Source organism: Bacteroides cellulolyticus, assembly GCF_025567135.1.
In the GTDB taxonomy this organism is placed as follows: Bacteria; Bacteroidota; Bacteroidia; order Bacteroidales; family Bacteroidaceae; genus Phocaeicola; species Phocaeicola cellulolyticus.
On sequence record NZ_JAOQJJ010000005.1, the window covers coordinates 115344 to 173014 of the forward strand.

Genomic DNA, 57671 nt, shown 5'->3' on the forward strand with positions numbered 1-57671 from the left:
TTTTCTCCCTGGAACATAGCTGGCTGACCTTTAGCCTCGCCACCTTCCCATCTTAAAACTGGAGTAACTTCAACAGTTGCACTTTTCTTGAAATACTTTTCAGGGAACTTACCTGTGATAGTTACAGGAACTTTACCTCCAACAGCTTCCAAAACTTCAGGATTTGTAGTGAAGTAGTCAGAAGACAATTCTCCCATCTTGCTACATGAAGAGAAAGCAAGAACTAATAATGCCACGATAGGCAAATACAACTTCTTAATCATGATCTTTAAAAATTAGGTTTGTATAATTATATAAATTTGTCTTTTTAATATGTTCAGTCGCCACAAAGATACGAAAAAAGATATAGTGTCGTCCATATTTGTCCTTTTTTTTACTCTATCATGACTGAAAAATGCTTAAAAATGATAGTTTCTACCCCGTTTATAGTAATTTTTTGTTATTCCTGGGATGATGATTTATTATTTCATCCCTAAGTTTTCGTCTGTCAATGTGGGTGTAAATTTCGGTTGTGCCAATACTTTCATGTCCTAACATACTCTGAATAGCTCTTAAATTTGCCCCACCTTCCAGCAGGTGTGTGGCGAATGAATGTCTGAAAGTATGCGGACTTATGCTTTTCTTTAATCCGATTTTATCAGCCAGTTCTTTTATTATATGAAACACCATTATTCTTGAAATGTTTTTGCCGAATTTGCTGATAAACAAAAAATCCTCATATCCCGGTTTTATCAGTCCCTCGTTTCTCGTGATAAAATAATTCTTTATTTCTTCGATGGCTCTTGGGGATATTGGAACAAGTCTTTGCTTACTTCCTTTTCCTTCTACTCTTATAAATCCGTCGTTAAGATACAAATCGGAAATCTTCAGGTTGCATAATTCTGAAACACGAAGTCCGCAACTGTACAGTGTTTCAAGTATTGCACAGTTCCTCTGGCCTTCTCTTGTACTTCTGTCGATGGCGCTTATAAGGTTGTCGATTTCTTCTACACTCAGAATGTCGGGCAGATGTTTTCCGATTTGCGGTGATTCTAGCAGCTCCGACGGATCTTGACGGATATAGTCTTCAATCAGTAGAAAATGAAAGAATGTACGAATACCTGACAGAATTCTTGCTTGTGAACGCGGGCTGATGCCTATGTCTCTCAGACCGGCGCTGAAGTGTTCGAGGTCTTCAAGAGAAACGTCAAGGATGTTTATTTTTTCTTCTTCAAGATAATGTAAAAGTTTGTCCAGGTCGTTGGTGTAGGCCATGACCGTATTGTCTGACAGTGACTTTTCCAGTCTTAGATATTGTCTATACTTTATTATAATTTGTCCGTTAACTTCCTGTTTATTCATTCTTTTTTATTATCTTTGCACCATATTATTACAAAGGTACAAAAAGTTTATATCAAATAAACGATGCGAATACAAATTATCAATGGCCCGAATATAAATTTATTGGGAAAACGTGAGCCTTCCATTTATGGGGCTGTTTCTTTTGAAGAGTACTATAAGAAACTGTCTCAGCTGTATCCGAATGTAGAATTTGACTATTTCCAATCGAATGTGGAAGGTGAAATGATCAATAAAATCCATGAAGTGGGATTTTCTTATGATGGCATAATCTTGAATGCCGGAGCTTATACGCACACATCAATAGCGCTTCAGGATGCTTTGCGGGCTGTCACTACTCCTGCCATTGAGGTACATATTTCCAATGTCCATACCAGGGAAGAATTCAGACATAAGTCTATGATATCATGTGCTTGCCGTGGAGTAATATGTGGTTTCGGGCTTGACTCATACAGGTTGGCTGTCGAAGCTTTTTTAAATTCGAAATAATGTAAAACAGGTATAATAGTTTTTTTATTATGATGCTTAAACAAACAAAAATCGTTGCTTCCATTTCAGATTTGCGCTGTGAAGTGGATTTTATCAGAGATCTTTTTAATGCGGGTATGAATGTTGTTCGTATGAACACAGCGCATGCCAGCCGTGAAGGTTTCGAAAAATTGATATCCAATGTGCGCCAAGTTTCTAACCGTATAGCTATTCTGATGGATACAAAAGGTCCTGAAGTGCGTACAACTGCAAGCGCAGAAGGTCCTATCGATTTTAAAATAGGTGATAAAGTACAGATTGTAGGAAATCCGGATCAGGAAACTACAAGAGAATGTATTTCTGTTACATATAAGAATTTTGTTCACGATTTGTCAGTGGGCGCTTCTGTTCTTATTGATGATGGTGATTTGGCATTGACAGTTGTCGATAAGAATGAAACTACCCTGTTCTGTGAAGTTCAGAACGATGCTACATTGGGAAGCCGTAAGAGTGTGAACGTTCCGGGTGTACGTATCAACCTTCCTTCATTGACTGAAAAAGACCGTAACAATATTCTTTATGCTATAGAAAAAGATATTGACTTTATTGCACATTCATTTGTACGTAATCGTCAGGATGTACTTGATATTCGTGAAATTCTTGATGCTCACAACAGTGATATAAAGATTATTGCAAAAATCGAAAATCAGGAAGGTGTTGACAATATTGATGAAATCCTTGAAGTAGCAGACGGTGTGATGGTTGCCCGTGGTGACCTTGGTATTGAAGTGGCACAGGAACGCATTCCTGGTATTCAGCGTCAGTTGATCAAGAAGTGTATTCTTGCACGTAAACCGGTAATCGTTGCAACTCAGATGCTTCACACTATGATTAATAATCCACGTCCTACACGTGCTGAAGTTACCGATATTGCAAATGCCATTTATTATCGTACAGATGCTTTGATGTTAAGTGGTGAAACTGCATATGGTAAGTATCCTGTTGAAGCAGTTAAGACTATGGCTAAGATTGCTGCTCAGGCAGAAAAGGATAAAATGGAAGAAAACGATATTCAGATTCGTCTTACTCCTGAAAATGCAGATGTAACAGGATTCCTTGCAAAATCGGCAGTACGTGCTACTAACCTAATGCCTATACACGCTATCATTACAGATAGTTTCAGCGGTTTGACAGCTCGCAGCCTTGCTGCATATCGTGGAAAGCATCCTGTATTGGCTATCTGTTATAAGGAAAAGACAATGCGTCATCTTGCTCTCTCGTATGGTGTAGAAGCTATCTATATGCCAGAGAAGGCAAACGGACAGGAATATTATTTTACTGCTCTTCGTAAGCTGATAAACGATGGAGTATTGTCCGGCAATGATATGGTGGCATATTTGAGTAGTGGTAAGGCAGGTACAAAGACTTCATTCCTTGAAATCAATCAGGTGAACGATGTTCTTGAACATGCAGAAGATTATGTTCTTCCTAACAAGAACCGTTATTTATAATCAATATAATGAAAGAAACGGACGCTCTGGACGATTATATACTTCAGCATATTGATGAAGAAGGAGATTATCTGAAAGCATTATATCGGGCGACGCATGTAAAACTACTGCGTCCCCGTATGGCTTCAGGGCATCTTCAGGGTAGAATGTTGAAGATGTTTGTCCAAATGATTCGCCCAAGACAGGTTCTTGAGATAGGAACATACAGTGGATATTCCGCCCTTTGTCTGGCTGAAGGACTAGAGGATGGAGCTATGCTTCACACTTTCGAGATTAATGATGAACAAGAGGACTTTACACGTCCATGGTTGGAAAATTCGCCATATTCCGACAAGATAAAGTTCTACATAGGTGATGCAATGCAGATAGTACCTACACTGGATATAACATTCGATCTGGCATTTATGGATGGCAACAAACGTTTCTATGTGGAATACTACGAAATGATATTGAAACAGCTTCGAAGTGGTGGGTATATTCTGGCAGATAATACTTTATGGGATGGTCATGTTCTTGAGGAAAATCCGCATCACACAGATTTGCAGACTATAGGAATAAAGAAATTTAATGACTTGGTTGCGGCAGACGACAGGGTGGAAAAGGTGATATTGCCAATGCGTGACGGTCTTACAATAATAAGAAAAAAATAGAAATAATTTTATGGAAACAACCAGACAAAATAAAATTGCCAGACTGATTCAGAAAGAATTGAGCGAAATATTTTTGGCACAGACAAAATCAATGCCTGGCGTATTGGTATCTGTCAGCGTAGTGAGAATCAGTCCAGATATGAGCTATGCTCGTGCTTATCTAAGTATTTTCCCGTCGGAAAGGGCAGAAGAGATAGTAAAGAATATTAATGCAAATGCCAAAGCAATACGATTTGAACTCGGAGGACGCGTGCGTCATCAGCTGCGTATAATTCCGGAGCTGAAGTTCTTTATCGACGATTCTTTGGATTATGCTGAAAAGATAGATCAGCTTCTTAAATAATAGAGGCTTGTCGTATTACTGATAAAATTTAATTGCCGTGAATTTCCCTTTTTACATCGCGAAAAGGTATTTGTTTTCGAAGAAATCGCATAATGCAATAAATGTAATTTCAGGTATTTCTGTGTGCGGAGTTGCTTTGGCTACATTAGCAATGGTCTGCACACTTTCTGTTTTTAATGGCTTCCAGGATATGGTGGCAACATTCTTCACTGCGTTTGATCCTCAGGTGAAGATAACTTCAGTCAAAGGAAAAGTGTTTGACGGTAGTATGCCTGTTCTGTCGCAGATTAAAAATATGCCTGAGGTAGCCGTCTATTCAGAGTCTGTTGAAGATAATGCAATGGTGCAATATAAAGGGAGACAGGTAATGGCAGTTATAAAAGGAGTAGAGGACAACTTTGATAAGCTTACTCCAATAGACAGTATATTGTTTGGTCGTGGCGAACTTATTCTTCACGACGAAGTTGCGGATTATGCTATTCCTGGCTTGCAGTTGCTTTCCACATTAGGTACTGGTATCCGTTTCCTTGATCCTCTTGAAGTTTATGCTCCAAAGCGTGGAGCAAAAATAAACATGGCTAATCCAATGAGCAGTTTTGTGAGTGATGACCTTTTCTCTTCAGGACTGACTTTTACTGTAAATCAGGAGAAATATGATGGCTCATATATTCTGACATCAATTGACTTTGCACGCAATTTGTTTCAGTATGATAAAGAGGTTTCGGCTGTCAACTTACGTCTTCATCCAACAGCTAACGAGAAGGATGTAATCTCAAAGATAAAAAGAATTCTGGGTGAAGACTTCTATGTGCAGGACAGATACGAGCAGCAGGCTGATACATTCAGAATAATGGAGATAGAAAAGCTTATTTCGTATATATTCCTGACCTTTATACTCATGATAGCATGTTTCAATGTTATAGGTTCATTGTCCATGCTTATAATTGACAAGAAAAACGATGTTCAGACACTCAGAAACCTTGGAGCTTCCGACAATCAGATAGTAAGGATATTTCTATTTGAAGGAAGGATGATATCATTTATTGGTGCTGTTGCAGGAGTAATCTTGGGATTGATTCTCTGTCTTGTGCAGCAGGAGTATGGAATAATATCATTGGGAAATTCCGGCAGTTTTGTTGTCGATTCTTATCCTGTAAGTGTTCATGCTTGGGATGTAGTACTTATATTTATTACGGTACTTGTGATTGGCTTTATCTCAGTGTGGTATCCGGTAAGATATCTTAGCAAGAGGTTACTGTAAAACCAATCTGTTTACCCCAGTGTAATACTCCTCACTGAAACATCCTCATGTAGGAAGATTGATGCTGATTCTTTGAATTTCTCTACAGATTCTGTAGTGAGAAACTGACAGTCTCCTCCTTTTGTGCATCTGGAGTTTATTTCCTTATGTCTTTTCAGGTAGTCTTTTAAACTGTCTGCCACGTATTCTCCTTGAGTAATTATTCTTATTCCGTCAGGAGTAAATTCCCTTATTTTGTCTATAAGCAACGGATAGTGGGTACATCCCAGTACTATTGTATCTATTTGATTGTCTTTTTCCAAAAGTTCGTTTATGTACTTCTTTACGAAAAAGTCAGCTCCATCCGAGTCGAATTCGTTGTTCTCTACCAGTGGTACCCACATAGGGCATGCTACACCCGTAACCTTTATATCCGGATACAGTTTCTTTATTTCCATCGGATAAGATTCAGATTTTATTGTCCCTGATGTAGCCAATATACCTACATGTCTGCTTACGGTTGCTTCACCGATACTTTCGGCTGTAGGCCTTATTACTCCAAGCACTCTTCTGGAATTATCAAGATAAGGTAGGTCGTTTTGCTGTATGCTTCTAAGAGCTTTTGCTGATGCTGTGTTACATGCCAGAATAACTAACGGACACCCTAGTTCAAAAAGTCTTATGACAGCTTGTAGAGTAAACTCATACACGACTTCGAATGAACGTGTTCCATAAGGAGTGCGTGCATTGTCACCCAAGTACATAAAGTCATATTTGGGCAACAGCTTTCTTATTTCTTTCAGTATGGTTAGTCCGCCGTATCCGGAGTCAAAAACTCCTATAGGTCCTTTTATCTGATTAATTAAATATGGCATGCAAATAAAATTAAAAGGTGAAGAACCTGTAAACACGGCATTTGTGTGAACAGGTTCCTCACCGGTATGTTTAATTTATAAATTCTTTAATTATTTGTTAGTATTGGGAGCTGCTGGAAGTGTAGCAGGAGCCTGTGGCACGTATGGAGTAGCAGTCAAGCTGATTCCAAGGTTAGTCTTGATATCGTTTGTGATATCCTTAGCCTGAGTTTCGTCAACATAAGGAATATCTGTACGGTTCAAGTCGAATACGAATACATAACCACCTGCCTTACCTACAGCCTGAACAGCTTTTTCCATCTTTTCGTAGATAGGGTTCATCATGTCAGCGTAAGCTTTCTGCAGCTGCTGCTGAGCATCCTGCTGGAACTGCATTCCTTTTTCAGAAAGTTCCTGAAGCTCTTTCTGGCGGCGTTCAAGGATGTTCTGAGGAAGGTTCTTCTGTTCCTGCTGGAATTCTGCGAATTTCTTGTTGAACTCGTCAGAAGCACGTTTGATTTCATCTTCGTATTGTTTCTGCAAGGCCTGGATATCAGTCTGAGCTTTTGCGTATTCAGGCATTACCAAGATAATTGATTCTGATTTGAAGTATCCGAACTTCTGTGCAAATATGCTCATTGGTGCAACGAGCATAAGCAATAATGCTAATTTTTTCAACATAATCTTTGTTTTCTATTTTATTGTTATATTCTTAGTTTATTACGTGTGTTTTTCTTTCGGTTGCAAATGTATAAAATTATTTTGAATATCCTAATTTCAAAAGAACTTCATTACTAATATCAATGTGCGGAGATGCAAAAATCATACTTTGTGCCGAAGCTCTGTCGATTACAGCATCATATCCTTTCTGTGTAGCTATTTCTTTTACAGCATTGTAGATTGCATCCTGTATTGGAGAAATTAGCTCCTGTCTTTTCTTCATTGCTTCGCCTTGAGGACCGAAGTATGTCTGTCTCAATTCAGCAGCTTCCTTTTCCTTGGCAATTATTTCCTCTTCTTTGGCTGTCCTTTGTTCAGTGCTTAAGCCTGATGCTGATTTCTGATATGCTTCGTACAGTGCTTTTGCTTCTTTTGACTTGGCTTCAACTTCTGCTTGCCATTGTTTTGACAGGGTTTCCATTTGCTTGTTGGCCTGTTCGTATGAAGGGATTTGCTTCAGAATGAATTCCATGTCTATGAGTGCAAATTTCTGTGCATGTGCTGCTACTATGCCTGACATAATTATCAGCAGTGATAGAAACAATTTCTTCATAATATTTGAGTTTTTGAGTTTGTTAGTTCTTAAGTTAGTTGACAAGTTGACAAGGTTGCCATCCGGATGGAGAACCTTTCTATCAACTTGTAACTGAGACCTTGTTCTCTTAATATTAGAACTCCTGTCCGATTATAAAATGGAACTGGCTGCCGCTATACTGCATTGAGCCGTTTATCTTGTCGAAACCATATGCCCAGTCAATACCCATCATACCGATCATTGGAAGGAAGATACGAACACCGACACCGGCTGAACGTTTCAACTGGAATGGGTTGAAGTCAGCCACATCTGTCCAGGCGTTACCTGCTTCCACAAATCCCAAAGCATAGATACTTGTTGAATTTTCAAGCATAAGCGGGTATCTCAACTCAGCACCAAGTCTGATGTATGCATAACCTTCGCTACCGTATGGAGTTAATGAACCGTTTTCATAACCACGGAGTGCGATAGTTTCAGATGCGTAGTTGTAGCTATATCCTGTCATACCGTCACCACCCACATAGAATGTTTCGAACGGAGAACGTTTGTATTTGTTGTAATGACCTAAGATACCGAACTCAGTACGTGTCATCAATACAGGACATTTCTGTATAGGCAGCAATGCTGTATAAGTTTTTGCTTTGAATTTCCATTTGTGGTATTCAATCCACTTGTACATGCTTGCAGCTTCTTCGTAGTTATCTTTTCCGTAAGTAGAATAATCCTTTTTACTGAACAGTGAGTATGGCGGAGTGAACGATACCGATGCCGAGAATTCAGAACCGTATCTTGGGAAGATAGGGTTGTCTGTAGAGTTTCTGGCAAGTGTCAGGTTCAGGTTGATGTTGTTACAGTTACCTGTGTTCATATACTGTCCGTTGTTCAGCTTGATGTAAAGGTAGCTCCAGTCTTTCAACATGAATCTCTGGTAAGACAGTTCTGCCGAGATTGTGAAATAGTCGTCAGGCCATCTCAGACGCTTACCCCAACCGATTGAAGCACCGAACATCTTTATTGACTTGTCAGGGTCATAATAAGACTCGTAGTTATTATAGTAGTTGCCATAATAGTTGTTGTAATAGCTACCGTAACCGTAAAGCATGTTATAGTAGTTGTTCATATATGCCGAGTTGTAGTAGTTGCTGCTCACGTCTGTCTGTACGGAATAGAATGCCGATACAGAGAACGATGTCGGACGTTTTCCTCCGAACCATGGGTCGAAGAATGAAACGCTGTACGACTGATAGTATCTACCGTTTGTCTGACCGCTGATGGTAAGTGTCTGGCCGTCTCCCTGAGGAAGAATACCGCGGTAGTTGTCATTCTTTCTGAACAGGTTGGCAAACGAGAAGTTTGTGAACTTCAAACTCAGTTTACCGATAACACCTGTCTGTCCCCAACCTGCAGAGAATTCCACCTGGTCGTTGGCCTTTGATTCCAGACCCCAGTTGATGTCAACCGTACCGTCCTGTGGATTAGGCTGTACGTCAGGCTGGATGTTTTCAGGGTTGAAGTGTCCCATCTGCGCGATTTCACGATATGAACGTTCCAGAGCTTCTTTACTGAAAAGGTCACCCGGACGGGTTCTCAACTCACGACGGACAATGTTCTCATACAGACGGTCGTTACCGTTTATGCGTACGTGGCTGATAGTAGCCTGCGGACCTTCGGTGATACGCATTTCCAGGTCGATAGAGTCACCGTCTATGTTTACTTCCACTGGATCAAGGTTATAGAATACATATCCTCTGTTATAGTAATTGTTACCGATGGCGTCTTCGTCTCCACTGATACGTTCGTTAAGCAGTTTCTGGTTATATACGTCACCTTTCTTCATTCTAAGCTGTTCGCTCAACAAATCCGAAGGATAAACTGTATTACCCACCCATGTAATGTCTCTCAGGTAATATTTATCACCTTCGTATATCTTCATGTAGATGTTTACAGTTTTGTCGTCATATTGGCTTACGCTGTCCATTTCGATAAGGGCATCACGGTAACCGAGTTCGTTATACTTGTCTATGATGAGCTGCTTGTCAGCCTCGAAGTTGCTTTCGATGAATTTCTTTGTACGGAAAAGGTTTACTAGTTTACCTTTTTCGTTTGTCTTCTTCATTACCCTTTTAAGCTTCTTGTCTGTCAGGACAGTGTTACCGTCTATTGTAATCTGGTGAACTTTGATTTTTTCCTTCTTGTCAATGTTCACATCTACATATACCTGTTCTACATTGGCTGTGTCTTCTCTTTCTACGATGTTTACCTCAGCATTTTTGAAACCTTTCTCGTCGAAGTGCTTCTTGATCAGGATTTTTGCGCGGTCTATCAGGTTCGGTGTAATCTGACTACCTTTTACCAATCCAAGTTTTGCCTGCAAATCTTCACGCTCGCTCTTCTTTACCCCATAGAAACGGATGTCAGTTATACGCGGGCGTTGTTTAAGCTCGATATGCAGATATATTTTGTTGTCTTCAATCTTGTCAGCCGAGATTTTTACGTCCGAAAACAATCCGTGCCTCCAGTACTTCTTTACCGCTCCGGTGATGTCGTCGCCCGGCACAGTTATGGTCTGTCCCACAGCAAGACCTGAAATTCCTACAAGCACATAATCTTCATAGTTTTTCACGCCTGTAACCTTAATATCCGCTATCTCGTATTTCTTAGGCGAACCATTGTAGAGTATTACAGGTTTATCGTTTTCGGTAGTATTATCCTGGGCATATCCTTTGTCATATACGAAAGACAAGCCCATGGTCATCATAGATATGAGTAAAAGACGGTATCTCATTGCTTAATATTATAATTGTTCACTAGTTTTTCCAAATCGGCGTTCTCTGCTTTGATAATCGCAGATGGCTTTACATAACTCTTCTTCCTTGAAATCCGGCCAGTAGGTGTTACAGAAATAAAGCTCAGAGTAGGCACATTGCCACAAAAGGTAGTTGCTCAGTCTTATTTCTCCTCCTGTTCTGATCAGCAGTTCAGGGTCAGGCATATAATTAGTTGCCAGATGGCTGTCGATGGTCTTGTCTGTTATTTCATCTACAGACAATTCTCCTCGTTTTACCTTTCCTGCAATCTGTTTCATTGCATCTGTTATTTCCCATTTTGAAGAATAGCTTAAAGCCAGAGTCAGACACATGCCGGTATTGCGTGATGTATTTTCAATACATTTTTTCAGACGGTCGAGTACATCTTTCGGAAGTCTTGATGTATCACCTATAATTCTGAAGCTGATATTGTTCTTCATGAAAGTCTCTTCCTCTATCGAATCCATGAGCAGACTCATAAGGGAGGCCACTTCGTCAACAGGTCTGTTCCAGTTCTCTGTCGAGAAAGTGTATAGGGTAAGAAATTTCACACCAAGTCTGGCTGATTCTTCTGCTATTATATGTACAGTCTCCGCACCAGCCTGATGACCGAACGTACGGGCATGACCTCTTTCCTTAGCCCATCTGCCGTTACCGTCCATTATTATTGCTATGTGTGCGGGTATTCTGGTTTTATCTATTTTTTCTCTATATAGCATCTTGTTCTTTGTTTTAATGATTATTCCTTAGGCGTAAGTCTGTTTAGGAGTGCTCTGGTAGCACTTCCGTCCTCCCATATGAACCAGATAAACGAGCCTTTGTTACCATTTTCCTCTACTACAGCAGAGTAACTTCCGTTTCCGCGGTAAGTTGTAAGCTTGTCTATTCCGTTTTTGTTTTCAGATGGGAACACCATGTATCCGGTTTCCTGATTCCAGTTCAGTCCGTTATCGTTTGAAGTATAGAAATAATCGAAATCTTCACCGAATGCATATATTTTGCCGTCGTAAGTAATCATAGAGATATTTCCCTGATTAGGGCATGTAGTCGGGTTGTTTGGCTGATATTTCACCCATTCTGTGTCATTTGAAATATAGCTGAATACTGTAGCTGTAGAATCCGCTTCAGATGTCCCGATATTGTTTGTCATTACGATGGTTCTCCATAAATCCTTATTGTGAGATGAAGGCATTGATATGGCAGACATACGTCCCTTCAGGTCATTGCCGTTCACAAAATTACTTTCTGTCAGTTCATTTCCTTCAGAATCGATAGTAACTACTTTATTCTCATTACCTTTGTATGCTAAAAGCTTACCGTTGCTGACAGTAATCAGATTAGTCAGTCCAGTGGAATTGCCGACTTTTGTTATTTGATTTTCCAGGAAATATAATTCTCCGTTTGCTACGAAATAGACATTATTGTTGAAAGCTGTAGCAGAATAAATGTTTGTACCTGCAGGAAGAGTAATTTCGTTCCAGCTGGATATATTACCTCTTTCTACTGATGTCTTATTTGCCTTTACACTTCCGTCTGCAGTTTCACCGAATACATATAAAGTTTCGTTAGTGTAAACGGCCTTTTGTCTGGCATAAGTAGTACCGTTTGCAAATTTATTGTTTTCGAAATGTTTCCAAACCAGAGAATCCGGATTCAGTTTATGTACATTAACGCTTACTACGTATGGAGCTCCAAAATCAAACTGGTTAAGTGTAGGATTGAAAGTCATTACCTTGAATGTCACCGGTTTGCTGAAATCCAGTGAGTCGGCGGTTGTCCATATTGTGTCTTTATCATTCTTTACGTAATATACAGCCGCATAATCTGCAGAAATACTTGCCACAACTCTCGTTATGTCAACATCTTTAGGCAAAGAGTCCTTATTATATATTTTTCTGTTGATTTGGTCTATGGTAAAAGGGACATCAGCATAGCTCACTGTATCTGTATATACACTGTCTTCCCCTTTCGAACTTTTCACATAGAATGTCTGGTGCAGTGTACCGATAGAAAATGATGTGATACTAGATGTAGAAGGATACTCTATTTCTTCGTAATCATTTCCCAGACACGAAGATAAAAAAAATGTAGCCGTCATTATGCCGGCAACTAAAGATGGTAATATTCTTATTTTCATTTGCAAATGATTTCTATGTTACAAGTTGCAAAAGTAGAAAGTTTTTTTGTCTAAACAGAACATTTCCGTCAGTTTTATATAAAATTATGGATAAACTCTCCGTTTTTATCGCCCAACAGTGGAATGTATAGTATTTTAAAATGTATTTAAACGCTGTTTAATAGGTTTTTAAATCTGTATATGAGCATTTCGGAGAATATATGCTTTTATTTTGCTGTCTTTGTTTTTAATAGTTCTCTAGGATTATTATTGTAAATAATAAATTAAAATAGTATATTTGCATATATGAGTTTTTTTAAAACGTTGCTGATATTGGAAATGAATTGAAAAGCACAGAGCCCTGAAAATAATAGTCACTGAAATACTTATTATTTTGTCTTTTTTATGTACAATGGTTTTTTGCTATTATTTTTAATGTAAAAATAACAAGAACAATAATATCTTAAAACCATTTGATTAGTTAACCCTTTATAAATCAAATCTTTTTATTATGAATAAAATAACATTACTTGCCGTTTTGTCTTTTTTTATTTATGCTTGTTCCGGAGGAAAAACAGAAGTGTCTTCACCGGATAAAACAATTAATGTGATTTTTACTGTAAATAATGAAAATAAGCCTACATATCAGATAAAAGTGAAAGACAGTGTTCTGATTCTTCCTTCAGTAATGGGGTTTAGGGACTTGTATGGTGCTTCTTTATCATCTCATCTTAAGATAAACGGTGTAGAACATACTTCTGCTGATGAAACATGGACGCAACCGTGGGGAGAAAATAAAACCATACGGAATAAATATAATGAGATGGCAGTCAGACTTTCAGATTGTAAACAAGTAGATCTGACCATACGTTTCAGGGCTTTTGATGATGGTGTTGGCTTCAGATACGAATACGATGTCCGTGATGTTGACAGCCTGTTTATTATTGATGAACTTACAGAATTCAATATTGCAAAAGATGGCAAATCCTGGTCAATACCTGCCAATTTTGAAACTTATGAATTATTATATAGAAACAAATCGTTAAGCGAGATAAAGAACGCCAATACTCCGATTACCTTTAAGTCCGGAAGTGTTTATACAAGTATTCATGAAGCAGCTCTTACGGATTTTCCTGAGATGACATTGAAACGTATTGAAGGTACAACTTTCAAATCGGAACTTGCACCATGGCCTGATGGGATAAAGGTTAAGATTGCAGGAGGAAAATTTGTAACTCCGTGGAGGACTGTTCAGATTGGTTCGAAAGCCGTGGATTTGATAAACTCTTCATTGATTTTGAATCTTAACGAGCCTTGTAAATTGGAAAGCACGGATTGGATTCGGCCAATGAAATATATCGGTATCTGGTGGGGTATGCATTTAGGGGTGGAAACGTGGTATGAAGGTAAAAGACATGGTGCAACAACTGCCAACGCAAAACGTTATATAGATTTTGCAGCTGAGAATAACATTGATGCTGTTATGTATGAGGGGTGGAACAAAGGTTGGGAAAACTGGGGAGGTACACAACATTTTGATTATACAGCTCCATATGATGATTTCAATATAGAAGAACTTGTGGATTATGCTAATAAAAAAGGAGTTAGGATAATAGGACATCATGAAACAGGTGGAAATATATTGAATTATGAGCGCCAGCTTGACAATGCCTATAAATGGTATTATGACATGGGTATAAACGCTGTAAAGACAGGCTATGCCGGCGGACTTCCTAATGGTCATAATCATCATGGACAGTTTAATGTACGTCATTACCGTAAAGTTGTGGAAACAGCAGCCAAGTATCATACCACACTTGACGTGCATGAACCGATAAAAGATACCGGTATTCGCAGGACATATCCTAATATGATGACTCGTGAAGGTGCCAGAGGTATGGAATGGAACGCATGGAGTGATGGTAATCCTCCTTCACATCATGTTATATTGCCATTTACCAGACTACTTGCAGGACCTATGGACTATACTCCGGGAATATTTGATATTACTTATGAGCGTATAAAAAACTCTCCTGACAGGAAAAAGTGGAATATGAAAGACAGTAAAGACTGTCGTGTAAATACTACATTGGCAAAACAGATAGCCAATTGGGTTATATTGTATTCGCCACTTCAGATGGCTTCGGATATGATAGAGAATTATGAAGGTCATCCAGCATTCCAGTTTTTCCGTGATTTTGACCCGGACTGTGAATGGTCTAAGGCTTTAGACGGTGAGCCAGGTGAATATGTAGTAATAGTAAGGAAAGCTAAGGATAAGTTTTTCCTTGGTGCTTCTACAAATGAACAGGCACGTGATATAGATATAAAACTAGACTTTCTGGAAGATGGATATTATTATGATGCTGTGATATATGCAGACGGCGATGATGCCGATTGGGAAACAAATCCGTCTTCCTACAAAATAACTCATTGTAAAGTGAGTAATAAAGACTCCTTGCATATAAAGATGGCGCGTGGAGGTGGACAGGCTGTTTATTTTAAATTGCTAGACTAGATTATGTTTTATAATGGCATTTGACTTCTTTTCAATGACCGTTTAAAACGTAATTATATGTAATTGTTATTAATGTGATAACTGTAACTTTATTTATATGAAATATTTGACTATTATATGTGTGGGTCTGGCTTTGACGGCTGTAACAGTTTCGTCATGTAATGAAAAAGAGAGTAATCAGATTTTAGATTATACTCAGTTTGTGAATCCTTTTATAGGGACGGATTTTACAGGTAATACTTATCCGGGGGCACAGGTACCCTTCGGAATGGTACAGCTTAGTCCCGACAACGGTTTGCCTGGATGGGACAGAATAGCCGGATATTTCTATCCGGACAGTACTATTGCAGGTTTCAGTCATACACATCTTTCTGGCACGGGAGCCGGAGATCTTTATGACATATCGTTTATGCCTGTAACTCTGCCATACAATGAAGCCGAACAGCCTTTGGGAATTCATTCCAAATTCTCACATGAAAAAGAAAGTGCATATGCAGGATATTATCAAGTGTTCTTACAAGATTACAAAATTAATGTGGAATTGACTGCAACAGAGAGGTGTGGCATACAGAGATATACATTTCCTAAGGCAGAATCTGCTATATTCCTTAACCTGAAAAAAGCTATGAATTGGGATGAAACACAGGATTCATATATAGAACAGGTCGATTCGGTAACACTTAAAGGTTACAGATATTCCAATGGTTGGGCAAGAAACCAGAAAATATATTTCTATACCAAGTTCTCAAGACCGTTTGACAGTTTGCAACTCGATAAGTCTCCGATAATTAAAGATGGTAAGGAGAACGGTCATGGATATGTTGCCAGAATAAATTATAATACTTCCGAAAATGAGCAGATTGTGATAAGAACAGCTATTTCCGGTGTAAGTATGGAAGGTGCTGAAAGAAACTTTATGGCCGAAGCACAGGAAAGTGATTTTGACTCATATTTGTATAAAGCCAAAAAGCTGTGGAATGATGCTTTGGGTAAAATAGAAGTTGAAAACAGCGATATGGATGAAACTGTAACATTCTATACAGCTCTTTATCATAGCATGCTGGCACCTACAATTTATGGGGATGTGGATGGTAGCTATTACGGGCCTGATAAAAAGATACATAAGGCAGACGGATGGACCAATTATAGTACATTCTCTCTTTGGGACACTTATAGAGCGGCACATCCGTTATTTACTATCATACAGCCAGAAAGGGTAAATGATATGGTAAAATCCCTTATTGCATTTTCTGAGCAGAATGGAAGGTTGCCGGTGTGGAACATGTTTGGAAGTGAGACTGATATGATGATAGGTTACCATTCTGTTCCGGTAATAGTTGATGCATACCTTAAAGGTATAGGTGATTTTGATGCAGAATCGGCATTGAAAGAGTGTGTGAAAACTGCAAATCTTGATGATTACAGACAGATAGGGCTTTATAAAAATATGGGGTATATACCTTATGATGTTGTAGATAAATACAATATCGAAAATTGGTCGTTGTCAAAGACTTTAGAGTATGCATTCGATGATTATTGTATAGCCATAATGGCAGAAAAGATGGGCAAGGAAGATCTTGCAGATAATTTCTATAAAAGAGCCTCAAATTATAGGAATGTATTCAATGAAAATTCTTCGTTCATGCAACCAAAGGACAGTAAGGGTAATTTTATAGCAGGGTTCAAACCGGAGGAATATACACCGCACATTACGGAAAGCAACGGATGGCAGTATTTGTGGTCAGTGCAGCATGATGTAGATGGACTGATAGAGTTGATAGGTGGTAAAAAACGTTTTGAGGAGAAATTGGATAGTATGTTTACACTTATTCCTAAAGAAAATGAACAGCTTCCTATATTCAGTACAGGTATGATAGGTCAGTATGTTCACGGAAATGAGCCTAGTCATCATGTGGCTTATCTATATAATTATACTGACAGCCCGTGGAAAACGCAGAAGTATGTTTCTGAAATAATGCATGAATTATATAAGAATTCGCCTGACGGATTATGTGGAAATGAGGACTGCGGACAGATGTCGGCTTGGTATGTAATGAGTGCAATGGGAATTTATCCTGTCAATCCAGTATCAGGGGAATATCAGATAGGTACTCCTATGTTCCCGGAAATGCAAATAAGGTTTGCTGAAAGTAAGGTTTTTAAGATATTAGCAAAGAATGTAAGTCGTGAAAACTGCTATGTGAAATCTGTAAAATTGAATGGTGTCGCTTTAGAGAAACCGTTCATCAACCATAAAGATATTATGAAAGGTGGTGTCATAGAGTTTACTATGACCGACAAACCTACAAAATGGGGCGTGATTGCAGAAAAATAATTATAAACTTAATATATCAATAACCATGAAAAAACTTTTGCTGCCTATATTTCTATTATGCATAGCATTTGCAGCATATGCAAGTAATTATGCGGACTATGTAAATCCATTGGTAGGAACCCAGTCGTCTTTCGAATTGTCAACAGGTAATACTTATCCGGCTATAGCCAGACCTTGGGGTATGAATTTCTGGACACCTCAGACAGGAAAAATGGGTGACGGATGGCAATATACCTATAATGCGTATAAAATCAAGGGCTTTAAACAGACACATCAGCCAAGTCCTTGGATAAATGACTATGGACAATTCTCTATAATGCCGGTTGTAGGCAAACCTGAGTTTGATGAGGAAAAACGTTCCAGCTGGTTCTCTCATAAGGGTGAAGTGGCTAAAGCTTATTATTATAAAGTGTATTTGGCGGAACATGATGTAGTGACGGAGTTGACTCCTACTGAGAGAGCTGCAATGTTCAGATTTACATACCCAGAGAATGAAAAATCATACATCGTGGTTGATGCATTCCATAAAGGCGAATTTAAGGAATGCCCATATATAAAAGTTGATGCCGATAAGAACAGGATTATAGGATACACTACAAGAAACAGCGGTGGAGTGCCTGATAATTTCAAGAACTATTTTGTTATAGAGTTCGACAAACCTTTTACCTATACTGCTACAGTGGCAGATGGAAAGCTGGACGAAAAGGCTAAAGAACAACATGCTGACCATGTGTATGCCGTTATTGGATTCAGTACTAAAAAAGGCGAAAAAGTTCATGCCCGTGTGGCTTCATCGTTTATAAGCCACGAACAGGCAGAAATAAATCTGAAGGAATTGGGTAATGACAGTTTCGATACTATCGTAGCCAAGGGAAAAGACGCATGGAATGATGTTCTAGGGAGGATAGAGGTAGAAGGTGGAAACCTTGACCAGTACAGGACTTTCTATTCATGCCTTTACAGATCATTGCTTTTCCCTAGAAAGTTCTATGAGATAGATAAAGACGGACAAGTGGTTCATTATAGTCCTTATAACGGTAAGGTTCTTGCAGGATATATGTACACAGATACTGGCTTTTGGGATACATTCAGATGTCTGTTCCCTTTGCTTAACATGATGTATCCGTCTGTCAATAAAGAAATTCAGGAAGGATTGATCAATACTTATAAGGAAAGCGGATTCTTCCCTGAATGGGCAAGTCCGGGACATAGAGGATGTATGATAGGAAACAACTCGGCTTCTGTATTGGTAGATGCATATATGAAAGGTGTGAAAGTGGAAGATCTGGAAACACTCTATAAAGGATTAATTCATGGTACAAATAATGTACATCCTGAAATCTCTTCTACAGGACGTCTGGGATATGAATATTACAACAAACTGGGATATGTACCTTACGATGTAAAAATAAATGAGAACGCTGCACGTACTTTGGAATATGCTTATAATGACTGGTGTATCTATAAACTGGCAAAAGAATTGAAACGTCCTAAGAAAGAGGTAAATCTTTATGCCAAACGTGCAATGAACTACAAAAACCTTTTTGATAAGGAGTCTTGCCTGATGAGAGGACGTAATGAGAATGGAGAATTCATGAAACCTTTCTCTCCGCTGAAATGGGGTGATGCCTTCACTGAAGGTAACAGCTGGCACTATTCATGGTCGGTATTCCACGATCCTCAAGGATTGATTGATCTGATGGGAGGCAAGGAACAGTTTGTTGTTATGCTTGACTCTGTCTTCTCTGTACCACCATTGTTCGACGAAAGCTATTACGGTCAGGTGATACACGAAATTCGTGAGATGACTGTAATGAATATGGGTAACTATGCACATGGAAACCAGCCGATACAACACATGATATACCTGTATAACTATGCAGGTCAGCCATGGAAGGCACAGTATTGGTTGAGGGAAGTGATGAACAGAATGTATTCTGCCACTCCTGACGGCTATTGTGGGGATGAAGATAACGGACAGACTTCTGCATGGTATGTGTTTACTGCACTTGGATTCTATCCTGTATGCCCTGGAACAGATGAGTACGTATTGGGAGCTCCATTGTTTAAGAAAGCAGTGCTGCATCTTGAAAACGGCAATGAAGTTGTTATCAATGCGAACGGAAATAACGATGATAATAAGTATATCCGGAATATGAAATGGAACGGCACTGATTATTCGAAGAACTATATTAATCATTCGGAACTTATGAAGGGCTGTACCATTGATATTCAGATGGATAGTAAACCTAATCTGAAACGTGGTATAGAATTGACAGATGCTCCATATTCATTCTCAAACGAAAAGAAATGATTGTTATGGATAATAGTAACACTAAACGTAGAAGTCCTATAACGTGGGTTCCGTCGGCGTATTTTGCTATGGGACTGCCTTTTGTAGTCCTGAATATGGTGACGGTACTCATGTTCAAGGGATTGGAAGTAGATGATAAGCTTATAACATTCTGGACATCATTGATACTTCTCCCGTGGACATTGAAACCTTTGTGGAGTCCTTTCCTGGAACTTTTCAAGACCAAGAAGTTTTTTGTAGTGGCAACCCAGCTGACAACGGGTATCGCATTCGGTCTTGTAGCCTTGTCGCTGAATCTGAGCAGCTTCTTTGCAATATCCATAGCATTGCTTGCTGTGATAGCTTTCAGTGGGGCTACACATGATATTGCGTGCGATGGCGTTTATATGAGCGAACTATCCAATTCAGAACAGGCTAAATATATAGGATGGCAGGGCGCGTTCTATAATATCGCTAAGATTGTGGCTACAGGAGGACTGGTCTATCTTGCCGGATATTTTATAGAGAGTTATTCGGAAGCAGGTTCGGTGCTTGAGGCAAACAAGAAATCATGGATGACAATCATGCTTATACTGTCTGCCGTTATGATATTGCTGGCCTTGTATCATATATTTGCATTGCCATCGACAAAGGTGGTAAAGAATGAAGGTAAGAGAAGCGGAAAAGAAATTTTATCCGAGTTGTATAATGTATTGTCGGATTTTTTCCGTAAGACTCATATAATATATTATATTTGTTTCATTATTCTATACCGATTTGCGGAAGGCTTTGTGATGAAGATTGTACCATTGTTCCTGAAAGCTGCCAGAGAAGCCGGAGGATTAGGACTGTCTGAAAAAGAGATAGGACTCTATTATGGTACATATGGTGCTGCAGCCTTTGTATTAGGGTCATTGCTTGCCGGATATTACATTTCTGCAAAAGGGTTGAAAAATACTTTATTCACTTTATGCTGTATATTTAACTTACCGTTTGTGGTATATGCCTTTCTGGCTTTCTTCCAACCGGAAAGCGGTTTGATAATATGCAGTGGAATAGTATTCGAGTATTTCGGATATGGCTTCGGTTTCGTTGGCCTGACCTTGTTTATGATGCAGCAGGTAGCTCCTGGCAAACACCAGATGGCACATTATGCTTTTGCCTCAGGAATAATGAATCTTGGAGTGATGATACCGGGAATGATGAGCGGATGGGTTTGTGAGACATTGGGTGAATGGTTCAACAGACCTGGAGGTTACGAACCATTCTTCATATTCGTTCTGATTGCCACTATACCGGCATTTTTGATAACTTACTTTATACCGTTCAAATATAATCAGGATGGTACACTTATTGAAGAACAGAGAGAGTAAACTTATTATATGACATTTAAATCTAGTAATTATGACAGAAAAATTTATTATGCCTTGGGAAGAACGCCCGGCAGGTTGCAACGATGTAATGTGGAGATATTCAAAGAATCCTGTTATCGGAAGATATCATATTCCGACTTCTAACAGTATATTCAATAGTGCTGTTGTTCCTTTTGGGGATGGATTTGCAGGAGTTTTCCGTTGTGATAACAAAGCTGTCCAGATGAATATTTTTGCAGGTTTCAGTAAGGATGGTATAAACTGGGAAATTAATCATGAACCTATTAAGTTCAAGGCGGGAAATACTGATATGATAGAGTCGGAATACAAGTACGACCCTCGTGTCACTTGGATTGAAGACCGCTACTGGATTACATGGTGTAACGGTTATCACGGACCAACTATCGGCATAGCCTATACTTTCGATTTCAAGGAATTCTTCCAGTGTGAGAATGCTTTCCTTCCGTTCAACAGAAACGGTGTGCTGTTCCCACAGAAGATTAACGGCAAGTATGCCATGCTGAGTCGTCCTAGTGATAATGGACATACTCCATTTGGTGATATATATATCAGCTACAGTCCTGATATGAAATACTGGGGAGAACACAGATGTGTGATGAAAGTGACTCCTTTCCCTGAAAGTGCATGGCAGTGCACAAAGATAGGTGCAGGTTCTGTTCCGTTCCTTACAGATGAAGGCTGGCTTATGTTCTATCACGGAGTTATTACTACGTGCAACGGTTTCAGATATTCAATGGGGGCTGTGATACTCGACAAGGATAATCCGGAAAAGGTATTGTATCGTACTCGCCCTTATCTGCTCGCTCCTGCCGCTCCTTATGAACTCCAGGGAGATGTGCCTAACGTAGTGTTCCCATGTGCCGCACTCCAGGATGGCGAAAGGGTAGCCGTTTATTACGGTGCTGCCGATACAGTGGTAGGTATGGCATTCGGGTATATCTCAGAGATAATAGATTTTGTAAAAAACAATTCTATAGTATAAGGAAATACTGACTTGTACTGTAGTAGTTATATATAATTATGAAAAAACTACTATTATACACCTTATTCTTTTTCTCTGCCGGAACTGCAATGTCGCAGCAGCCGGCAGATTATGTTGATCCGTTTATAGGTACTACCAATTTCGGAACATGTAATCCCGGTGCCGTTTGTCCAAATGGGATGATGTCCGTAGTTCCGTTTAATGTTATGGGTTCCGCCGATAATGTGTATGACAAGGATGCGCGTTGGTGGTCAACTCCGTATGATTATACGAACAGTTACTTTACCGGATTTTCTCATGTAAACCTCAGTGGAGTGGGATGTCCGGAGTTGGGATCTTTGCTTTTGATGCCTACAACCGGCGAACTGGATGTCGATTATAAGAACTACGGCAGTAAATATGAAAAGGAAACGGCCAATCCGGGATATTACAGCATCTATCTGAAAAAGTACAATATACTGGCAGAGGCGACTGTTACCATGAGAAGCGGACTGACACGTTTCACTTTTCCTGAAGGAAAAAGCAATATACTGCTTAATCTGGGCGAAGGTCTGACCAATGAGACAGGTGCTTTCGTAAGAAAAGTCAGTGAAACCGAGATTGAGGGAATGAAGCTTCTTGGTACTTTCTGCTATAATCCACAGGCTGTCTTTCCGATATATTTCGTGATGAGAGTCAGCAAGACTCCTGCCGAGTCCGGATATTGGAAAAAACAGAGAAAAATGTATGGCGTTGAGGCAGAATGGGACAAAGACAACGGGAAATACAAGATTTACGATAAATATGGAAAAGACATTGCAGGCGACGATATAGGAGTGTGGTACACATTCAATACCTCCGAAGGTGAAGAAATAGAAGTATCCATAGGCGTTTCGTTTGTAAGTATTGCAAATGCCAGAGAAAATCTTGATAAGGAACAAGCCGGAAGACATTTTGCTGAAATACATCAGGAAGCCAGAAACAGATGGAATGACGACCTGGGCAGAATAATGGTGGAAGGAGGAACAAAAGAACAGAAGACAGTGTTCTATACAGCCCTTTATCATACACTTATTCATCCGAACATCCTGCAGGACGTAAACGGACAGTATCCATCAATGGAAGGTGATGAGATACTTTCTACTAAGGGCGACAGATATACGGTATTCTCTTTATGGGATACTTACAGAAATCTACATCAGCTGATGACACTCGTTTATCCTGAACGCCAGATTGAGATGGTGAAAACTATGCTGGATATGTACAGAGAACATGGCTGGCTTCCAAAATGGGAACTTTATGGAAGGGAAACGCTCACTATGGAGGGCGACCCTAGTTTGCCGGTCATAGTCGATACATGGATGAAAGGACTCAGAGATTTCGACATCAATCTGGCATACGAGGCAATGTATAAGTCAGCCACCATGCCGGGAAAAGATAATCTGATGCGTCCTGATAATGACGATTATATCTCAAAAGGTTATGTTCCGTTGATGGAACAGTTTGATAATTCCGTGTCTCATGCACTGGAATATTACATTGCTGATTATGCTTTGTCAACTCTAGCTAAAGAACTGGGAAAGAATGATGACGCAAAGATGTTCTATAAGCGTTCTATGGGATATAAGAATTACTACTGCAAGGAGTTCGGCACCTTACGTCCTATCTTGCCAAACGGAGAGTTCTACAGCCCTTTCGATCCTAAACAGGGCGAAAACTTCGAGCCTAGTCCTGGATTCCACGAAGGAAACGCATGGAACTATACATACTATGTGCCTCACGACGTAAAAGGACTGGCAAAACTTATGGGAGGAAAGAAAAAGTTTGTAGATAAGCTACAGATGATATTCGACAAGGGGTATTACGACCCTGCCAACGAGCCGGACATAGCCTATCCTTATCTTTTCAGTTACTTTAAAGGTGAAGAATGGAGAACGCAGAAGACTGTCAAAATGTTGCTTGAAAAATATTTCAAACCAACTCCCGACGGTATTCCTGGAAATGATGACGCAGGAACAATGTCGGCATGGGCGATATTCAGTATGATGGGATTCTATCCTGATTGTCCTGGAGTGCCGGAATATACTCTGACTGCTCCTACTTTCGACAAGATAACCATAACTCTGAATCCAAAGTTCTATAAACAGAAACAGCTTGTAATAGAGGTCGTGGATGATGAAAAGAATACCGACGGGTATATAAAACGTATCGAAATGGGAAAATCATCATGCGGATATAGAGTGAAGCATAATTCGCTGGTAGAATCTGGAACTTTAAGGTTCTACAAGTAATACGAACTAAACTTTATTGGACAGTATTTTCAGGAAAAATACTCATAAGGAGGAGGGCATGTCGCAGCAGATATGCCCTCTTCTCGTATCCTGTCTAATTATCAGTTTACTCTTCCTTAGTTTCGAAACTCTCCGGCGTCGGAATATACAGAGGATGGTTCTCGAAACCTACATTGACCAGTTTCCCGCTTTCGGTCAGACGCTTGATCTGCCGCATGGCCATATATCTCGTCGTCGAGCAGATGTCTTGCAGCTTTGGGCGAGTGATAGCTTTATTTGTGCTGAAATAATTTGTCAGTATTCTATCGACTTTCTCGTCTGTGATAGCGTCTGAATGTATTGCCGTAACCTTTTCCATTCCGTTCTTTGCAGCCAATTCCTTTACCCTTTCCGTAAATTCCTTTTCCGGATTGATATTGACAGATTTCACCTCAATAGCCTTTCCTGTCTCTTTACCTGTACACGTCCCGTTGGCGGATTTAAGACTGATATTGAAACTGCATAGCCCTTCCAGTTTCACAATGTTTCCTTTTGCCAGCTGATTGGCTATCTCTTCCTGAAAAGCGAAGATTACAGCATTAATGTCCGCCGGTGTAAGAGTGCAGGCATTGTGTATCAATTCTACAATCCTCTTAGTGCTGATGGTTTGCTGTTCGCAGACTCTTATGTGGTATTCCGATTTGCTGTTTTCACTATTTACGTTCGGATTAGTGTAGAAATCATATTTTATTCTTCCCATATAGTATTTGTTTTATGTTTAAATGTTTTGGTGCTGACTGTAGTCGACAGCACTGCTCACTGTAGTCGGCAGAGGTGTCCACTATAGTCGGCAGCATTGCCCACTGTAGTCGGCACCAAACGATGTCAGGCTTCTTCTCTATTAGCTTTCTGAACACAAAAGTACGTAATTGGTTTTTTATAATGTCCGCTTTTATCAGTCTATTTTGATATTCCTTCATCGTTTTAGTGAAAACTCGGATTGTTTTATTACCTTTGCACAGTCCCGCGCCGCCGGACGCTTTATCATGGAGCGTAGGAAGGGAGGGACAAGACATATTGAAAGGCGTTTACTACGCTTTGGTTTTGACGTTCTGAAATCCTGGAAAAATTTCAAATATCCTGTCAGAAACAAGGCAGCGTGAATGCCCCGTGGGTGTGCTATATACATACCTGAACTATGCCGTACAGCCAATGGTGTATCCATATGCCATTAGCTGAATAGCGGTATATAGGTGTGTTATACATATCGGCGTGGGGCTTCGGCGTTGCTCGTTTCGACAGGATGGGCAATTTCCAGGAGCCTCAGAACGTGGAGCGAGCGACAATGCAGGGCTTCACGCTTTTTTTATGTCTTTGCGCGAAGGGTATTAATGAAAAACATGGGTTGCCGGAGTCCTGAACCCTGAAACTTTGACAGACGTAGTGAGTACAAAGTTTTTCAACAACGGACAGGGCAATACGCTTTTCGAAAAACTCAAAGGTATAGCCTCGGAGATGACGGCATTCGACAGGTTTCTTGCCGTGGCAGGCTTTTTCCGCTCATCCGGTTATTTCAGGCTCCGGAAAGAGCTGGGCGACATATCGGAAATAAAAATCCTCGTAGGAATAAACATAGACGACATATTTCGCAGTCACAACAAGGCTTTGCTTATGCTTGCCGATGAAAACAAGGCTAAGGAAGTATATCAGACAGGTTTTAAGGAGGATATTGTCAGTGCGTCGTATTCTCCTGAAGTGGAGGAAGGCATACTCCGGATGTGCGACGACCTGCTGTGCGGAAGATTACAGATGCGAATACATGCCACAAAGAACCTTCATGCCAAGTTCTACCTTTGTCTGCCGGAGAAACACAGCCCTAACAGCGACGGATGGGTGATAATGGGTTCATCCAATATTTCAGAGTCAGGCATGGGCATATCCTCGGCGCCACGTTACGAACTGAATGTAGCAATGAAGGATTACGACGATGTAAGCTATTGTTACGATGAATTCTGTAAGTTGTGGGAAGAAGCCGTACCGCTGACTGCCGATGATATAGAGTCTTATAAGAAACATACATACCTTGGCTGTCAGCCTACACCATACGAACTTTATATAAAGGTACTGATTGATACATTCGGCGACCAGGTGGAAGACGATTTCTCCCTGCAGCTTCCCGACGGTGTGAAAGAACTGAAGTATCAGAAAGATGCCGTAATACAAGGCTTCCAGATGTTGATGAAGCATAACGGGCTGTTCCTTGCCGATGTCGTAGGTTTGGGAAAGACCATGATTGCCACAATGATAGCAAAACGTTTTGTCGAGGCAAACGGCAGGAACACCAATATACTTGTGGTCTATCCTCCGGCGTTGGAAGACAACTGGAAGAATACGTTCAGGCTTTTCGGGATATACAGGAAGGCGCAGTTCATCACAAATGGCAGTCTTTCAAAAATCCTTGAAGGACGCGACCAGTATAAAGACAAAGAAGAGTTTGACCTCATCATTGTAGATGAGGCTCACGGATTCCGTAGCGATACCTCCGGCAAATACGACGAATTGCAAAAGATTTGCAAAGCACCTTGCGCTAATACCGGACTTCTGAAATCCATGCAGAAGAAAGTTATGCTTCTTTCTGCCACCCCTTTGAACAACCGTCCGAATGATTTGCAGAATCTTCTGCTTTTGTTCCAGAACAGCCGTCATTGTACCATCGACGGAATACCAAATCTCAAATCCTTCTTTTCGCCGCTCATTCAGGATTATAACAAACTGATGCGTGAGCGCGACCATAGAGATGTTACTACAGATGTAGATGGCATTTATGAAAAAATACGAAGCAATGTCATAGACAAGATTACTATACGCCGTACAAGAAACAATATTCTGAACGACCCGGACTATAGGGCAGACATACGTTCGCAAGGAATAGTATTTCCGGATATACTTCCTCCAAATGAACTGGAATACCGTATGAGTACGGCGACAAATAACCGCTTTTATGAAACATTAAAGCAACTGACCGACGGAAAATCGGAAAGAAATCCAGGCGGTACAGGTCTTGACTATGCCCGCTATCGCGCGGTGGAGTTTCTGAAACCTGAACACCGAAACAAATACCGTAATGCCGAGCATATAGGTCAGACCTTGGCAGGCATTTATCGTGTTCACATGGTGAAACGCCTCGAAAGCAGTTTCTATGCTTTCAGAAAATCGCTTCGCACACTTCTGCGTATCACTACAGATATGATAAAGATGTTCGGCGAGGATAAAGTCATCATCGCTCCCGACCTAAAGGTTAAAGACCTTCAGGCAAAGGATATGGAACTGGACCAGATTATCGAATATGCAGTGTCAAAAGGTTACGTGGTTGAGGATATAGTATTCCCTGCAAATGCCTTCAAGCCGGAATTCCTTCAGATGCTTTACCATGACGCACAGATACTGGAACGACTGAATGCGGACTGGGAAAACGAGACAGCCGACCCTAAATTCGACCTTTTCGCTGCAAAGCTGAAGAACGAGTTTATGAATAAGTCAATCAATCCGTCCGGCAAACTTGTATTGTTCTCCGAGAGTGTTGACACGCTGACATATCTCTACAGCCGTATAACAACGGAATTAGGCCGTAACGACGTTCTTATGGTAACGGCTGCCAACCGCAGTCGTCTGGGGCAGACCATTAAGGAAAACTTCGATGCCAACTATCCTGCGGATGCTGGCAAATATAATATCATACTGACTTCTGATGTACTTGCAGAAGGTGTAAACCTTCATCGCTCCAATGTCATAGTAAATTATGATTCCCCTTGGAATGCCACAAGACTTATGCAGCGCATAGGACGTGTAAACCGTATCGGTTCTTCCGCACCGCATATCTATAACTATATATTTTATCCTTCTCGTCAGGGAGATAAGGAAATACAGCTCTATAAGAATGCTCTTGTAAAATTGCAGGGTTTCCATTCCGCGTTCGGTGAAGATGCGCAGATTTATTCGCGAGAGGAAATTGTAAAGCAGTTCACACTGTTCGACAGCAACATAAAAGACAGTATAGACCGAAAGATAGCATTGTTGCGTGAGGTACGTGAAATCTATACCAATGACAGAAAACTGTATCACAAAATCAAGTCCTTGCCGATGAAAAGTCGTGTGATGCGAAACACCGGAAAGCACAGTGGCGAGTCGGTAATCTTCGTCTCTTCCGATGTAAAGACCGAATTCTATTTGGCTACAAAATCCGGAGTCAGGGTAATAGATTTCCTTGATGCAGTGAAATACCTGAAAGCGAAGCCAGAAGAACAGGTAGCACCATTCACGGACGATACGCTTCATTACCATCATGTAAACAAAGCTCTGCGGCAATATGCGCAAGAGTATATACAGGCTGCAGATACATCTACAGTCAACCGTCAGGACCTGGACCGTACATCCCTCGAAGCGATAAACTTCTTGCGTACCCTGAAACAGCAGCTCGCGGACAATGAACTCCGTACGAACTGTGATATCCTTACAGGCTATATCAACGAAGGAATCTATTCACAACTACCACGTTATCTGAAAACATTGGCACGCGAATATAGAAATGACCGTGCGGGCATTCGCAGGGATGAATACAAGTTACAGAATGAGATCAGCAGTCTGCTTGACCGGTATCGTACCAACGGAAGAGAACAGCAAAAAGATAACTGTGAAATCTCAGATCCGCAAATCATAATATCCGAAACATTCATTTAAAAATCATTATCATGGCAAGCACTTATACCAAAGATACATTGAGAGAGATGTTCCGTTCGGCATTCGACATGACCGGATGGTATTCTTTTGTCCGTTACTTTTTTCACGCTACCGAACTGAAACTTACTCCTGAAAGATTTTCCACTGCTCATTCCACAGAGGAAGGCTATTACATTGGCAGTATTGATACATCGGATTACTTCCGCATCGGACTGTTCTGCTACAGCATAAATCAAGGCTCTGTGGCCAACAGGCGTGTTGGACTCCGTAATCTGGTCAGATCATTCATAAATCCCCGTTGGGGAGCGTTTGATGCTGCTTTGGTGGTGTTCTACAGCCATGATCACTGGCGACTCTCATTTATATGTGACATCAAGGAAGAATCAACATCGCCCAAACGATACACCTACGTTTTCGGTAGCAGAGAACTACTGTATAGAACACCTATCGAACGTCTTCTTAATCTTCAGAAAAAAGGTATATCATTCGAAAATCTGAAGACCGCTTTCTCTGTTGAGGCTCTCTCCGATGAGTTCTTCGACCGTTATCGTGAGCAGTATGCCGATTTCATTCAGTATGTCACCGGCAAGCGTTTCGTAAAATCCGGCAGTAAATGGGTGGAAAAGGATATGGGAAATCCCAGTCCTGCTCTGATGCGTGCATTCGGCAATGATGAGAAGAAAATACGCGATTATATAAAGAAGATGATGGGGCGTATCACCTTCCTGCATTTCCTACAGCGCAAAGGATGGATGAATGGCGACCTCAACTATATGCAGAACCTCTTTGAACGTTCACGTTATAAGGATGATTATCTGGATTCCGTGCTTGAACCATTGTTTTTCGGCATACTGAATACTAAGCCTTCGGAGCGTGAAAGCCTTTTCGATTATTATAGTTGGGACAAGACTCTGCTGATGGAGTGGAAAGACATACCGTATCTGAATGGAGGACTTTTTGAACGTGATGAAGATGATGAGCCGGAGAGTGTGTTTCCTGCGGAATATTTCAGACGTCTGTTTCAGTTCTTCAGCGAATATAATTTTACCATCGACGAGAACGACCCTAACGATGCCGAAGTAGGTGTGGACCCGGAAATGCTCGGTAAGATATTCGAAAATCTTTTGGAAGACAATAAGGATAAAGGCGCATTCTATACTCCGAAAGAGATAGTGAGATATATGTGTCAGGAATCGCTGATAGCCTATCTTGAAACAAATACCAAAGTGGCAAAGGATAAGATACGTGCTTTTGTACTTTCGCCCGAAGAAGCCGTTTCGGATATCCCTGAAAGCAAGAAGTCCAAACTGCTGACAGCACTGGAGGAAGTAAAGATTTGCGATCCTGCCATTGGCTCCGGTGCTTTCCCTATGGGATTGCTAAACGCCTTGTTGCGCTGTCGTGAAGCATTGAGTGGAGATTGTTATGACCGTTCCGAATTGAAAAAGAGTATCATACAGAACAATATCTATGGTGTGGACATAGAGAAAGGAGCAGTCGATATAGCCCGTCTCCGTTTCTGGCTGTCAATAGTAGTGGATGAGGAAACACCGTCACCGCTCCCAAACTTAGACTATAAAATCATGCAGGGAAACTCTCTGATAGAAAGTTTCATGGGTATTGATTTGAGCAAACTGACTTATGAGAAGGAACATAAAAAGGACAAAGGTGAAATATCACTTTTCGACAATGAGAAAAACCGACTTCAGAAAACAGTTTCAAACCTCTTGAAAGTATATTATTCATGTTTCGACCATAACCGAAAAGTCAAGTTGCAACGTGAAATATCGGAAACTATAAACAGGCAGTTGGAAGTTTGTTTTGTGGATAGTGCAATCCTTGAAAAGCTGAAAGGTATAAACCTCGCAGAGAATAATCAGTTTTTCCTCTGGCATACTTGGTTTAGCGATGTGTTTAGCCGTGAGGATGGAAGGAGTGGATTTGATATTGTGATTGGGAATCCGCCGTATATTGGAGAGAAGGGTCATAAAGAGATTTTTCAGCCAGTAAAAAAAGATGTCCATATGGGAAAATATTATTTAGGTAAGATGGATTATTTTTACTTCTTCTTTCATCTTTCTTTTAATATGCTATCTACAAATGGTGTTGGCATTTTTATTACAACTAACTATTACATAACAGCTTTAGGAGCCAAAAAATTAAGAACAGATATTAAGGAGAGGATGAGTATAATGACTTTGTTTAATCTTGGTGAATTGCGTCTATTTGAGAATGCTCCTGGGCAACATAATATGATTAGTTTATTTTCAAAAGTTAATGATTATGGGAAATGTAATATAGTAGATGTTCATAAAAAAGGAACTTTAAATCCTTTAATGTTTGCACAAATAACCAATCATAAAGATAATGATACTATATATTCAGAAATATCACAAGCAGATATGTTTGATGGGGAGGAAAAATATATTAGATTACAGAATAATAGTACTGATATTTTTATTTCTTCTTTGTTGAATAAAATTAAATTGGATAATCTAACATTGGGGGAAATAGCAGAAGTTAATGCCGGAATAATGGGAGGTTGTGATAGTATTACTAATCATAATATAAAATATGCAAGTGTAAAGTATATACAGGATAATGATATTCAAAAAGGAGATGGAGTTTTTGTTTTGGATTCCAATTATTCTCGTGATAGAGATAAAATTCAAAGAGTAGAGGATTCTCTTTTCTTAAAAGCATTTTATAAAAATTCAGATATAAATCGTTATAGCACAAATGAAGAAACTACAAAGAAAATAATATTCTCTTCACTTCAAACTCAATTAAAAGAACAACAGATTATTAAATCATGCTTATCATTGTATAAGCCCATTTTGATTAAAATACGAGAAATTAATAATGAAAAGAAAGATTGTTGGTTTCAATTGAGACGTGGAACAGCACATCCTAATATCTTTTTAGGACCTAAGATAGTTTGTCCTCAAAGAAGTAAAAGTAATACTTTTGGATATAACGAATGTGATTGGTTCGCAAGTGCTGATGTATATTATATAACTAATCCCAATAAGGAATATCATATTAAATATATATTAGGACTCCTTAATTCTAAATTATATTATGTGTGGCTTTATTATAAAGGAAAACGTAAAGGAGAAACATTGGAATTATATCAGAAACCATTATCTGAAATTCCTATTAAGAAAGCTACAGTTGATATTCAGAATTCTATTGTGGAAATAATAGACATAATCATAGATTTAAAGAAAATTGATGCAAACCATGATATATCAAAATTGGAGAGTAAGATAGATGATATAGTGTATTCAATATATGGATTGACTGATGAAGAAATACAATATGTAGAGAAAAGTTTTTGATATTTAAAATATAAAAGTAAAAACTTCTCAATATAGTGTTAGGAAGTAGATATTAAATATAATCAACGAAACTTATTTTTGATATGGATAATAAAGTTGATATTTATAACTTTGTGTTCTTATAATAATATTTGTAAATATGACTGATCTTGTAAAATTCGCAAAAGCACTTAATACTTATATAACTTGCGACAAATGTTCAAATGAAGAAAGAGTCAATAAATATATTGAGTTTCAGAGTCAAATAGAAGGTTTGAATTGCTACGATTTTAGATTCTATTTCTATCGTGCTCATTATATGAATTGTAAAAATCAAATGGAAAAGGCCAAATGTTATATAGATAAAGCTATTCAACTTACGAAAGTAATAAATTATTCTATATTAAAAATAGATGGTAATGGGGAATATTTATATATCCCTGATTCTGATGGAACCAAATTGAATATTGTAACATTAGGTCCTATAAAAGAACAAATATCAAAAGTATATTCATGTGCTGGAGAGATATATGCAAAAATTGACAATGAGAACTCTTCTCTAAAATATTATCAGATAGCAAACTATTATAATTCTTTTTTTAAATCCGAATTTGATACACAAAAAAAAGTGACAGTTTTTTCTTTTAGAAGATTTAATGAGTATTCATTATCGGATTTAATAAATAATACAATAACAGTAAGTCCAACAACTAAAATGAATGATCCATTTGATAGTATCATAAATTTATGGGGGGATGAAAATATTCTTGCAGGTCAATGCAATGAAAAAAAACATATAAAACCGATGTGTAATTCATTTAATTCTTATCGAATTAGGTCTTTTTGTTTAGGATATGGAAATTCTCCAACTCAGAATATTTTAATGTGGTCTCATTATGCAGGAGAACATACTGGTTTTTGTGTTAAGTATAAATTATCTAACCATTTTATACGACAAGAGGAAAACGATAAGTATGAGCATATGTATTTAAAAAAAATCTCTTATACAAATAAAAAGATAAGTATATTAATACCATCTATTGATTCTAATTTAGCTTTTGCTACAAAGAAACGGGATTGGAAATACGAAAAAGAGGTTCGTCTTATTGTCTATAATCCTAATAAGACAGAAATGTTTTACGGAATACCTTTAGATGAAGAGTCTGAAATTGATTCTATTTTTTTGGGATATAGATGTACAAATAATGTTATTGACACCATTAAGAATATATTTATTCAGCGACGAACTAAATTACCCAATTTTTATAAAATGGTTTTAGATGAAAAAGACATTTACAATTTGAAATATGTTGAAATACAATAAACTTAAATATTGTTATACGTGGGAAAAGAGATGTTATTAAAAGTTGAAATTATTACCTTCGTACATGATCTAATCTTCCATGCTTTCCGTAGAACTGCGTACTCTGGAAGGTATTCGAGTTTTTATATGCAACTTTTATTAAAGTTGACTGATATAATTGATTATATAAAGTTATCGTTGAGTATTTTTGGACAAATCACATGGTTAAAAATTTCAAGGATATCATGTGGTAGTAAAAAGTTTTTTTACAATACCTCCAACTTTTCGTCAAACTCCCTGCATTCCCAATATCGTGTTTCAACGTTTGGAATACCGTTCATGATATCAGCTGACAACTGATTGCATAGCATATTAAGATTGGATGAAGAGCCAGCCAATGCTGTAAGGTTGGAATTAATATCGGACAGACCGTCTTCTTCAACAGAAATATCTGACAAGAGAATGAATATAATATGGCAATTATCGAGTGCCGAATTGTCTTTGCATATCTGTTTGCAGATAGATATGCTGTCTGTCAGTTTTAGAGGTAAGTTTGATTCGTATTTCTTGGCTTGCTTACGAATGGCCTTCTCAGTACCATTGTATGAAAGAACCAGATCCCAGCTTTTTAGTTCCACAAGGCATAGGTAATTGCCGGAAGGAGATTTTGTTAATGCATCGACTGAATTTCTGGATTCTATATTTAACACTTTGTCTGCTTCGGTCTTAACTGTATCGAAATCAATTACCGGAGTTTTTGAACTTTGCGATGTACACATATATGTTTTGCCTTTAGTGGGCGAACATGCACTGTGAAGGTTGCAAATAATAGTTTCGCAACCTTCTGTGTATCGTTTTATTTTGTCATATATTTCGGATGGTGTCATTTTAAGGTATTTCTTGCTGCATCAACATTCATTATTTCGCGAAGTGGCGCAGCCAGCAGTGTGAATACCTTATTCAGATCGTTGGTTACGTCATTGAAGGTGGAGAGACCGGTGTCGGTATTCTGTTCAGCCATATAATATGTCACTTCTTTTTCTATCCCTTTGGCGGCAGCAAAATATCTTAGTCCCTGAATGAAGTACGGACTGTGTGAACTGACAACTATAGGAATACCTTCGGATACTAATTCTACAATGAATTTACAGAAGTTTATTTGCCATTCAGGATGCAAATGTATTTCAGGTTCATCCAGCACAAGCATCTTTGAGGTGGAAATACTGTCGGTCTGCAAAAGGCGAAGAAGGACACCAAATGATTTTATGCCGGATGCCACGCTTACCGCAGGAATGGAAATACCGTTTCTACGGAAATGTAACTGCCTTGATTTCTTGTCAACGGTAAAATCTCCTTCTATCAGCTCTTTTATTTCATTTAATTGTTGCTGGTAGCCTGTTGACTGAAATAATCCTAATAAATCTTCTGTTGTACTCAGTATCTTTTCTGCCATATCACCCAAATGGTATGGGATATTGCCTTTCTGTAAGGAGCCGGACATTCCACGGAATGATTTTGTGGGGACGGAACTCGACATACGCAATGTGTCGAGAATATGCAGATATACCGGGGATTCCACGTATGTTATATCTTCTATTGAGGACTCTCCTGACAGCTTTATGTTTGAAATTTTTCCATCTTCAAAGTTGAAACTTATATCGCTACCATAGGTGTCGGTCGTATCGTCGTGAAAATTAATGCTTGAGTATTTGGTTCCGTATGAGTTTAACGGCTCCATGAATTCACTTCTCAATATAATATCTAATTCTCTCCTTATGGCTAATTCCGGATTATCTAATTCTGAAAGACTCTGCTGAGTCTGTGTTAGCTTTTTATTTATTATGGCTGCTTGTCTGCTTGTGAATGAATATTTTTTTGAAGCGTCTTTGATAGTTTCAGTCAATTTTTCTACAGAAATATTTTTCTCTATTAAATCAATGCTTATTGATTTAATGTCTTTTAGAACATCGTAATTGTTAAAGCGACCAAATAATCTTTTAATAGATAATAGATTGGAGTTTATAAACTGAAGTGTTTCAAGTTTATCAACCTGTTTTGCATTGTTTGTTGCTTTGAGAATAGAAAACAGAATCTTGCCGATAGAACTTTTACCTGAATCATTCTCACCGGTTATTACTGTAAGTCCGCCAAGCTCTATGTTGGCACTTTCGACTTTTAGAATATTCTGTAAACGAAGTTTCATCTTGTATCTTAATGAAGAGTTATTGCAAAAATAGAAAAAATAGTTTATAATGCAAAGGATTTGGTATAGTCAAGAGATCAAGCACTATTTCTTGTTCATTGTTCGTTCATACCCCGTTTAGTGAACGTTCACTGAACGGGATATGAACATCAGTTTTTATTGCACTTGGTTATATAATAACTGACACAAACCCCGTCGCGCATTTCTGTTTCCATCACTGACCCTTTATGTATTACAGGAGATTTCACTCCTTCTCCCAATACTTTTGCTGAATGTTCAACAAATGTCTCATCCCACAATTCTGTATCTATGAATGACTGGAGCAGGGTAGTGCCCCCCTCTACAAGTAGAGACTGTATCTTTCTTTCGTAAAGGACGGTAAGGATTTGTGGTAATATGTCCTTAGAGAAATCCAATGTTATGTATTCCAGGTTTTCCTCTACGGCTTTTTCCTTTTCGGTGAATACAAGCGTCGGTGTAGTGTGGTCGAACAGTTTGAGATTGGAAGGCAGAGAGAGGGTACGGTCTATGACTAATCTTAATGGATTGGCTCCATACCAATTGCGTGTGGTCAGTGAAGGATTGTCAAGAAGAGCCGTTTTTCTGCCTACGAGTATAGCCTTGTGTTCTGCTCTTTGCTTGTGTACGTACATCGATGTGATTGGGGTTGATAATACTACAGGTGAGCCGTTTTCACGGTTTGTGTCGATAAACCCGTCTGCCGATTCAGCCCATTTCAGGGTAATATACGGACGCTTTTGTGTGTTGAATGTCACGAACCGCCTGATAAGGTTTTTGCATTCGTCTTCCAGCACTCCTACGGTAACATCAATACCGGCATCGCGCAGTTTACGAATTCCTCTCCCTGACACTTGCGAGAAAGGGTCTATACAGCCTACCACAACACGTGGAATACCCTTGCTGATGATAAGGTCGGCGCATGGAGGTGTCTTCCCATAGTGCGAACATGGTTCCAGGCTTACGTATATGGTTGATTCCTTGAGCAGGCTTTCATCTTTTACGGAACGTATGGCATTGACTTCGGCATGACCTTCACCGCATCTGGCATGATAGCCTTCGCCGATAATCTTACCGTTATGAACTATTACCGCTCCAACCATCGGATTGGGAGCTGCATTGCACAGTCCGTTTGATGCAAGTTCTATACATCTGCGGATATATTTCTCATCTGTAGTCATATTCTTGAGCTTTTTTCTTACTTTTGCACATTATGCATCCAATATATACTTATATACGACAAGAACTTTCCGGCTTCTATCCGGATGCTGAGGCTGCTGCCATGGCAAAATATATACTGACAGAGAAATTCCGGCTGTCGGTTCTTGACTTATATGCAGGCAAAGATATGAATTTTTCGTCAGAAAAACTTTCGGAGGTAAATGATATTCTGGCGCGCCTGAAGTCGTACGAACCCTTGCAATATATTATCGGTGAAACATGGTTTTGCGGCTATCGCTTTAAGGTGACGCCTGCAGTTCTTATTCCACGACCTGAGACTGCGGAATTGATAGACTGGATAGTGAAGGACAACAAACGTGAAGGTGCACATGTCCTTGACATCGGTACCGGAAGCGGATGTATCCCTGTTTCGTTGGCTTTGATGATGGATTCGCCTGTAGTGTCGGCATGGGATATTTCGGAAGAGGCATTGTCCGTAGCGTCTGAAAATGCACGTATTAATAAGGCGGATGTGGCTTTCAGTCGTGTAGATGTGCTTGGAACTGATATTCCCAATATAAAGGTTGACATTCTTGTAAGCAATCCTCCTTATATTACGGAAAGTGAAAAGAAGGATATGGAGAGAAATGTTCTGGAATGGGAACCGGATCTGGCACTTTTTGTTCCTGACGACGATCCATTGCGTTTCTACAGACGTATAGCTGAGATAGGGCTGGATATATTGAATGACGGAGGGTTGATATATTTTGAGATAAACAGGGCATACGGTAGTGAGACAGTAGAGATGCTGGCTTCGATGGGATATAAGAATATTGAATTGAGGAAAGACTTGTCTAGTAATGACAGGATGATTAAGGCTTTGAGACCATGAAAGAATATACGGAAAAAGAAATATTGAACAAGGCTGAGGCTTATTGCTCGGCGGTGGAGAGGTGTCCGTCGGATGTTGAGGCAAAACTTAAAGGCTGGGGGGCAAGTCCGGAAACAGTGGCTGCGGTTATGGCTCATCTGTTCAAGGAAAAGTATCTTGACACAATAAGGTTTTGCAGTGCATACGTACGCGACAAATATCGTTTCAACCAATGGGGCAGGGTAAAGATTGCCCAATCATTGCGTATGAAAGGTTTGACATCGGAAGAGATAAACGCAGGTATGGAAGATATAGATGAAGATGAGTATAACTCCATCCTTCAAAGTCTTTTGAAACAGAAACTTAAAAGTATCAAGGCGGAGACAGATTATGAGCGCAATGCCAAACTTATCCGCTTTGCTGCTGGTAGGGGATTTGCTATGCAGGAGATATTGAGATTTGTAAAAGGTGATTTCGATTAATGAATATTCTTGGTGACATACGTGATTTCTTTTTTCCACGCACCTGTGTATGTTGTGGAAAACTTCTTTCATCACAGGAAGAGAGCTTGTGTATTTCATGTATGGTATCACTGCCAAAAACCGGATTACTGAATACTCCAGGGAATGAGATGGAACGATATTTCTGGGGAATATTTCCTATAGAACGTGCCACAGCATTGTATTATTACGCAAAAGGAGGCAGTGTAGCAAATATACTTCATGGAATGAAATATCATGGAAGGAAGAGATTATGCCGACAGATGGGATGTATTATGGGGACTGAATTGCTGGATTCTGGATTTTTTGATGGAATAGATTTTATTTTACCAGTTCCGTTGCATAAAAACAGATTGAGAACCAGAGGTTATAACCAGTCGGAATTGTTGGCAAGAGGTATTTCTGATATAACTTCGATTCCTGTAGTTACGGATGCTTTGATAAGGACCCACAATAATGCCACACAAACTCATAAATCAGCTTTTGAAAGGTGGGGAAATGCCGAAGGATTGTTTGAAGTTACCGAAAAGGCTTATTCATTAAGTGGCAGGCATATACTTCTGATAGACGATGTGCTTACTACAGGCGCTACAATCTCTGCCTGTCTTGATGCGCTGAAAAAGATAGATTTCGTAAAAATCAGTGTTGTAACATTGGCGTGGACAAAATCATAATATATGATGCTTTATGTCGGTTTTTAGCAAAATTAATACATATAAATTTTCAAATACCGATGTATTTCTCTACTTTTGCACAAATGTTTATCAGATATTAGTAAAATTATGAAAGCTTTGGAAAAATTATTCGCAGAGAAATTGCTGAAAGTAAAAGCTATTAAAATTCAGCCGGCTAACCCTTTCACTTGGGCTTCAGGTTGGAAATCTCCTATTTATTGCGACAACCGTAAGACTTTGTCTTACCCTGCACTTCGTAACTTCGTGAAGTTGGAACTTTGTCGTGTTATTCTTGAAAAATTCGGTCAGGTTGACGCTATTGCCGGTGTGGCTACAGGAGCTATCGCTCAGGGTGCATTGGTTGCAGAAGAACTCAACTTGCCATTCGTATATGTTCGCTCAAGCCCAAAAGACCATGGATTGGAAAATCTTATCGAAGGTGAATTGCGTCCGGGTATGAAGGTGGTAGTTGTAGAAGACTTGATTTCTACAGGCGGTAGCAGCTTGAAAGCTGTTGAGGCTATCCGTCGTGACGGTTGCGAGGTTATCGGTATGGTAGCTTCATTCACTTATGGTTTCGATGTGTCTGTAAAGGCATTCCTCAATGCAAAAGTAGAACTTTTTACTTTGACAAACTACAATGCTGTGCTTGATGCTGCATTAAAGACTAACTACATCGACGAAGAAGATATTCCTGTACTTCAGGCATGGAGAGAAGATCCTGCACACTGGACAGGAAAATAATGAATATTAATTTATAATTGAAGACACGGATTCTACTGGTCTCACGGTTCCTGATAGCGAATCGTGTCATTCGGTAAAATCCGTGTTTTTTGTTATCGTAATAATATATGGCAACATTACAATACGAAAGTACTGTGAAATATGTTCCTTACAGTCAGGAACGAGTTTATAACAAACTGTCGGACTTGAATAATCTGGAGTCTGTACGCCAGCGCCTTGATGCTGTAAAAGATAAACTTGAGGGCAAGCTGGAGGATATGACGTTCGACCAGGATTCGATTACTCTGAAGGTGCAGGGTATAAGTCTGACACTTAGAATAATCGAACGCGAACCGATGAAGTGTATCAAGTTTGAAGGTGACAAATCGCCTGTACCTATGAACTTGTGGATACAGATGCTTCCGGTGTCTGACGATCAGTCGAAAATGAAGGTTACAATACGTGCCGAAGTAAACATGTTTATGAAGGCTATGGTTTCAAAGCCGCTTCAGGAAGGAGTGGAGAAACTGGCTGACATGCTTTCGGCTATACCTTATTAATCTCTTTTTATTTTAGAACTATAAATCAAACAGGAATATGGCTCAGAAACTTTGGGAAAAAAATGTTCAGGTAAACGAGGAGATAGACCGTTTTACTGTGGGACGAGACCGTGAGATGGACCTCTACCTTGCAAAGCATGATGTACTGGGTTCAATGGCTCATATAACTATGCTCGAGAGTATCGGACTTTTGAAGTCTGACGAACTGAAAGTGTTGCTTGAAGAACTTAAAAACATATATGCTTCTGCTGAGAAAGGTGACTTCGTGATAGAAGATGGCATTGAGGATGTACATTCTCAGGTAGAACTTATGCTGACAAGGAAACTTGGAGATGTCGGTAAGAAAATTCACAGCGGACGTTCAAGAAATGATCAGGTTCTTGTCGATTTGAAATTATTTACACGCGCACAAATAAAAGAAATTGCTGAGGCTGTAGAAGATTTGTTCAAAGTCCTTATTTCCCAAAGTAATAAGTATAAGGATGTATTGATGCCCGGATATACACATTTGCAGATAGCCATGCCGTCGTCGTTCGGTCTTTGGTTTGGAGCATACGCCGAAAGTCTTGTTGACGACATGATGTTTCTTCAGGCTGCATACAAGATGTGTAACCGCAATCCGTTAGGCTCTGCTGCCGGTTATGGCTCTTCTTTCCCTCTGAACAGAGAGATGACTACACGTCTGTTAGGATTTGACTCAATGAACTATAACGTTGTTTACGCACAGATGGGACGTGGAAAAATGGAACGTAACGTAGCTTTTGCTCTTGCGTCTATAGCCGGAACATTATCTAAGATGGCTTTCGATGCTTGTATGTTCAGCAGTCAGAATTTCGGTTTCGTGAAACTTCCGGATGAATGTACCACAGGTTCAAGTATCATGCCGCATAAGAAGAATCCTGATGTGTTCGAACTTACTCGTGCAAAATGTAATAAGATACAGGCGCTCCCTCAGCAGATAATGATGATAATGAATAATCTGCCTTCGGGATATTTCCGCGACTTGCAGATAATAAAGGAAGTGTTCCTGCCTGCTTTCTCCGAACTCAAGGACTGCCTGCAGATGGCTACATACATTATGGACAAGATTTATGTGAACGAACATATTCTTGACGATGACAAGTATCTGTACATTTTCAGTGTTGAGGAAGTGAATCGCCTTGCAACAGAAGGAATGCCATTCCGCGATGCATACAAGAAGGTTGGACTTGATATTGAAGCAGGAAAGTTTACACATAATAAACAGGTTCATCACACTCATGAGGGAAGTATCGGTAACCTGTGTAACGACCGCATCACAGAACTGATGGATAAAGTTGTGTCAGGTTTTGATTTTGCTGTGGTTGAAAATGCTGAAAAGGCCCTTCTTGGAAGATAACATTGAAACTTGCAAATGCTTTGCAAAGACTTTTAAAATGTTTTGCAAATATACCCTGAAGCTATGTCAAAAGGCTTTTGAATATATTAAAACGGATATTTTTTTTAATAAAAACGGGCGAAATGTTTGGAAGTTATACAAAAACTCCATACATTTGCACCCGTTAACGCGGAAATAGCTCAGTTGGTAGAGCATAACCTTGCCAAGGTTAGGGTCGCGAGTTCGAGTCTCGTTTTCCGCTCTTTCTTTGAAAGGATGCTCGAATGGTGGAATCGGTAGACACGAGGGACTTAAAATCCCTTGGCTATTGCAGCTGTGCGGGTTCAAGTCCCGCTTCGAGTACAGGTATAAACGCTAATTGCTTGGAAATGAGTAGTTGGCGTTTTTCTTTTGTCTATTTTTGGCGTGATTTTGGCGTGATAGTTTTTTGGCGTGTAGTTTTGGCGTTGTTATCGTAATAAAAAAGGCTGCTTGCCACACCTGGCAAACAACCTTAATTTGCGTTTTAAAATACCGTTATGGCATTCTGGTACAAAGATAGTGCTTCTTATTGAATTTCTTCAAAAAAATCTAATTTCATTCCGGAGATAATACATAGACCTGTACCCATAATATTACTTATCCCTGTTTCGCTTTCAGTCGCTGCCAGTAGCAAGAATCCTACTATCAGCAGCATGATATAAAATTTATGTTTCATTGTTATTGTTCTTTTGATAAGGTCTTTATCTTTTCTTCAAACCGTTTATTGGCTGATTTATCAAATTGCATAAACTTTTCAATGATATTGTTTATCTGAGGACACTCATTGTTTACATCATACAGGCTTGTTATTAATAAATCCTTGCAATCATACAGATAACAGGAAAAAGCTTTTTCTTTTTCAAGCAGCGTTCTTGTCTGTGCCAGATCTTTTTGTAGTGCTTCTTTTTCATCAGCATGGAGAACTTTATATTTACCACAAACAGATAGTTCTATTTTGTTTAGTTCATCTTTTCTTTCAACAAAGGTTTGATAGGCTTTCTGTTTAAACTCTCTGTATTCATTTAGTTTGGCCTCTATTTCTTCTTTGCTGAGGCTCTTAGCATCAATAAGAATCAAATTAAGAGCCTCGACACAATCACAATAAAAGGCAGTACGTTGAATTTCTATTTTTAAGCGTCTTTCTGCTTTGTAATGTTCTGTAGCCTCATCAATATACAGTTTCTTAAGCTTGTTTCTTTCTTGTTCACTGGCTAATAATTGCCGTTGTACTTTTGTTACTACTCCCAAATTTGGATATACTTTTATTCTTCTTCCTGTTCTCATTTCTTTTATCTTTGTGGTAGGGGGTACTTTGAAAGTACCCACACCGGGTTAATAATCATCCTATCTTTATCAAATTTGCCACTTTAAACGATCTGTATTCGTTTTTCTCTGTGTCGAAGTACACTTGTAAGGTATCGCTCTTTTTACGGCTTTCTGTGCCTTTTATTGGCGGCAATAATGATTCTTTCAGTGTGCCGTATGCTTCACGTATAGAACCGTCCACTTTCTGAAAGTAGAACTTTACAATACGTTCTTTCATTGACGCTTTCAGCTTCATATTCAGCCAGGCGCATTTAAGAGCCTCACTCATTGAATAACCGTTCTTCTTAACCATTTGCCACGCCAGACGCATTACTTCTCTCATTCTGTTTTTAAATTCTGTTGCCATAATCGTATATCTTTAGTCATTAATATTATGCTGCCAGTCTTTCAACGCTTCTTTCAATCTCTGTAAGGTCGCAATCTACATCTACTTCGTTGCCGTCCTCATCATAGGCTTCTACGCTGTCAATGCAAACAGAAACGTAAGTAGTTACCCATGCGCCTGTACCGTTGAAATAATCATCTTCGCAATAACCGTCAATCTCAAAGCTGCCATCAACAACTACCAAAGCATTGTTTACTTCTACCTCAACAGAGAATGTACCGTTGTTGCTGTCTATTGCGTTGTAAATCGCATTTGCTATTGTTTCATTTATTGCTGCCATATCGTTTGTCCTTTATTGTTTAACTTTGATGATACAAATGTAAGGCAATCATTTTACATAAACAAATAAAAGAATTATTATCATATTACATTTAACATTATTTAGTAAGCCAATCGTTTTACATGACGATAAACTATGTAAATTTGCATAAACTTAAAACGATAGGATTATGATAGATAGATTAATGATTAAAGAAGCTATGAAGCGTTACGGTACATCTGTGAATGAAGTAGCAGAGAAAATGAATATATCACGTGTTACACTTAGTACGCATATTAATGGTAATCCATCAACAGAGGTACTTTTAAGGATTGCTGATGCTATAGGATGCCCGGTAACGGAATTATTTGAGCAACCAAAGAAAGACACCCTTTCTCTCACTTGCCCCCATTGTGGAAAGGATATAAATCTTAAAATAGAATAATTATGGAAACACCTACTAAAGAGAATACTCTTTACTTGCCTATAAAACAAGTTTATTTCGACCAGATAATAGCAGGCACAAAGAAAGAAGAGTATAGAGAAATAAAAGAGGGTATTACCGCTAATCGTTATTTGCTCAAAGATGGAAACGGCAAATATGTTCTTAATCCAAATGTAACCCAACCAAATAAAGAATATTTCATTGACGATTATAACAACGGAAATTTTCCGTTTGTGCCTAAGCCTTATAAATACCTGTATATTGCCGTTGGTTATGCAAAGGAACGTGATACAGCTTTAGTAGAAGTTGACGGATTTAGATTCATACCTAATATGATACGTGCTGATTTATATGCTTTTTGGCAAATAGCTTTTCATTTAGGTAAGGTTATCGAGATACATCGAAAATAAAAAAATGAGAAAGAAACCTCAAACCATCCTTGAAACAAACAAGCCTTTTACACTCCATGTCTTTTATTCCGGGTATGGAGCGTATGAGGCTGTTTTCTCATATAAAGAAATAAGTCTTTTTCAGCCACTTTCAGACCAACAACATAGAGAATATAGGAAACTATGTTATTTGCGCCCTGTAGAGGCTAAAAACTACCTCCTTGACTTGATATGCTTTGAACACACCCCATACCAAAGAAAAGATTTTGAATTTTTATGTAAAGATGAGGCCCCTACAAAAGAAATGACAGCTCTCTGGCATGAGATAGAAAAAGGCTTATAAGCTGATTTATACGCCCTAAAACCATATTAGGCCAATTCCTGCCGGTTTAAATGCGTAGATTCTACGGTTTTGATAAATGTGGTATTTTACACCTCGTGGGACTCAACGCAATTTTGAGTTTACCCCCGTAACATTATTACGGTCAGGTCTGGAGCGAGAAGTAATATTTCTTACTTCGATATGATGTAAATCTGTCTGACACAATTTGAGGGAGTTCCCAAAACAGTAATCCCCTTACATGGTGTCCGTCAAATAGACATCATTAGGGGAGTCTTTGTTTTGCAGACCCCCTCATTAATACTCACGTCATACACAAATATACAAAATAAACAATTCTTTGCGCGCGTGTGTGCGTGCGCTGAGACTTAATTTAACTCATTTAATTTGAAAGATGTCGCTGTCAAGGAAGCCTTCCGGCAAATCTGTAAAGTTTAAATCCACTTCTGGAATTTTCAAATCTATATCATCCGTGTTTCCAATCATCTCCTGAAGCGATTTATAATACTGTTCTGTTTCTTTATCAGGTGCTTCCTTACCCTGATGTTTTGCTATAGCTTTGAGCACTTTTTTTTCTTTTTTCTTCCAGATTCCCTTTTTATAGCGATAATTATCATACAGGATTTCTCTTAATACATCTGTATTTTCTTCTGTTAGAATGATTTCCGCATCCTTATATTTAATTTTCAACTTTCCATCGGAAACGCTGAATGACATTCCGTCTTGATTCACTGTTTTTATTTTTGAGTTCTTTTGAACCGGGCAGATTCTCCGTCGTGGCAAACCTGCCCGGATTGAATGTCGCACTTTATTTTCTCATGAACGCTTCACGTTCCATTGCTGCCTGTGGCTCCATGTCGGGATGTTTCAAAATGGCTTTCGTGTCCGCATTTATCATAGCGGCGAATGAGTTTATTTCTTCCTGTGGGGTTTCTGCTAACTGGTAAGAACCGGGTGCGCCTTTGACCTCCAGCAATCCCCCAACAAAATACTGTTTCTCTGAATTATCAAAGTCCGGGTCAAAGTGGGCGTTATATCCCAAAATCGCATCAGCCATCTTTTCGGATTCAGTTCTGTTATCCCATTGATCAGGGTTATCAATAGCATGTCTTGCAACTTGAAGGCCCAATTTTTCATCTGCTGCAATGTTGGCAATACGCATGGCCCAATATCTATCCACATCTGTTTCCTTATCCCATTTTTCGATAGCTTCTTTAGCTTTCTTGTAACCCTGTGTACTTGCCAGATTTGCGATGGCGTGTAATAAATCTTTTCTCATACATCAAAAATTTAAATGTTAGTAAATAATTGTTTCTGCTCGTTCACCTCCAGAATAGCAAACTCTATCCGGGGGGAGTATCTGTCTATTTTCTTTTCTGCTTCAATCTGGAAACATAGTTTATCATCTGTTATGGCTCCTACCATCTGCAAACAGTCCAGAAGCGTTTTTAAGCTATTATCAAGGTCGAAACGTACTGAACTGTGAAACACACGCACAAACAAACGGAAACGGCTTGAAATGCCCCTATTTCGGTACATCTTGCATTGTTGGGCAAAAGAACGTTCATACGTTCTTATCTTCTCATCCTTTATAATCCGCTTTGTACCAAACTTTCCTGGTACAGCTTGATAATGGTTAGCCTTTGCGATAATCTGACCGTATATTGTTTCTATTTCCATACCTTTTACCAGCCTTTGTCTTTGTATTTGTCAATAGAATTATCTTTTAGCACAACACCGATATCAGAGGAATTTCCACTACTTTTCTGTTTCCGTTGCCATGTTCTTACAGCAGCTTTCCAGTCTTTCATCTTGTTCGAACCAACCATCCATCCTTTTGAGGTGTAAAAGTCTATAAAGGTTGAGGCATCAACCGAATAACTGTTTTTCTGAATATAATCTTGTACTTCTGTGAGAGTGGGAGGAACAAATCTTGTAGATTTGTCCGCACCATTATTAGAAGATTTATCTTCTATATTTACATTTTTAATGTTATATTCCTTATCCTTATTTACATCCTTATCCTTATTAGGTTGTTTTTCGGTTGTTTTTCGGTTGTTTTTTTGCGTTTAGGTTTCCAATAGGAGCACCACCTTTACGACCGTTTTTCCATCGTTGGATATTAGCATCTAATATCGGACGAATAAGAGAAAATAAAGCTTTTGGGAATCCTGTAAGCTTAGGTTCTTTTAAATCCAGACTGTAATCTGATATGGCCTCGTACATGATTAATTTGTCTTTGTCTGACAAATCGCTCATACTTTCTTTAAATGAACGGTAAAAAATAAATGTATCTCTCATTTTTTCGTCTCCTTGAAGTATTCTTTATTGGTTGAATAATATCCCGCTACACGTTGGGTTATTGGGTCTTCAGCTCTGTAAATCAACTTAATTAAGCCTTTCCCCTCCATCTCTGCTACATATCTGCAAATGTTAGCACGAAATATCCCGGTTTCCATCGCCACGGATAACATTGTTTTGGGTTTCTTCAAAAAAGAACGGTAAACTATTTGTCCTTGATGTAGAATGTTTGTATCTTTGTCGTAGTTCCGATTGAGATGGGCGGCTCCGGTCGCCTTTTTCCTTTCTTCCATAGTCAGCCCTCCCGTAGTTTATCGATGTCGGATTGTCTGTAATAAGGTTTATTCCCGACTTTTACTTTCTTTAAATAACCGTCTCTATTCCAACGCCACAAAGTTGTTTTGTCAATTTTCAATCTGCTGCAAACTTCAGATGCGGTAAGATAAGTTTCTTCTTTCTTATTTTCTGTTAGATTAACTTCTTGCATCAACGACAGGAATGCTTCTCTAAGGTCAACGGCATTTACTATTAATTGTACGTTTGCGCCACTTTCGATAATTTGTTTAATATTCATTTTTATTCTTAACAGCTCCAGTACCTTATTCTCTCTCGGTCTTGCTGTCTGGCACACTTAAACTTCTTTCGTTTACGAGCTTGTAGTTGTCGTGAGACCGACCCCTCTCGTTAATTATGTGCTCGTCACCGCTCCGTCTTGGTGTATTGCAAAGTTAGTTATTCAATGAGTTGTAATATATTGTTTCTCATATTATGAACAAACATTTTCCCTATTGTTTGTTATTTGTTCCATATTAGGCATAAAAAAGACTGCATTTTATTTGCAGTCTTGAAAAAAATATTATATTGGTATAGTTCAGTCAATAAGAGAAACAACTTCCTTTTTCAACTCATCGTCAATTTCCCGGTATCTGTTGAAAGCCTTACTGCCCTCCGCATGACCAGACATTGAAGCTATAAGGTTCGGGTCTTTCACTTTTTTATAAAGATTGCCGACAAATGTACGCCTCGCCATGTGGCTGCTCGCTACTTCGTTAATCGGGCGTTGTTCCTCTTCACCTGTAACACTGTTGATAACTGTTACCTGTCGTGTTATACCACAAAGTTTGAATATCTCTTTGATTGCGTCATTATAATTTTGTGCGGCAATAAACGGGAACAAACGACCTTTTCTGTCAATGCCTTTGTACTTCTTCATAAGACTGGTTGCTCTTGCGTTTAGTGGAACACGAACTACATTTTGTCTTTCTCCTTTGGTCTTGCTTGGAATATATTCAACGGCTTCATCTATCACGTTATTATCTGTAAGTCTCATTAAATCGGACACTCTGCAGCCGATGCAGCATTGAAATATAAAAATATCTCTCTGTATTTCCAAATGTGGGAAATCGGACAAATCAAAATCTGCTATCTGGTTGCGTTCATCCAAAGTGATGTAATAAGGCGTGCCGTATTTTTCAGAAACAACACCCTCATATCCTGTAAATGGGTTGTTGCTTGTGATTCCTTTTTCATTCATCCAGTTAAAAAACGCTTTCAGCTTATTGAATAGGGCACAAATGGTATTATTCCCTCGTGGCTGAGGTTTCGGGCTTCTTCTGCTGTCTGTGGAGGCTGGTATCTGTTTGAAGATACTCGGGTATTCCTCCAGTAATGTGTGTTCATTCCTCAGATAACTTTCCATGTCGCTTAATGTTTCACTGTTTATTGTGTCAATGTCAAGAGTGTAATTTCTCTTTCCAGTATCAGACAGACGAACAAACATTTCATATCTGCGGAGCGCACGAATAAGTACATCAAAATTTTTCTTCCAGACATCTGATTTTTCCCCCTCACGTTTACCGTTTACTTTCTTTTTTGCATTATCCCTAAAATCGGTCATTTGCTCAAAGAATGATTTTCTTTTTCCCTGTTCTTCCTTTGGTAGATATTTTTCCGGATGATGGAATTTATCAACAATCATTCCTAACCAGTTACTTGAAACAGTGTTTTTATCTGCCGCTTCATAGCTTTCTGTTATAACTCTTTTAAGTTCATCAATCTTTGCTTTTGCCGCATCATGGAAAATTTTATCTTCGGAATCTATTCTGTTTCTAACGTAAACATCGCCCCTTTCAAAAAGAATATAGTTCTTTTTTACAGCATCTGCCATCGTTGCCGTAATTGCTTTCTCTGGAACACGAACACCGGCCAGCTCTGTTTTTCTCCTGTCAATGAAATATTCAAAATGTTCAGCAGATACATAAATTCCGCTTTTGGCACGAAGATTTAATTTACTACCTTGAAATAGCCGGATGAGTATTTCACTGCGACCTGTCTCTTTCTGAATCTTAGGCGACAGTCTTAATTCTATTGTTGCCATGATGATATTAATTTAAAACGCACTACAAATATAAAAAGCTATCACGCCAAATCCAAATTTTTGGCGTGTTTTTGGCGTGATAATTTCAATCTAATAAAATTTCATGCAATTTTAAGCAAAGGTTGTGATATGTAACTATCTGAAAATTAATAGAATTATATTTTAGCTTATTTTATTGTGTTCTATATTTAGTAATCCCGCTCCGAGTACTGGGTTAAAGTTCTGTAAGTCAGCGACTTATAGAGCTTTTTCTTTATGTACGCTATATTGAATTTTATATTGGATTATGCGTTTTTTGATAACAAGCTCCTGTTTTTTGTACAAAAAAAGGTGTACCCGATAAAAGATACACCTGAATATTTAAACTTATTTGGTTATTTATCTTACCTGAATAACCAGATATCTTGAAACACTCCAGAAATCGTTTGGTTTTGTAATTTCCAGTACGTACTGTCCCTTATCATCTTTTTCCAGCTTATATGAGCCTTCAGGATGATTTGTAAGCAGTTCTGCACGCTTAGAGTATAACTTGATAACCTTGTCTTTACGAATGTCTATTTCAGTGAAATACTCTTTGTTGAAATCGTTGTTCTTTAGTACGTCGCCACCTTTTAAGATCTTTTGGTCTTTAAGTTCGCTTTTTGTACCGAATACGTACCATGCAGTGTTCAGGGCTTTGTCTTGAGCTGCAACGGTTTTGCTCTTTTCTTCGTTTTCAGCAGAAAGCTGATCTACATTTTTAGTCAGATCTGTAACAGCTTCGTCAAGTTCTGCTATTCTGATATTTTTTGAAGCAAGTTCTGTCTGTAATGTTTCTATCTGTTGCTGTTTGGCTGCTAGTTCTGCTGTCAGGTTTTCAAGAGCGCGTTTTAGCTGAGTACTTTTATAGTTACTGTTTTTCAGCTGTTTTTCCAATTCAGCTATTCTTTCACGATTGTCCTTTAGTTTTTGGCTGATGAACTTGATATCATCTTTTATCCTGTCGGCAGCTGACTGGTTTTCAATAACACTACCGTTTAGGTCAACTCTGTTTTCAGCTTCATTTATTTCACGAAATCCTTCTTGTATTTCATTGAATGCTCCCATGATTTCGTCCAACTCATTGTTGCGGTTAGACAGCTCGGACATTAATGAATCGTTTTGCGCTTGAAGCGCATCCTTTTTTTGACCAAAATTGTTACATGATGTCAATAATGCGGCAAAGCACATTGAAAATAATACAATCTTTTTCATGATAGTTATTTTTTAGAGTTATTTTTCTGTTCTTCTTTTCCTCCCAGCACTATTACTATTTCACCTCGAGGCTCTGTTTCTGTAAAATGCTTAATCACTTCTTCCAATGTTCCGCGTACGCTTTCTTCGTGAATTTTGGATATTTCGCGACATACTGATACGGGACGCTCTGGTCCGAAGATTTCAGCAAATTGCATTAATGTTTTCACCAATCGGTATGGTGATTCATAGAAAATCATTGTACGGCTTTCGTCCACCAAAGAATTCAGTCTGGTCATTCTGCCTTTCTTTTGAGGCAGGAAACCCTCAAAACAGAAACGTTCATTTGGTAATCCTGACGAAACAATTGCCGGGACAAATGCTGTTGCACCTGGAAGACATTGTACTTCTATTCCGTTGCGTACACATTCTCTCACAACCAAGAAACCGGGATCGGAAATCCCCGGTGTTCCAGCATCAGAAATAAGGGCAATGGTTTCGCCTGCTTTGATGCGTGATACAATATTTTCTACAGTTTGATGTTCATTGAATTTGTGATGAGACTGCATGGAATTCTTTATTTCAAAATGTTTTAAAAGAATTCCGGATGTGCGAGTGTCTTCGGCAAGAATCAGATCCGCTTCCTTCAGAACTCGAATGGCTCGTAAAGTCATATCTTCCAAATTTCCTACTGGAGTAGGAACTACATATAGTTTACCCATATTATCTTTTTTGACATCGAATATAGCAAAGGTAGAAAGTTTTTGGTCTTGTCGTTATTTTCATGTTAATATTTAACAGATGTTTTATTTTAAAAAGTATATTATTGTACGTATTTCTAATTTTATGTACTTAATTTTAGATTTTACAAACAAGAATTGTATTTTTGCAATTATAGAAAACAAAAATATTTATCATGAACGAGCAGAAGAAAATTACATTCGATAGTTTTATACGCGGAGTTATAGGCGTGGCTATTTTTATTGCAGTCCTGTATATGCTGAATAGGCTCAGCGGTGTTTTGCTTCCTTTTTTCATAGCTTGGATTATAGCCTATCTTATGTATCCTATGGTGAAATTTTATCAGAACAGACTAAAGATAAGAAACAGGGCGTTGGCTATTTTTGCTGTCATGGTGAGTCTGATTGTTTTGGTCACTGGTGCAATATTCCTTATTGTACCTCCGATGATTGATGAGTGTGTTAAACTGAAATCATTGATAGAGGTATATTTCTCAGAAGGTGGTAAGTTTACCTCCATTCCAAAAGATATAACTGATTTCTTGCATAATAATGTCGATTGGGCATGGATGAAAGAAAATCTTAATTCGGAGAATATCATTGGAGCGGTAAAAAGTGTATTGCCTAAAATGTGGTCATTATTATCAACTTCATATAATATAGTGCTGACCATATTTACCTTATTTATTATTGTCCTATATCTATTCTTTATATTGCTGGATTACGAGGAGATCGCCGATGGATGGGTGACTCTGTTACCGGCAAAATATAGAAATATGGTACTTGGAATAATAAATGATATAAAGGACAGTATGAACAAGTATTTCCGTGGTCAGGCTTTGGTTGCGTTCTGTGTCGGGATATTGTTCAGTATCGGTTTTTTGATAATAGATTTTCCTTTGGCGATAGGTCTTGGCCTCTTCATTGGGCTTTTGAATATGGTGCCATATTTGCAAATCATAGGCTTTGTTCCTACTATCATATTGGCTTTGCTTAAGGCGGCAGATACCGGTGAAAGTTTCTGGGTAATATTAGGATTGGCGTTAGTTGTATTTTGTGTTGTCCAGGCTATTCAGGATATGTATCTGGTTCCTAAGATAATGGGTAAGATAACAGGATTGAATCCGGCCATAATATTATTGTCTCTTTCTGTATGGGGGGCATTGATGGGTATGTTAGGAATGATTATTGCATTGCCGTGCACCACATTGTTGCTTTCATACTATCAACGGTTTATAAAGGGCAGGGATATGCTTTATATGCAACAGCAGGATGAATCTCCTGATAATAAATAAGGAATGATACATTAAAGGCATAAATGAAAGTGGATATTCATTTATGCCTTTAATTTTTTTCTATTCTTTCTCTTTGATTATTCCTACGAATAAAGCTCCAAAGATAAGAAGTACTCCGGCCAATACCAGCATGTTTACTTCAGGAGGAACGCTTCCTGGAGTAGTGAACATCCGGAGAATCCAACCTCCGGCTACTGCTGCTACTATTTGAGGGATGCATATTGTACAATTGAACAATCCCAAATATGTTCCCATATGTCCTCCTGTCAGTGAGTTGGTGAGGATTGTAAAAGGAAGTGCCAGCATAGCTGCCCATGCACAACCTATCAACAGGAATGAGACGAAAAGACCATATTGGTTAGTTATGAACATGGTTGATATAAATCCTATACCTCCAAGAACCAGACTCAATGAATATGCCAGTTTGCGGCTCTTTATCAGAGGTAATATTGTTGCCCATATAACAGAACCTATTGCCTGTACGGCAAACAAGATTCCCACCCAGTCGCCTGCATTCTGATATTGAATTGACTGCGTGTCAAGAACAAGATGTTTTGTACCGTCTTTTATTATTTCTACCGAAGGTGTATCGAAAACTCCGGCTGCAACAGTTCCATTTGTATATGTCCACATAAACATGAATGCAGCCCAACAGAAAAACTGTACGAGTCCGACAGTCCAGAAAGCTTTGGGCGCTTTGGCCAATAGAATGAAAATATTTGATTTCTCTTCTTTAGGGTCGTTGCTGATTCCATGATATTCGGCGTATAACTGTGGAGGATACTCTTTTACTTTTATAGTAGTATAAATCACGCATAAAATAAGTATTGCAGCTCCTATATAGAACGAATAAATCACTGAATCAGGAATTACACCTTTAGGGGCAACATTACTTATACCTATTGCTGCAAAAATGAAAGGGAACAAGTATCCTGCCAAACTACCGGCATTGCAAAGGAAGCTTTGTATAGAATAAGCCAGTCCTTTCTGCTTTTCGTTTACCATGTCACCAACCATCATTTTGAATGGTTGCATTGCGATGTTTATTGATGTGTCAAGTAACATTAATGAGAATAACCCAAAAATCATTGCAGCCGAGACGGACATACCAAAACTTCCGGCATTAGGCAACAGACACATCACCAGCACTGCTATGAGTGCACCTACAAACAGATATGGTATTCTTCGTCCGAAACGGCACCATGTCTTGTCGCTTAAAGCACCAATGATGGGCTGTACGATAATTCCTGCAAGAGGTGGCAATATCCAAAAATAACTCAGACTGTGCGGGTCTGCTCCCAATGTAGAGAATATTCTACTGATATTGGCACTTTGCAAAGCGTATGCTATTTGTACGCCAAAAAATCCGAAGCTTATGTTCCATAGCTTCCAGAAACTCAAATCAGGTATTTTTTTCATGATATGGTTATGTTTTTTATTGTTTTGTTGGTCTGTAGGTTAATGAAATATCTATTGGTTATAAGTTCATGACATCCTGTTCAAATCTGTCTTTGTCTCCTTTGGCTTTATTCCTGATTTTGCTTCTGTAATTATATACCGTAGCCAGTGAGTATCCAAGGAAATGTGCTATGCGGTTTGCATCTGTAACTCCCAGTCTTATCAAGGCGAAGATTCTTAGTTCTGTATTCAGATGTTCATCCTTTTTTGGATATATTTTACTGTCATCTGTAAGCAGATTGTTAAAGTCTTCTACGAAATTTGGGAAAAGATCCAAAAATGAACGGTCAAATTCATCGTAGAACAGTTTTCTTTCGTCTCGTATGAATTCTTCCGATCTTATGGTTTTGAACAGTTGGTCTATTTTTGATGCCATTGCAAGCTTTTCAAGCGAACGTCTGTATTGTTCCAGCTTTTCCAGATATACAACGCATCGGTCCAGATATTTAGCTATATAAACTTCCTTTATTTTACCTGTTTGAGCAAGATTTCTGTTAGCTTCAACAAGTTTCTTGTTGGCCTTGTACAGATTTCTTCTCATAACAGATAGTTTTTTCATCCAATAATAAAGGTAGAAAGTAGCTATGATAAGAAGAAATGCCAATACGCTTATGCCAATTAGCAGTCGTCTTGTCGCATCTCGTTTTTCGGCTTCTTTTTTCTGGTATGCATTATCTATAATAGGGTATATCTGTGTTACTTCAAGAAATCGTAGCCTTGCATTGGCAGCTACCGCATCTTCCATAGAACATGACAAATAATTGTAAGCTCTGTCCAGATTTCCTTGATGGTACATAAGTAATGCCAGTTTCTGTAGCGAAGCATATTCACGTTCAGCCATTTTTATATCCATTATAGCTGTACTTGCAAGATACTTTATTTGGCTTGATGTATCTCCTATAGCCTCATAAGCATCTGATAAAGTATAGTTCACATATACTTTTCGTTTTAAGTTTATTGAATCAGACAACAGCGGTAACAAAGCTTTTATAGCATTCCTATAGTCGCCGTCATGAATCATTCTTTCGGCTTGATTTATTTTGAAGTTAATGTCTGTTATTCCCAGTTGTGAAATGGAATCTCTGTAAATTTCAGTTTTTAAGGAATAACATTTGCTGGCATTGTCGTCAGCAGTATAATCGGCAAGCCATCCGTAGTATGCTCTTCGAGTTCTATAGTAATATCCTAAAAGTCCTTTATTGGTTATATTGGCTTTATTAACTTTGTCAAGTTCATTTTTAGCCTCATTATACATTCCCATAACTCCGAATACTTCAGCTCTGTTTATTAGTATCTCGTCTTCAAGTTCCGGATTGTTAAGTAACGGAAAGTATTTGTGCTTCATATTAATATAATATAATGATGAATCTGCCTGATAATGCAAGTATTCATAGAAAAGAGCACCACTAATGTTATATTTTTCAGTTATATCATTAGAACGCTTGAGACTGTCCTTTAATTGGGACAACTTCTCTTCTCTCAGATTATGATAATATTTTTTGTTTGAAATGACTTTATCGAGTTCTTTCAACAACTTTTCATTCTCCGGATTGGCTTTTAATATAGTAGGTATGATAAGAATATAAATAAGTATTATAAATATGTTTTTCATGACATTAAATTTAGAGCTGATACAAAAATATGTTTTTTTATCAATAAGTACAAAAACATGACTATTATTTTACTGATGTTTGAATACGTTTTTATTTATATTTTTTGAATAACATAATCTGCCTAATATGCTTATTAATAATGATATAGCTATTTTACATATTTATATTTTTATTGTGTCGGTGATAAAATGTCCACAATAATCTTAATTTTGCAATATAACAATATTTAAATGTAAAAATCAATATCATGAAACAAACACTGTTAACCGTTATGGCTGTATTGTCATTATTATTTCCTTTTTCTTCAAAATCGTATGCAGTAATTAAGAAGGTTGCACCTACATTCTGGTGGGCCGGAATGAAAAATCCGGAATTACAAGTTTTACTTTACGGCGATGACATATCTTCCTCCGAAGTCTCTATTTCCAGTAAAGATATTTATCTGAAGGAAATAGTCAGACAGTCCAATTCCAATTATCTTATCATTTATCTTGACCTGAATGAAGCGAAGGCACAGAATTTTGATATAATACTCAAGAAAGGTCGTAAGATTACTAAGGTACCATATGAACTTAAGGAACGTATACGTAAAGGTTCCGATATTGAAGGATTTACAGCAAGCGATGTGCTTTATTTGATAATGCCGGACAGATTTTCCAACGGAGATCCTGAAAACGATGTAGTACCTGGAATGTTGGAAAATAAAGTTGACCGTAATGAACAGTATGCCCGTCATGGTGGGGATTTTAAAGGTATATCAGAACATTTGGACTATATATCAGATCTTGGTGTTACAGCAGTCTGGCTTAATCCTACTCAAGAGAATGATATGAAAGAAGGATCATATCATGGATATGCGATAACTGACTACTATCAGATAGACAGACGTTTTGGTAGTAACGAAGAATTTCTCAAATTGGTAAATGAAGCTCACGATAAAGGATTGAAAGTTGTTATGGATATGATTTTCAATCATTGCGGAAGTGAGAACTATCTGTTTAAGGACAGACCGCAGGATGATTGGTTTAATTTCCGTTCCAATTATGTCCAGACATCGTTCAAGACAGCAAGCGTAATGGATATTCATGCATCGGATTATGAAAAAGCTATAGCTACAGACGGATGGTTCACTCAAGTAATGCCTGATTTGAATCAAAGAAACCGTCATGTAGCACGTTATCTTATTCAGAGCAGTATATGGTGGATAGAATATGCTGGGATCAATGGAATACGTCAGGATACTCATCCATACGCTGATTATGATTTTATGTCAACATGGTGTAAGGAAGTTCTGGAAGAATATCCTCATTTCAATATCGTAGGCGAAACATGGCTTAACAGTAATGTACTAGTTTCGTATTGGCAGAAAGACAGCAAACTTGCCGCTCCAAAGAATTCAAATCTTCCTACAGTTATGGATTTCCCTCTTACCGATCTTATGACCAAAGCCTTTGATGAGGAAACTACCGAATGGTCAGGCGGTCTTTACAGATTATATGATTATCATACTCAAGACTTTGTGTATGCCAATCCTATGAGTCTTTTGACATTTCTTGATAATCATGATACATCTCGTTTCTGCAAGAATGAAGAAGATTCAAAAAACATCACACGTTATAAACAGGCAATAACATATTTACTTACAACGAGAGGAATTCCTCAAATATATTACGGAACGGAAATACTTATGGCTGCCGATAAGAGTGAAG

The 57671-nt window shown here is 38.7% G+C and carries 53 protein-coding genes and 2 tRNA genes (2 of these 55 cut by a window edge); 27 read left to right on the forward strand and 28 right to left on the reverse strand.

Annotated elements, in window-relative coordinates:
- Positions 1-263, reverse strand: the beginning of a protein-coding gene (locus tag OCV82_RS07280; RefSeq protein ID WP_154043789.1) for a tetratricopeptide repeat protein. It extends 1411 nt beyond the left edge of the window; the window shows 263 of its 1674 coding nt (coding positions 1-263); the start codon lies at positions 261-263; its stop codon lies beyond the left edge, outside the window.
- Between the two features lie 160 nt (positions 264-423).
- A complete protein-coding gene (gene xerD / locus OCV82_RS07285; protein ID WP_154043790.1) occupies positions 424-1341 on the reverse strand; it encodes a site-specific tyrosine recombinase XerD in 918 nt (305 codons plus the stop codon).
- Between the two features lie 63 nt (positions 1342-1404).
- On the opposite strand from xerD, the gene aroQ reads away from it, so the two are divergent.
- The 5 genes from aroQ to OCV82_RS07310 are packed head-to-tail and all read left to right on the forward strand — an operon-like array spanning position 1405 to position 5571.
- Positions 1405-1827, forward strand: a complete 423-nt coding sequence (gene aroQ / locus OCV82_RS07290) for a type II 3-dehydroquinate dehydratase (protein WP_154043791.1) — start codon at positions 1405-1407, stop codon at positions 1825-1827.
- A gap of 29 nt (positions 1828-1856) precedes the next feature.
- On the forward strand, positions 1857-3317 hold the full coding sequence (pyk, locus tag OCV82_RS07295; RefSeq protein ID WP_154043792.1) for a pyruvate kinase: 1461 nt from the start codon (positions 1857-1859) through the stop codon (positions 3315-3317).
- 8 nt (positions 3318-3325) lie between these two features.
- The gene (locus OCV82_RS07300) at positions 3326-3967 is read left to right on the forward strand and encodes an O-methyltransferase (protein ID WP_154043793.1); all 642 of its coding nucleotides are present in this window, start codon (positions 3326-3328) and stop codon (positions 3965-3967) included.
- Between the two features lie 10 nt (positions 3968-3977).
- A complete protein-coding gene (gene rbfA / locus OCV82_RS07305) occupies positions 3978-4310 on the forward strand; it encodes a 30S ribosome-binding factor RbfA (protein WP_154043794.1) in 333 nt (110 codons plus the stop codon).
- 37 nt (positions 4311-4347) lie between these two features.
- A complete protein-coding gene (locus OCV82_RS07310; RefSeq protein ID WP_154043795.1) occupies positions 4348-5571 on the forward strand; it encodes an FtsX-like permease family protein in 1224 nt (407 codons plus the stop codon).
- A gap of 11 nt (positions 5572-5582) precedes the next feature.
- Here OCV82_RS07310 and murI read toward each other — a convergent pair whose 3' ends face one another.
- The 6 genes from murI to OCV82_RS07340 form a co-directional block, all read right to left on the reverse strand.
- Positions 5583-6425 (reverse strand): glutamate racemase, encoded by an 843-nt coding sequence (murI, locus tag OCV82_RS07315; RefSeq protein ID WP_154043796.1) that lies wholly within the window; start codon positions 6423-6425, stop codon positions 5583-5585.
- 90 nt (positions 6426-6515) lie between these two features.
- Positions 6516-7085: an OmpH family outer membrane protein gene (locus OCV82_RS07320; protein ID WP_154043797.1), complete on the reverse strand. Its 570-nt coding sequence runs from the start codon at positions 7083-7085 to the stop codon at positions 6516-6518.
- 76 nt (positions 7086-7161) lie between these two features.
- Positions 7162-7677 carry an OmpH family outer membrane protein gene (locus OCV82_RS07325; RefSeq protein ID WP_154043798.1) on the reverse strand — a complete coding sequence of 172 codons (516 nt, stop codon included), beginning with the start codon at positions 7675-7677 and terminating at the stop codon, positions 7162-7164.
- Positions 7678-7792: 115 nt separating this feature from the next.
- Positions 7793-10408, reverse strand: coding sequence for an outer membrane protein assembly factor BamA (gene bamA, locus OCV82_RS07330; RefSeq protein WP_394802653.1), 2616 nt, complete (start codon positions 10406-10408; stop codon positions 7793-7795).
- Positions 10409-10453: 45 nt separating this feature from the next.
- Complete coding sequence (locus OCV82_RS07335) at positions 10454-11203, reverse strand: isoprenyl transferase (RefSeq protein WP_262543236.1); 750 nt, start codon at positions 11201-11203, stop codon at positions 10454-10456.
- 2 nt (positions 11204-11205) lie between these two features.
- The gene (locus OCV82_RS07340) at positions 11206-12603 is read right to left on the reverse strand and encodes a DUF6242 domain-containing protein (RefSeq protein WP_154043801.1); all 1398 of its coding nucleotides are present in this window, start codon (positions 12601-12603) and stop codon (positions 11206-11208) included.
- A gap of 490 nt (positions 12604-13093) precedes the next feature.
- On the opposite strand from OCV82_RS07340, the gene OCV82_RS07345 reads away from it, so the two are divergent.
- The 6 genes from OCV82_RS07345 to OCV82_RS07370 all read left to right on the forward strand — a co-directional run bounded on the left by OCV82_RS07345 (position 13094) and on the right by OCV82_RS07370 (position 24374).
- On the forward strand, positions 13094-15100 hold the full coding sequence (locus tag OCV82_RS07345) for a glycoside hydrolase family 97 protein (protein WP_154043802.1): 2007 nt from the start codon (positions 13094-13096) through the stop codon (positions 15098-15100).
- Positions 15101-15197: 97 nt separating this feature from the next.
- Entirely contained in the window at positions 15198-17435 is a 2238-nt protein-coding gene (locus OCV82_RS07350; RefSeq protein ID WP_154043803.1) for a GH92 family glycosyl hydrolase, read from the forward strand.
- 25 nt (positions 17436-17460) lie between these two features.
- Positions 17461-19749, forward strand: a complete 2289-nt coding sequence (locus tag OCV82_RS07355; RefSeq protein ID WP_154043804.1) for a GH92 family glycosyl hydrolase — start codon at positions 17461-17463, stop codon at positions 19747-19749.
- A 5-nt stretch (positions 19750-19754) separates the two neighbouring features.
- Entirely contained in the window at positions 19755-21101 is a 1347-nt protein-coding gene (locus OCV82_RS07360) for an MFS transporter (protein ID WP_154043805.1), read from the forward strand.
- 31 nt (positions 21102-21132) lie between these two features.
- Positions 21133-22104 carry a glycoside hydrolase family 130 protein gene (locus tag OCV82_RS07365; protein ID WP_154043806.1) on the forward strand — a complete coding sequence of 324 codons (972 nt, stop codon included), beginning with the start codon at positions 21133-21135 and terminating at the stop codon, positions 22102-22104.
- Between the two features lie 38 nt (positions 22105-22142).
- Positions 22143-24374: a GH92 family glycosyl hydrolase gene (locus OCV82_RS07370; RefSeq protein ID WP_154043807.1), complete on the forward strand. Its 2232-nt coding sequence runs from the start codon at positions 22143-22145 to the stop codon at positions 24372-24374.
- Between the two features lie 106 nt (positions 24375-24480).
- Here OCV82_RS07370 and OCV82_RS07375 read toward each other — a convergent pair whose 3' ends face one another.
- On the reverse strand, positions 24481-25113 hold the full coding sequence (locus OCV82_RS07375; RefSeq protein WP_154043808.1) for an HU family DNA-binding protein: 633 nt from the start codon (positions 25111-25113) through the stop codon (positions 24481-24483).
- 683 nt (positions 25114-25796) lie between these two features.
- Here OCV82_RS07375 and OCV82_RS07380 point away from each other — a divergent pair.
- From OCV82_RS07380 to OCV82_RS07390, 3 genes are all read left to right on the forward strand, one after another.
- A complete protein-coding gene (locus tag OCV82_RS07380) occupies positions 25797-29090 on the forward strand; it encodes a helicase-related protein (RefSeq protein WP_154043809.1) in 3294 nt (1097 codons plus the stop codon).
- Positions 29091-29101: 11 nt separating this feature from the next.
- Positions 29102-32431, forward strand: a complete 3330-nt coding sequence (locus OCV82_RS07385) for an Eco57I restriction-modification methylase domain-containing protein (RefSeq protein WP_154043810.1) — start codon at positions 29102-29104, stop codon at positions 32429-32431.
- Between the two features lie 139 nt (positions 32432-32570).
- Positions 32571-33734 (forward strand): DUF2971 domain-containing protein, encoded by a 1164-nt coding sequence (locus OCV82_RS07390; RefSeq protein WP_154043811.1) that lies wholly within the window; start codon positions 32571-32573, stop codon positions 33732-33734.
- A 245-nt stretch (positions 33735-33979) separates the two neighbouring features.
- Here the strand turns inward: OCV82_RS07390 and OCV82_RS07395 are convergent, their stop codons facing one another.
- From OCV82_RS07395 to ribD, 3 genes are all read right to left on the reverse strand, one after another.
- Entirely contained in the window at positions 33980-34492 is a 513-nt protein-coding gene (locus OCV82_RS07395) for a hypothetical protein (RefSeq protein ID WP_154043812.1), read from the reverse strand.
- Between the two features lie 104 nt (positions 34493-34596).
- Positions 34597-35916, reverse strand: coding sequence for an AAA family ATPase (locus OCV82_RS07400; protein ID WP_154043813.1), 1320 nt, complete (start codon positions 35914-35916; stop codon positions 34597-34599).
- 149 nt (positions 35917-36065) lie between these two features.
- Positions 36066-37115, reverse strand: coding sequence for a bifunctional diaminohydroxyphosphoribosylaminopyrimidine deaminase/5-amino-6-(5-phosphoribosylamino)uracil reductase RibD (gene ribD, locus OCV82_RS07405; protein ID WP_154043814.1), 1050 nt, complete (start codon positions 37113-37115; stop codon positions 36066-36068).
- A 32-nt stretch (positions 37116-37147) separates the two neighbouring features.
- Here ribD and prmC point away from each other — a divergent pair, with 32 nt between their 5' ends.
- From prmC to OCV82_RS07445, 8 genes are all read left to right on the forward strand, one after another.
- Positions 37148-37987 carry a peptide chain release factor N(5)-glutamine methyltransferase gene (prmC, locus tag OCV82_RS07410; RefSeq protein WP_154043815.1) on the forward strand — a complete coding sequence of 280 codons (840 nt, stop codon included), beginning with the start codon at positions 37148-37150 and terminating at the stop codon, positions 37985-37987.
- Complete coding sequence (locus OCV82_RS07415; RefSeq protein ID WP_154043816.1) at positions 37984-38448, forward strand: regulatory protein RecX; 465 nt, start codon at positions 37984-37986, stop codon at positions 38446-38448. The genes prmC and OCV82_RS07415 overlap by 4 nt, the downstream gene beginning before the upstream one ends.
- The gene (locus OCV82_RS07420; RefSeq protein ID WP_154043817.1) at positions 38448-39140 is read left to right on the forward strand and encodes a ComF family protein; all 693 of its coding nucleotides are present in this window, start codon (positions 38448-38450) and stop codon (positions 39138-39140) included. Before OCV82_RS07415 ends, OCV82_RS07420 begins: the two co-directional genes overlap by 1 nt.
- A 108-nt stretch (positions 39141-39248) precedes the next feature.
- Complete coding sequence (gene pyrE, locus OCV82_RS07425; RefSeq protein WP_154043818.1) at positions 39249-39884, forward strand: orotate phosphoribosyltransferase; 636 nt, start codon at positions 39249-39251, stop codon at positions 39882-39884.
- A 107-nt stretch (positions 39885-39991) separates the two neighbouring features.
- Entirely contained in the window at positions 39992-40423 is a 432-nt protein-coding gene (locus tag OCV82_RS07430; RefSeq protein ID WP_154043819.1) for an SRPBCC family protein, read from the forward strand.
- 37 nt (positions 40424-40460) lie between these two features.
- Complete coding sequence (gene argH / locus OCV82_RS07435; RefSeq protein ID WP_154043820.1) at positions 40461-41801, forward strand: argininosuccinate lyase; 1341 nt, start codon at positions 40461-40463, stop codon at positions 41799-41801.
- 168 nt (positions 41802-41969) lie between these two features.
- A tRNA-Gly gene (locus tag OCV82_RS07440) sits at positions 41970-42042 on the forward strand.
- Between the two features lie 16 nt (positions 42043-42058).
- Positions 42059-42143 (forward strand) — tRNA-Leu (locus tag OCV82_RS07445).
- A gap of 205 nt (positions 42144-42348) precedes the next feature.
- Here OCV82_RS07445 and OCV82_RS07450 read toward each other — a convergent pair.
- From OCV82_RS07450 to OCV82_RS07465, 4 genes are read right to left on the reverse strand one after another with little or no spacing between them, the layout of a single operon-like run.
- Positions 42349-42498 (reverse strand): hypothetical protein, encoded by a 150-nt coding sequence (locus tag OCV82_RS07450; RefSeq protein WP_262543205.1) that lies wholly within the window; start codon positions 42496-42498, stop codon positions 42349-42351.
- 2 nt (positions 42499-42500) lie between these two features.
- The gene (locus OCV82_RS07455; protein WP_154043821.1) at positions 42501-43106 is read right to left on the reverse strand and encodes a hypothetical protein; all 606 of its coding nucleotides are present in this window, start codon (positions 43104-43106) and stop codon (positions 42501-42503) included.
- Between the two features lie 55 nt (positions 43107-43161).
- Positions 43162-43494 carry an SH3 beta-barrel fold-containing protein gene (locus OCV82_RS07460; RefSeq protein ID WP_154043822.1) on the reverse strand — a complete coding sequence of 111 codons (333 nt, stop codon included), beginning with the start codon at positions 43492-43494 and terminating at the stop codon, positions 43162-43164.
- Positions 43495-43519: 25 nt separating this feature from the next.
- Positions 43520-43813, reverse strand: a complete 294-nt coding sequence (locus tag OCV82_RS07465; protein ID WP_154043823.1) for a hypothetical protein — start codon at positions 43811-43813, stop codon at positions 43520-43522.
- A gap of 169 nt (positions 43814-43982) precedes the next feature.
- Here OCV82_RS07465 and OCV82_RS07470 point away from each other — a divergent pair, with 169 nt between their 5' ends.
- The 3 genes from OCV82_RS07470 to OCV82_RS07480 are packed head-to-tail and all read left to right on the forward strand — an operon-like array spanning position 43983 to position 44969.
- Positions 43983-44237: a helix-turn-helix domain-containing protein gene (locus tag OCV82_RS07470; protein WP_262543209.1), complete on the forward strand. Its 255-nt coding sequence runs from the start codon at positions 43983-43985 to the stop codon at positions 44235-44237.
- Between the two features lie 2 nt (positions 44238-44239).
- Positions 44240-44647: a hypothetical protein gene (locus OCV82_RS07475; RefSeq protein WP_154043824.1), complete on the forward strand. Its 408-nt coding sequence runs from the start codon at positions 44240-44242 to the stop codon at positions 44645-44647.
- A gap of 4 nt (positions 44648-44651) precedes the next feature.
- Positions 44652-44969: a hypothetical protein gene (locus OCV82_RS07480; protein WP_022161983.1), complete on the forward strand. Its 318-nt coding sequence runs from the start codon at positions 44652-44654 to the stop codon at positions 44967-44969.
- Positions 44970-45344: 375 nt separating this feature from the next.
- Here OCV82_RS07480 and OCV82_RS07485 read toward each other — a convergent pair whose 3' ends face one another.
- The 10 genes from OCV82_RS07485 to rsmI form a co-directional block, all read right to left on the reverse strand.
- Positions 45345-45698 carry a hypothetical protein gene (locus OCV82_RS07485; RefSeq protein WP_154043825.1) on the reverse strand — a complete coding sequence of 118 codons (354 nt, stop codon included), beginning with the start codon at positions 45696-45698 and terminating at the stop codon, positions 45345-45347.
- A 76-nt stretch (positions 45699-45774) separates the two neighbouring features.
- Positions 45775-46245, reverse strand: a complete 471-nt coding sequence (locus OCV82_RS07490; RefSeq protein ID WP_154043826.1) for a hypothetical protein — start codon at positions 46243-46245, stop codon at positions 45775-45777.
- A gap of 11 nt (positions 46246-46256) precedes the next feature.
- Entirely contained in the window at positions 46257-46646 is a 390-nt protein-coding gene (locus OCV82_RS07495) for a RusA family crossover junction endodeoxyribonuclease (RefSeq protein WP_154043827.1), read from the reverse strand.
- A gap of 5 nt (positions 46647-46651) precedes the next feature.
- Positions 46652-46777 (reverse strand): hypothetical protein, encoded by a 126-nt coding sequence (locus OCV82_RS07500; RefSeq protein WP_262543211.1) that lies wholly within the window; start codon positions 46775-46777, stop codon positions 46652-46654.
- 217 nt (positions 46778-46994) lie between these two features.
- Positions 46995-47267 (reverse strand): DUF6291 domain-containing protein, encoded by a 273-nt coding sequence (locus OCV82_RS07505; RefSeq protein WP_262543214.1) that lies wholly within the window; start codon positions 47265-47267, stop codon positions 46995-46997.
- Positions 47264-47560, reverse strand: a complete 297-nt coding sequence (locus OCV82_RS07510) for a hypothetical protein (RefSeq protein ID WP_154043828.1) — start codon at positions 47558-47560, stop codon at positions 47264-47266. Before OCV82_RS07510 ends, OCV82_RS07505 begins: the two co-directional genes overlap by 4 nt.
- A 2-nt stretch (positions 47561-47562) precedes the next feature.
- Entirely contained in the window at positions 47563-47841 is a 279-nt protein-coding gene (locus tag OCV82_RS07515) for a helix-turn-helix domain-containing protein (RefSeq protein WP_154043829.1), read from the reverse strand.
- Positions 47842-48138: 297 nt separating this feature from the next.
- A complete protein-coding gene (locus OCV82_RS07520; RefSeq protein WP_262543216.1) occupies positions 48139-49644 on the reverse strand; it encodes a site-specific integrase in 1506 nt (501 codons plus the stop codon).
- 378 nt (positions 49645-50022) lie between these two features.
- On the reverse strand, positions 50023-50877 hold the full coding sequence (locus OCV82_RS07525) for a Cbp1 family collagen-binding glycoprotein adhesin (protein ID WP_154043830.1): 855 nt from the start codon (positions 50875-50877) through the stop codon (positions 50023-50025).
- A gap of 5 nt (positions 50878-50882) precedes the next feature.
- Positions 50883-51578, reverse strand: coding sequence for a 16S rRNA (cytidine(1402)-2'-O)-methyltransferase (rsmI, locus tag OCV82_RS07530; RefSeq protein ID WP_154043831.1), 696 nt, complete (start codon positions 51576-51578; stop codon positions 50883-50885).
- A 194-nt stretch (positions 51579-51772) separates the two neighbouring features.
- On the opposite strand from rsmI, the gene OCV82_RS07535 reads away from it, so the two are divergent.
- Positions 51773-52891, forward strand: a complete 1119-nt coding sequence (locus tag OCV82_RS07535) for an AI-2E family transporter (protein WP_154043832.1) — start codon at positions 51773-51775, stop codon at positions 52889-52891.
- Between the two features lie 60 nt (positions 52892-52951).
- Here the strand turns inward: OCV82_RS07535 and OCV82_RS07540 are convergent, their stop codons facing one another.
- The gene (locus OCV82_RS07540; RefSeq protein WP_154043833.1) at positions 52952-54310 is read right to left on the reverse strand and encodes an MFS transporter; all 1359 of its coding nucleotides are present in this window, start codon (positions 54308-54310) and stop codon (positions 52952-52954) included.
- 58 nt (positions 54311-54368) lie between these two features.
- A complete protein-coding gene (locus OCV82_RS07545) occupies positions 54369-55961 on the reverse strand; it encodes a DUF6377 domain-containing protein (RefSeq protein ID WP_154043834.1) in 1593 nt (530 codons plus the stop codon).
- A gap of 248 nt (positions 55962-56209) precedes the next feature.
- Between OCV82_RS07545 and OCV82_RS07550 the strand changes: the two genes are divergently transcribed.
- Positions 56210-57671 carry the 5' portion of a glycoside hydrolase family 13 protein gene (locus tag OCV82_RS07550; RefSeq protein WP_154043835.1) on the forward strand. Its footprint extends 392 nt past the window's final position, so only the first 1462 of its 1854 coding nucleotides appear in the window; its start codon is at positions 56210-56212; its stop codon lies beyond the right edge, outside the window.

Bases quoted from the DNA above. Each gene is read 5' to 3' on its own strand.
- OCV82_RS07460 (WP_154043822.1), bottom strand. From the start codon at position 43,494: ATGGCAACAGAATTTAAAAACAGAATGAGAGAAGTAATGCGTCTGGCG.
- argH (WP_154043820.1), top strand. From the start codon at position 40,461: ATGGCTCAGAAACTTTGGGAAAAAAATGTTCAGGTAAACGAGGAGATA.
- OCV82_RS07525 (WP_154043830.1), bottom strand. From the start codon at position 50,877: ATGAAAAAGATTGTATTATTTTCAATGTGCTTTGCCGCATTATTGACA.
- OCV82_RS07455 (WP_154043821.1), bottom strand. From the start codon at position 43,106: ATGAGAACAGGAAGAAGAATAAAAGTATATCCAAATTTGGGAGTAGTA.
- OCV82_RS07355 (WP_154043804.1), top strand. From the start codon at position 17,461: ATGAAAAAACTTTTGCTGCCTATATTTCTATTATGCATAGCATTTGCA.
- OCV82_RS07340 (WP_154043801.1), bottom strand. From the start codon at position 12,603: ATGAAAATAAGAATATTACCATCTTTAGTTGCCGGCATAATGACGGCT.
- OCV82_RS07545 (WP_154043834.1), bottom strand. From the start codon at position 55,961: ATGAAAAACATATTTATAATACTTATTTATATTCTTATCATACCTACT.
- OCV82_RS07365 (WP_154043806.1), top strand. From the start codon at position 21,133: ATGACAGAAAAATTTATTATGCCTTGGGAAGAACGCCCGGCAGGTTGC.
- OCV82_RS07400 (WP_154043813.1), bottom strand. From the start codon at position 35,916: ATGAAACTTCGTTTACAGAATATTCTAAAAGTCGAAAGTGCCAACATA.
- OCV82_RS07500 (WP_262543211.1), bottom strand. From the start codon at position 46,777: ATGAAAGACTGGAAAGCTGCTGTAAGAACATGGCAACGGAAACAGAAA.
- OCV82_RS07375 (WP_154043808.1), bottom strand. From the start codon at position 25,113: ATGGGAAGAATAAAATATGATTTCTACACTAATCCGAACGTAAATAGT.
- OCV82_RS07520 (WP_262543216.1), bottom strand. From the start codon at position 49,644: ATGGCAACAATAGAATTAAGACTGTCGCCTAAGATTCAGAAAGAGACA.
- murI (WP_154043796.1), bottom strand. From the start codon at position 6,425: ATGCCATATTTAATTAATCAGATAAAAGGACCTATAGGAGTTTTTGAC.
- OCV82_RS07300 (WP_154043793.1), top strand. From the start codon at position 3,326: ATGAAAGAAACGGACGCTCTGGACGATTATATACTTCAGCATATTGAT.
- OCV82_RS07465 (WP_154043823.1), bottom strand. From the start codon at position 43,813: ATGGCAGCAATAAATGAAACAATAGCAAATGCGATTTACAACGCAATA.
- OCV82_RS07325 (WP_154043798.1), bottom strand. From the start codon at position 7,677: ATGAAGAAATTGTTTCTATCACTGCTGATAATTATGTCAGGCATAGTA.
- OCV82_RS07510 (WP_154043828.1), bottom strand. From the start codon at position 47,560: ATGGAAGAAAGGAAAAAGGCGACCGGAGCCGCCCATCTCAATCGGAAC.
- OCV82_RS07475 (WP_154043824.1), top strand. From the start codon at position 44,240: ATGGAAACACCTACTAAAGAGAATACTCTTTACTTGCCTATAAAACAA.
- OCV82_RS07320 (WP_154043797.1), bottom strand. From the start codon at position 7,085: ATGTTGAAAAAATTAGCATTATTGCTTATGCTCGTTGCACCAATGAGC.
- aroQ (WP_154043791.1), top strand. From the start codon at position 1,405: ATGCGAATACAAATTATCAATGGCCCGAATATAAATTTATTGGGAAAA.
- OCV82_RS07535 (WP_154043832.1), top strand. From the start codon at position 51,773: ATGAACGAGCAGAAGAAAATTACATTCGATAGTTTTATACGCGGAGTT.
- prmC (WP_154043815.1), top strand. From the start codon at position 37,148: ATGCATCCAATATATACTTATATACGACAAGAACTTTCCGGCTTCTAT.
- OCV82_RS07345 (WP_154043802.1), top strand. From the start codon at position 13,094: ATGAATAAAATAACATTACTTGCCGTTTTGTCTTTTTTTATTTATGCT.
- pyrE (WP_154043818.1), top strand. From the start codon at position 39,249: ATGAAAGCTTTGGAAAAATTATTCGCAGAGAAATTGCTGAAAGTAAAA.
- OCV82_RS07480 (WP_022161983.1), top strand. From the start codon at position 44,652: ATGAGAAAGAAACCTCAAACCATCCTTGAAACAAACAAGCCTTTTACA.
- OCV82_RS07390 (WP_154043811.1), top strand. From the start codon at position 32,571: ATGACTGATCTTGTAAAATTCGCAAAAGCACTTAATACTTATATAACT.
- xerD (WP_154043790.1), bottom strand. From the start codon at position 1,341: ATGAATAAACAGGAAGTTAACGGACAAATTATAATAAAGTATAGACAA.
- OCV82_RS07385 (WP_154043810.1), top strand. From the start codon at position 29,102: ATGGCAAGCACTTATACCAAAGATACATTGAGAGAGATGTTCCGTTCG.
- pyk (WP_154043792.1), top strand. From the start codon at position 1,857: ATGATGCTTAAACAAACAAAAATCGTTGCTTCCATTTCAGATTTGCGC.
- OCV82_RS07415 (WP_154043816.1), top strand. From the start codon at position 37,984: ATGAAAGAATATACGGAAAAAGAAATATTGAACAAGGCTGAGGCTTAT.
- OCV82_RS07540 (WP_154043833.1), bottom strand. From the start codon at position 54,310: ATGAAAAAAATACCTGATTTGAGTTTCTGGAAGCTATGGAACATAAGC.
- OCV82_RS07515 (WP_154043829.1), bottom strand. From the start codon at position 47,841: ATGAATATTAAACAAATTATCGAAAGTGGCGCAAACGTACAATTAATA.
- rsmI (WP_154043831.1), bottom strand. From the start codon at position 51,578: ATGGGTAAACTATATGTAGTTCCTACTCCAGTAGGAAATTTGGAAGAT.
- OCV82_RS07505 (WP_262543214.1), bottom strand. From the start codon at position 47,267: ATGAGAGATACATTTATTTTTTACCGTTCATTTAAAGAAAGTATGAGC.
- OCV82_RS07395 (WP_154043812.1), bottom strand. From the start codon at position 34,492: ATGTGTACATCGCAAAGTTCAAAAACTCCGGTAATTGATTTCGATACA.
- bamA (WP_394802653.1), bottom strand. From the start codon at position 10,408: ATGGGCTTGTCTTTCGTATATGACAAAGGATATGCCCAGGATAATACT.
- ribD (WP_154043814.1), bottom strand. From the start codon at position 37,115: ATGACTACAGATGAGAAATATATCCGCAGATGTATAGAACTTGCATCA.
- OCV82_RS07495 (WP_154043827.1), bottom strand. From the start codon at position 46,646: ATGGAAATAGAAACAATATACGGTCAGATTATCGCAAAGGCTAACCAT.
- OCV82_RS07490 (WP_154043826.1), bottom strand. From the start codon at position 46,245: ATGAGAAAAGATTTATTACACGCCATCGCAAATCTGGCAAGTACACAG.
- OCV82_RS07360 (WP_154043805.1), top strand. From the start codon at position 19,755: ATGGATAATAGTAACACTAAACGTAGAAGTCCTATAACGTGGGTTCCG.
- OCV82_RS07350 (WP_154043803.1), top strand. From the start codon at position 15,198: ATGAAATATTTGACTATTATATGTGTGGGTCTGGCTTTGACGGCTGTA.
- OCV82_RS07370 (WP_154043807.1), top strand. From the start codon at position 22,143: ATGAAAAAACTACTATTATACACCTTATTCTTTTTCTCTGCCGGAACT.
- OCV82_RS07450 (WP_262543205.1), bottom strand. From the start codon at position 42,498: ATGAAACATAAATTTTATATCATGCTGCTGATAGTAGGATTCTTGCTA.
- OCV82_RS07420 (WP_154043817.1), top strand. From the start codon at position 38,448: ATGAATATTCTTGGTGACATACGTGATTTCTTTTTTCCACGCACCTGT.
- rbfA (WP_154043794.1), top strand. From the start codon at position 3,978: ATGGAAACAACCAGACAAAATAAAATTGCCAGACTGATTCAGAAAGAA.
- OCV82_RS07470 (WP_262543209.1), top strand. From the start codon at position 43,983: ATGATAGATAGATTAATGATTAAAGAAGCTATGAAGCGTTACGGTACA.
- OCV82_RS07430 (WP_154043819.1), top strand. From the start codon at position 39,992: ATGGCAACATTACAATACGAAAGTACTGTGAAATATGTTCCTTACAGT.